General features: G+C 72.1%; 50 protein-coding genes and 1 pseudogene (1 of these 51 running past the window's edge). 28 read left to right on the top strand and 23 right to left on the bottom strand.

What is annotated here, in order from left to right:
* The 3 genes and pseudogenes from ACFWXC_RS43685 to ACFWXC_RS43675 form a co-directional block, all read right to left on the bottom strand.
* On the bottom strand, positions 1 to 861 hold the 5' portion of the coding sequence (locus ACFWXC_RS43685) for a pirin family protein (protein WP_384488186.1). Its footprint begins 105 nt before the window's first position; the window shows 861 of its 966 coding nt (coding positions 1-861); the start codon lies at positions 859 to 861; its stop codon lies beyond the left edge, outside the window.
* Positions 862 to 902: 41 nt separating this feature from the next.
* The gene (locus ACFWXC_RS43680) at positions 903 to 2408 is read right to left on the bottom strand and encodes a protein kinase (RefSeq protein ID WP_384488184.1); all 1506 of its coding nucleotides are present in this window, start codon (positions 2406 to 2408) and stop codon (positions 903 to 905) included.
* 374 nt (positions 2409 to 2782) lie between these two features.
* Positions 2783 to 2929, bottom strand: a pseudogene (locus tag ACFWXC_RS43675) (carbohydrate ABC transporter permease); the annotation flags it as partial.
* A gap of 177 nt (positions 2930 to 3106) precedes the next feature.
* On the opposite strand from ACFWXC_RS43675, the gene ACFWXC_RS43670 reads away from it, so the two are divergent.
* Positions 3107 to 5371: an MFS transporter gene (locus ACFWXC_RS43670; protein ID WP_384488182.1), complete on the top strand. Its 2265-nt coding sequence runs from the start codon at positions 3107 to 3109 to the stop codon at positions 5369 to 5371.
* 237 nt (positions 5372 to 5608) lie between these two features.
* Here ACFWXC_RS43670 and ACFWXC_RS43665 read toward each other — a convergent pair whose 3' ends face one another.
* Together ACFWXC_RS43665 and ACFWXC_RS43660 are read right to left on the bottom strand one after the other, a co-directional pair.
* Positions 5609 to 6979, bottom strand: coding sequence for a VWA domain-containing protein (locus ACFWXC_RS43665; RefSeq protein WP_384488180.1), 1371 nt, complete (start codon positions 6977 to 6979; stop codon positions 5609 to 5611).
* Positions 6976 to 7833 (bottom strand): MoxR family ATPase, encoded by an 858-nt coding sequence (locus ACFWXC_RS43660; RefSeq protein ID WP_351703975.1) that lies wholly within the window; start codon positions 7831 to 7833, stop codon positions 6976 to 6978. Before ACFWXC_RS43660 ends, ACFWXC_RS43665 begins: the two co-directional genes overlap by 4 nt.
* A 120-nt stretch (positions 7834 to 7953) precedes the next feature.
* Between ACFWXC_RS43660 and ACFWXC_RS43655 the strand changes: the two genes are divergently transcribed.
* From ACFWXC_RS43655 to ACFWXC_RS43635, 5 genes are read left to right on the top strand one after another with little or no spacing between them, the layout of a single operon-like run.
* Positions 7954 to 8526, top strand: coding sequence for a TetR/AcrR family transcriptional regulator (locus ACFWXC_RS43655; RefSeq protein WP_384488178.1), 573 nt, complete (start codon positions 7954 to 7956; stop codon positions 8524 to 8526).
* A 60-nt stretch (positions 8527 to 8586) separates the two neighbouring features.
* Positions 8587 to 9267: an ABC transporter permease gene (locus tag ACFWXC_RS43650; RefSeq protein ID WP_384488176.1), complete on the top strand. Its 681-nt coding sequence runs from the start codon at positions 8587 to 8589 to the stop codon at positions 9265 to 9267.
* Complete coding sequence (locus ACFWXC_RS43645; protein WP_384488174.1) at positions 9264 to 9935, top strand: ABC transporter permease; 672 nt, start codon at positions 9264 to 9266, stop codon at positions 9933 to 9935. Before ACFWXC_RS43650 ends, ACFWXC_RS43645 begins: the two co-directional genes overlap by 4 nt.
* On the top strand, positions 9932 to 10873 hold the full coding sequence (locus ACFWXC_RS43640; protein ID WP_384488172.1) for an ABC transporter substrate-binding protein: 942 nt from the start codon (positions 9932 to 9934) through the stop codon (positions 10871 to 10873). Before ACFWXC_RS43645 ends, ACFWXC_RS43640 begins: the two co-directional genes overlap by 4 nt.
* Positions 10874 to 10916: 43 nt before the next feature.
* The gene (locus tag ACFWXC_RS43635) at positions 10917 to 11513 is read left to right on the top strand and encodes a hypothetical protein (RefSeq protein WP_384488170.1); all 597 of its coding nucleotides are present in this window, start codon (positions 10917 to 10919) and stop codon (positions 11511 to 11513) included.
* A gap of 25 nt (positions 11514 to 11538) precedes the next feature.
* Here ACFWXC_RS43635 and ACFWXC_RS43630 read toward each other — a convergent pair whose 3' ends face one another.
* The 7 genes from ACFWXC_RS43630 to ACFWXC_RS43600 form a co-directional block, all read right to left on the bottom strand.
* Positions 11539 to 12693 carry an ABC transporter ATP-binding protein gene (locus ACFWXC_RS43630; RefSeq protein WP_384488168.1) on the bottom strand — a complete coding sequence of 385 codons (1155 nt, stop codon included), beginning with the start codon at positions 12691 to 12693 and terminating at the stop codon, positions 11539 to 11541.
* Between the two features lie 56 nt (positions 12694 to 12749).
* On the bottom strand, positions 12750 to 13409 hold the full coding sequence (locus ACFWXC_RS43625; RefSeq protein ID WP_384488166.1) for a lactate utilization protein C: 660 nt from the start codon (positions 13407 to 13409) through the stop codon (positions 12750 to 12752).
* A complete protein-coding gene (locus ACFWXC_RS43620) occupies positions 13406 to 14884 on the bottom strand; it encodes a LutB/LldF family L-lactate oxidation iron-sulfur protein (protein WP_384488164.1) in 1479 nt (492 codons plus the stop codon). Before ACFWXC_RS43620 ends, ACFWXC_RS43625 begins: the two co-directional genes overlap by 4 nt.
* The gene (locus tag ACFWXC_RS43615) at positions 14881 to 15636 is read right to left on the bottom strand and encodes a (Fe-S)-binding protein (RefSeq protein WP_384488162.1); all 756 of its coding nucleotides are present in this window, start codon (positions 15634 to 15636) and stop codon (positions 14881 to 14883) included. The genes ACFWXC_RS43620 and ACFWXC_RS43615 overlap by 4 nt, the downstream gene beginning before the upstream one ends.
* A 71-nt stretch (positions 15637 to 15707) precedes the next feature.
* Positions 15708 to 17153, bottom strand: coding sequence for a rhamnulokinase family protein (locus ACFWXC_RS43610; protein ID WP_384488160.1), 1446 nt, complete (start codon positions 17151 to 17153; stop codon positions 15708 to 15710).
* Positions 17150 to 19189, bottom strand: a complete 2040-nt coding sequence (locus ACFWXC_RS43605) for a bifunctional aldolase/short-chain dehydrogenase (protein ID WP_384488158.1) — start codon at positions 19187 to 19189, stop codon at positions 17150 to 17152. Before ACFWXC_RS43605 ends, ACFWXC_RS43610 begins: the two co-directional genes overlap by 4 nt.
* 299 nt (positions 19190 to 19488) lie before the next feature.
* Positions 19489 to 20118 carry a TetR/AcrR family transcriptional regulator gene (locus ACFWXC_RS43600; RefSeq protein WP_384488212.1) on the bottom strand — a complete coding sequence of 210 codons (630 nt, stop codon included), beginning with the start codon at positions 20116 to 20118 and terminating at the stop codon, positions 19489 to 19491.
* Positions 20119 to 20420: 302 nt separating this feature from the next.
* Between ACFWXC_RS43600 and ACFWXC_RS43595 the strand changes: the two genes are divergently transcribed.
* Entirely contained in the window at positions 20421 to 22082 is a 1662-nt protein-coding gene (locus tag ACFWXC_RS43595; protein WP_384488156.1) for a GMC oxidoreductase, read from the top strand.
* A 66-nt stretch (positions 22083 to 22148) separates the two neighbouring features.
* Here ACFWXC_RS43595 and ACFWXC_RS43590 read toward each other — a convergent pair whose 3' ends face one another.
* The 3 genes from ACFWXC_RS43590 to ACFWXC_RS43580 form a co-directional block, all read right to left on the bottom strand.
* Positions 22149 to 22970: an SDR family NAD(P)-dependent oxidoreductase gene (locus ACFWXC_RS43590; protein ID WP_384488154.1), complete on the bottom strand. Its 822-nt coding sequence runs from the start codon at positions 22968 to 22970 to the stop codon at positions 22149 to 22151.
* A gap of 187 nt (positions 22971 to 23157) precedes the next feature.
* Entirely contained in the window at positions 23158 to 23670 is a 513-nt protein-coding gene (locus ACFWXC_RS43585; protein ID WP_384488152.1) for a nuclear transport factor 2 family protein, read from the bottom strand.
* A 22-nt stretch (positions 23671 to 23692) separates the two neighbouring features.
* Entirely contained in the window at positions 23693 to 24070 is a 378-nt protein-coding gene (locus ACFWXC_RS43580; protein WP_384488150.1) for a hypothetical protein, read from the bottom strand.
* A 149-nt stretch (positions 24071 to 24219) separates the two neighbouring features.
* On the opposite strand from ACFWXC_RS43580, the gene ACFWXC_RS43575 reads away from it, so the two are divergent.
* On the top strand, positions 24220 to 24831 hold the full coding sequence (locus ACFWXC_RS43575) for a TetR/AcrR family transcriptional regulator (RefSeq protein ID WP_384488148.1): 612 nt from the start codon (positions 24220 to 24222) through the stop codon (positions 24829 to 24831).
* Between the two features lie 312 nt (positions 24832 to 25143).
* Here ACFWXC_RS43575 and rhaI read toward each other — a convergent pair whose 3' ends face one another.
* Positions 25144 to 26304, bottom strand: coding sequence for an L-rhamnose isomerase (gene rhaI / locus ACFWXC_RS43570; protein WP_384488146.1), 1161 nt, complete (start codon positions 26302 to 26304; stop codon positions 25144 to 25146).
* Between the two features lie 256 nt (positions 26305 to 26560).
* On the opposite strand from rhaI, the gene ACFWXC_RS43565 reads away from it, so the two are divergent.
* From ACFWXC_RS43565 to sigJ (ACFWXC_RS43510), 12 genes are all read left to right on the top strand, one after another.
* Positions 26561 to 28078, top strand: a complete 1518-nt coding sequence (locus ACFWXC_RS43565; RefSeq protein WP_384488144.1) for a sugar ABC transporter ATP-binding protein — start codon at positions 26561 to 26563, stop codon at positions 28076 to 28078.
* Positions 28079 to 28106: 28 nt separating this feature from the next.
* Positions 28107 to 29180, top strand: coding sequence for an ABC transporter permease (locus ACFWXC_RS43560; RefSeq protein ID WP_384488142.1), 1074 nt, complete (start codon positions 28107 to 28109; stop codon positions 29178 to 29180).
* Positions 29173 to 30150: an ABC transporter permease gene (locus ACFWXC_RS43555; RefSeq protein ID WP_384488140.1), complete on the top strand. Its 978-nt coding sequence runs from the start codon at positions 29173 to 29175 to the stop codon at positions 30148 to 30150. The genes ACFWXC_RS43560 and ACFWXC_RS43555 overlap by 8 nt, the downstream gene beginning before the upstream one ends.
* Before the next feature lie 118 nt (positions 30151 to 30268).
* Positions 30269 to 31351 carry a rhamnose ABC transporter substrate-binding protein gene (gene rhaS / locus ACFWXC_RS43550; RefSeq protein WP_384488138.1) on the top strand — a complete coding sequence of 361 codons (1083 nt, stop codon included), beginning with the start codon at positions 30269 to 30271 and terminating at the stop codon, positions 31349 to 31351.
* A 17-nt stretch (positions 31352 to 31368) separates the two neighbouring features.
* Entirely contained in the window at positions 31369 to 31689 is a 321-nt protein-coding gene (locus ACFWXC_RS43545; protein ID WP_384488136.1) for an L-rhamnose mutarotase, read from the top strand.
* A 26-nt stretch (positions 31690 to 31715) separates the two neighbouring features.
* Positions 31716 to 33128: a BNR repeat-containing protein gene (locus tag ACFWXC_RS43540; RefSeq protein WP_384488134.1), complete on the top strand. Its 1413-nt coding sequence runs from the start codon at positions 31716 to 31718 to the stop codon at positions 33126 to 33128.
* A 101-nt stretch (positions 33129 to 33229) separates the two neighbouring features.
* Positions 33230 to 34255 carry a LacI family DNA-binding transcriptional regulator gene (locus tag ACFWXC_RS43535; RefSeq protein WP_360493814.1) on the top strand — a complete coding sequence of 342 codons (1026 nt, stop codon included), beginning with the start codon at positions 33230 to 33232 and terminating at the stop codon, positions 34253 to 34255.
* A 97-nt stretch (positions 34256 to 34352) separates the two neighbouring features.
* Positions 34353 to 35654: an alpha/beta fold hydrolase gene (locus ACFWXC_RS43530; RefSeq protein ID WP_384488131.1), complete on the top strand. Its 1302-nt coding sequence runs from the start codon at positions 34353 to 34355 to the stop codon at positions 35652 to 35654.
* Between the two features lie 112 nt (positions 35655 to 35766).
* Positions 35767 to 36660, top strand: coding sequence for an RNA polymerase sigma factor SigJ (gene sigJ / locus ACFWXC_RS43525; RefSeq protein WP_384488129.1), 894 nt, complete (start codon positions 35767 to 35769; stop codon positions 36658 to 36660).
* An 88-nt stretch (positions 36661 to 36748) separates the two neighbouring features.
* Positions 36749 to 37447: an NAD(P)-dependent oxidoreductase gene (locus tag ACFWXC_RS43520; RefSeq protein WP_384488127.1), complete on the top strand. Its 699-nt coding sequence runs from the start codon at positions 36749 to 36751 to the stop codon at positions 37445 to 37447.
* Between the two features lie 38 nt (positions 37448 to 37485).
* Positions 37486 to 37950 carry a cupin domain-containing protein gene (locus ACFWXC_RS43515; protein WP_384488125.1) on the top strand — a complete coding sequence of 155 codons (465 nt, stop codon included), beginning with the start codon at positions 37486 to 37488 and terminating at the stop codon, positions 37948 to 37950.
* Positions 37951 to 37990: 40 nt separating this feature from the next.
* Positions 37991 to 38938: an RNA polymerase sigma factor SigJ gene (gene sigJ, locus ACFWXC_RS43510; RefSeq protein WP_384488123.1), complete on the top strand. Its 948-nt coding sequence runs from the start codon at positions 37991 to 37993 to the stop codon at positions 38936 to 38938.
* On the opposite strand, the gene ACFWXC_RS43505 is transcribed toward sigJ (ACFWXC_RS43510), so the two are convergent.
* Complete coding sequence (locus ACFWXC_RS43505) at positions 38932 to 40014, bottom strand: aldo/keto reductase (RefSeq protein WP_384488121.1); 1083 nt, start codon at positions 40012 to 40014, stop codon at positions 38932 to 38934. The two genes, sigJ (ACFWXC_RS43510) and ACFWXC_RS43505, sit on opposite strands and share 7 nt — an antisense overlap.
* A 198-nt stretch (positions 40015 to 40212) precedes the next feature.
* Here ACFWXC_RS43505 and ACFWXC_RS43500 point away from each other — a divergent pair, with 198 nt between their 5' ends.
* Entirely contained in the window at positions 40213 to 41055 is an 843-nt protein-coding gene (locus tag ACFWXC_RS43500) for a pentapeptide repeat-containing protein (protein ID WP_384488119.1), read from the top strand.
* Here the strand turns inward: ACFWXC_RS43500 and ACFWXC_RS43495 are convergent.
* Complete coding sequence (locus ACFWXC_RS43495) at positions 41014 to 42555, bottom strand: cytochrome P450 (protein ID WP_384488117.1); 1542 nt, start codon at positions 42553 to 42555, stop codon at positions 41014 to 41016. The two genes, ACFWXC_RS43500 and ACFWXC_RS43495, sit on opposite strands and share 42 nt — an antisense overlap.
* A gap of 108 nt (positions 42556 to 42663) precedes the next feature.
* On the opposite strand from ACFWXC_RS43495, the gene ACFWXC_RS43490 reads away from it, so the two are divergent.
* Positions 42664 to 43269 carry a TetR/AcrR family transcriptional regulator gene (locus ACFWXC_RS43490; RefSeq protein WP_351703896.1) on the top strand — a complete coding sequence of 202 codons (606 nt, stop codon included), beginning with the start codon at positions 42664 to 42666 and terminating at the stop codon, positions 43267 to 43269.
* A gap of 124 nt (positions 43270 to 43393) precedes the next feature.
* On the top strand, positions 43394 to 44125 hold the full coding sequence (locus ACFWXC_RS43485) for a DUF2470 domain-containing protein (RefSeq protein ID WP_384488114.1): 732 nt from the start codon (positions 43394 to 43396) through the stop codon (positions 44123 to 44125).
* Here ACFWXC_RS43485 and ACFWXC_RS43480 read toward each other — a convergent pair.
* The 3 genes from ACFWXC_RS43480 to ACFWXC_RS43470 all read right to left on the bottom strand — a co-directional run bounded on the left by ACFWXC_RS43480 (position 44093) and on the right by ACFWXC_RS43470 (position 47729).
* Positions 44093 to 45304 (bottom strand): lactonase family protein, encoded by a 1212-nt coding sequence (locus ACFWXC_RS43480; RefSeq protein ID WP_384488112.1) that lies wholly within the window; start codon positions 45302 to 45304, stop codon positions 44093 to 44095. The genes ACFWXC_RS43485 and ACFWXC_RS43480 overlap by 33 nt on opposite strands.
* Before the next feature lie 107 nt (positions 45305 to 45411).
* Positions 45412 to 46452, bottom strand: coding sequence for a hypothetical protein (locus tag ACFWXC_RS43475; RefSeq protein ID WP_384488110.1), 1041 nt, complete (start codon positions 46450 to 46452; stop codon positions 45412 to 45414).
* Positions 46449 to 47729: an FUSC family protein gene (locus ACFWXC_RS43470; protein WP_384488108.1), complete on the bottom strand. Its 1281-nt coding sequence runs from the start codon at positions 47727 to 47729 to the stop codon at positions 46449 to 46451. The genes ACFWXC_RS43475 and ACFWXC_RS43470 overlap by 4 nt, the downstream gene beginning before the upstream one ends.
* 198 nt (positions 47730 to 47927) lie before the next feature.
* Between ACFWXC_RS43470 and ACFWXC_RS43465 the strand changes: the two genes are divergently transcribed.
* On the top strand, positions 47928 to 48326 hold the full coding sequence (locus ACFWXC_RS43465; RefSeq protein WP_384488106.1) for a DUF3592 domain-containing protein: 399 nt from the start codon (positions 47928 to 47930) through the stop codon (positions 48324 to 48326).
* Here ACFWXC_RS43465 and ACFWXC_RS43460 read toward each other — a convergent pair.
* On the bottom strand, positions 48316 to 49026 hold the full coding sequence (locus ACFWXC_RS43460; RefSeq protein ID WP_384488104.1) for a helix-turn-helix transcriptional regulator: 711 nt from the start codon (positions 49024 to 49026) through the stop codon (positions 48316 to 48318). The two genes, ACFWXC_RS43465 and ACFWXC_RS43460, sit on opposite strands and share 11 nt — an antisense overlap.
* Before the next feature lie 162 nt (positions 49027 to 49188).
* Between ACFWXC_RS43460 and ACFWXC_RS43455 the strand changes: the two genes are divergently transcribed.
* The 3 genes from ACFWXC_RS43455 to ACFWXC_RS43445 all read left to right on the top strand — a co-directional run bounded on the left by ACFWXC_RS43455 (position 49189) and on the right by ACFWXC_RS43445 (position 54096).
* Positions 49189 to 52341, top strand: a complete 3153-nt coding sequence (locus tag ACFWXC_RS43455) for a bifunctional cytochrome P450/NADPH--P450 reductase (protein WP_384488102.1) — start codon at positions 49189 to 49191, stop codon at positions 52339 to 52341.
* 162 nt (positions 52342 to 52503) lie between these two features.
* On the top strand, positions 52504 to 53793 hold the full coding sequence (locus ACFWXC_RS43450; protein ID WP_384488100.1) for an ROK family protein: 1290 nt from the start codon (positions 52504 to 52506) through the stop codon (positions 53791 to 53793).
* Between the two features lie 78 nt (positions 53794 to 53871).
* Positions 53872 to 54096, top strand: coding sequence for a hypothetical protein (locus tag ACFWXC_RS43445; RefSeq protein WP_384488098.1), 225 nt, complete (start codon positions 53872 to 53874; stop codon positions 54094 to 54096).
* Positions 54097 to 54106: 10 nt separating this feature from the next.
* On the opposite strand, the gene ACFWXC_RS43440 is transcribed toward ACFWXC_RS43445, so the two are convergent.
* A complete protein-coding gene (locus ACFWXC_RS43440; RefSeq protein ID WP_384488096.1) occupies positions 54107 to 55069 on the bottom strand; it encodes an SDR family NAD(P)-dependent oxidoreductase in 963 nt (320 codons plus the stop codon).
* Positions 55070 to 55539: 470 nt separating this feature from the next.
* Between ACFWXC_RS43440 and ACFWXC_RS43435 the strand changes: the two genes are divergently transcribed.
* The gene (locus ACFWXC_RS43435; protein WP_351703860.1) at positions 55540 to 55788 is read left to right on the top strand and encodes a hypothetical protein; all 249 of its coding nucleotides are present in this window, start codon (positions 55540 to 55542) and stop codon (positions 55786 to 55788) included.
* Positions 55789 to 55916: the final 128 nt, after the last annotated feature.

The raw sequence follows: 55916 nt of genomic DNA, 5'->3' as shown, positions 1-55916 counted from the left end.
CCAGTCCTCGCGAGCCTGTTTGATGTCGTCCTGCGTACGTCCGACGAAGTTCCACCACATGATGAGTTCCTCCTCGAACGGCTCGCCGCCCAGGAGCATGATCGCCGCGTCCGACTCGGCGTGCAGCGGCAGTTCGGTGCGGCCGCAGCCGAGGTAGAGCATCGAGCCCGGGAGCACCGGTACGCCGTCGACACGCACCTCGCCGGACATCGCCAGCACGCCGTACTCGAAGTCCGTCTCCAGGGGCAGGCGCAGATCCGTCCCCTGAGTCAGCGCCAGGTCGGCCCCGACGATCGGGGTGAACGTCGTGCCGGGCGACGCCGCGCCGTCGAGGGAGCCGAGGATCACGGTGGCGGTGAGGCCGGGCGCGGTGACCTTCGGCAGGTCGGCGTGGTGCTCGAACTTCGGTTCGACGTGCCGGTGGGAGTCCGGCAGCGCGACCCACAGCTGGGCGCCGTGCAGATACCGGGCGTGCGACTTGGGGCTCTCCTCGGAGTGGCTGATCGCCCGGCCCGAGGTCATCAGCCCGAGCTCGCGCGGGCGGATCGTCTGCAGGCTGCCGGTCGAGTCGCGGTGCAGTACCTCGCCCTGGTGCAGCCAGCTGACCGTCTGCAGCCCCATGTGCGGGTGCGGCGGGACCTGCATCCCGGGCTCGTCGGCGATGTCGTCGGGGCCGTAGTGGTCGACGAACGCCCAGGCGCCGATCATGCGGCGGCCGAGGTTCGGCAGCAGCCGGCGCACCTCGGTCGACTCGCCGAGTTGCACGTGGCGGGGGCTCAGCAGCTCGCGGACGGGTTCGGCGACGACGAATCCGCGGCCACCGCAGATGCTCGGTACGGGCGCACGGTCAAGGTTGCTCATGCTGCCCAACTTAGCGGTCGAACGTTCCGGTTGCCGAGCGCTCAGCCGGTCGTGCGGAACCCGTCCCTCACGTTGTCGAAGACCGGGCGGTACGTCGCCCACTTCGCGTCCGGCGCGGAGAGGTAGATGTCGTACTCCCGGCCGCCCTCCCTGCCATAGCCCAGGTCGACGGCACGGAAGACGCGGACCCGGCCCCGGAAGGTGAACTCCCAGATCGCGGCGGGCTGCCCACGGAACTCGGTCCGCTGCATCCGCAGCTTGCGGTAGGTCGGGTAGTTGACCTTGGTGTTGGCCTCGATGTCGGCGAAGTGCGTGATCGGGTTCGGGCCGGCCGGTTCCACCGTTCCGATGGTGACACCGGCCAGACCGGTCGGGTCCTTGTAGGTGACCTCGTCCGTGGCGCGGGTGCCGACCGTCCAGCCGTCGGGGACGGGGAAGGAGACGCCGAGGGTCTTGTCGGTGACGCGGTGGTACCCCTGGGGGAGCGGGGAGAGCGAGGGCGTGCTCGTCGGCGTCTTTCCGGCGGGCGTGTGCAGCAGCGTCACGGCGGTGCCCGCGGCCGCCGCCAGGGCGACGGCACCGGCGACCAGGGCCAGGCGCCCGCGCCGGGCGCGCCGTCTGCGGCGGGCGCCGGGAGCCGCCGGGGGAACAGAGACCGCGGCGGAAGCGGAGACCGTCGGGGGAGCGGAGGCTGTCAGGGGGGCCGGGGGTGGTACCACCTCCGTCAGGGCTCCCGACCAGGTGGTCAGCAGGGCCCGTTCCGTCCGCTCGGCCGAGGGCCGGTCCGCCGGGTCCTTGGACAGCAGCAGCCGAATGAGCGGCTCCAGCGGGCCGGCCTGCTTCATCGGCTCGACGGGGTCGGTGACGATGGCGTACGCCGTCTCCATGGCGGTCTCGCGCCTGAACGGCGGCCGCCCCTCCACCGCCTGGTACAGCGTGGCTCCCAGCGACCACAGGTCCGAGGCCGGCCCGGGCGTCAGCCCGCGCAGCCGCTCCGGGGCCATATAGGGGATCGAGCCGACCATCTGCCCGGTCTGGGTGAGCGTCGACGAACCGGCGGTCAGCGCGATGCCGAAGTCGGTGAGGACCACCCGGTCGTCCTGGCCGAGCAGCACGTTGCCGGGCTTGACGTCCCGGTGCAGAACGCCGGCGGCGTGCGCGGCCCGCAGCGCGGCGACCATGCCGAGCCCGATCCGGGCGGTCTCCTCGGGCGCGAGCGTCCGGCCGCCGTCGAGGAGGTCGGCGAGGGTGGTCGCGGGGACGTACTCCATGACGATGCAGGGGCGGCCGCCGTCGTCGACCACGTCGTGCACGACGATCACATTGGGGTGGACGACCCGCGCCGCGCTGCGGGCCTCCCGGCGGGTGCGTTCGTAGAGCGTGGCCAGTTCGTCGTCGGAGAGCTGCGGGCGGGCGTGGATCTGCTTCAGCGCGACCTGCCGGGCCAGCACCTCGTCGTCGGCCCGCCATACGGTGCCCATGCCGCCGCGGCCGATCCGCTCGGTCAGCCGGTACCGCCCGGCCACCAGCCGCCCTTCCTCCGACACCGCCCCGTCCTCCGCCAGCTCTGCCCGCGTTCGATCAGTCCCGTCACGATAACCGCCCGTTCCTGATCACCTGTGGGGATGTTCCGGAGGCTCGGGCGGTCGGCCTGCGAAGGCTCGGCCGCCTGAGCCCCTTGTGCTGCGAATCGACAGGGGAGGCCGTTGCGCGGCTACGATTCGCGGCCCCGGCTTCTCCCGGATGTGCGCTGGTTCACTGCCGGGTACGTCAGTGCGCCGGCAGCTTCCACAGATGGCCGACGGTGCTGTTGTCGTCCCGTATCAAGGCGGTGCCGCCGTCGCTGGTGCCCGCGTTGGCGGTGCCCACGCCGCTGGTGTCCAGGCCCAGGGTGCCCGTGCCGCGCGGGCGGAGCTTCGCCCGTGCCGAGGTAGGGCAACTGGCCGTCCAGGGCGGCCCGGTAGCCCTCGAAGGTGGGGTGCAGCGGGAGCAGGTCCGGCGGGCTCTTGCGCATGTCCCGCTGCGGCGAGAGGGGCACGTTGACCATCCAGTACGCCAAGAACAGCATCGGCCCAGTACGCCAAGAACGGCATCGGCGCGGTGAGAAGCAACCCGAGGACGGTGTGTCGAGTTGAGCGACCTGCATCTCCGTCGCACCGGACCCGGCTGTGCTTGCTTAAGTAAATCAAGTGACTTACATTCTGGAGGGTCGTGCAGACTCGAGTGGCCCTACGGAGGCTCGACCATGTCCCATGCACAGCCCCGGCCGATAGAGGCAGGGGAGTCCGCCGCGCCGCGGACCAACGCAGTTGTCGCGGTGCTGGCCTTCGGCGGGATCGTGGTCTCGCTGATGCAGACCCTCGTGATCCCCATCGTGCCCGAGCTGCCGAAGCTGCTCGACGCCTCGGCGTCCAACGCGGCCTGGGCCATCACCGCCACACTGCTCGCGGCCGCCGTCGCCACGCCCGTCATGGGGCGGCTCGGTGACATGTACGGCAAGCGGCTCATGCTGCTGACCAGCCTGGTCATGCTGGTCGTCGGCTCGGTCACCGCCGCGCTCAGCGACACCCTCGTGCCGATGATCGTCGGCCGCGCGCTGCAGGGTCTGGCCGCGGGCGTGATCCCGCTCGGCATCAGCATCATGCGCGACGAACTCCCCGCCGAACGGCTCGGCTCCGCCACCGCCCTGATGAGCGCCTCCCTCGGCGTCGGCGGCGCGCTCGGCCTGCCCGCGGCCGCGCTGATCGCCGACCACTTCGACTGGCACGTGCTGTTCTGGACGTCGGCCGTGCTCGGCGTCGTCGCCGCCGTGCTGGTCATGCTGCTGGTGCCGGAGTCCAAGGTGCGCACCGGCGGCCGTTTCGACCTGCCCGGCGCCCTCGGGATGGCGGCCGGCCTGGTCTGCCTGCTGCTCGGCATCTCCAAGGGCGCCGACTGGGGCTGGGGCAGCGGCACCACGCTCGGTCTGTTCGGGGCGGCCGTGGTGGTCCTGCTCGCCTGGGGCTTCTACGAACTGCGCACCCGGCAACCGCTGGTCGACCTGCGCACCACCGCCCGCCGTCAGGTCCTGGTGACGAACCTCGCCTCGATCGCCTTCGGGTTCTCCATGTTCGCGATGTCCCTGGTGCTTCCGCAGCTCCTGCAGTTGCCTCAGGCGACCGGCTACGGGCTGGGCAAGTCGCTGCTCGACGCGGGCCTGGTGATGGCCCCGACCGGCCTGGTGATGATGGTGATGGCGCCCGTGTCGGCCCTCGTCTCCAGGAACTTCGGCCCGAAGATCACCCTGATGTGCGGCGCGGTGATCGTGGCCGCCGGGTACGGGCTCAACATCGTGCTGATGGACGCCGTCTGGCAGCTCGTGCTGGTCTCCTGCATCGTCGGCGCCGGTATCGGCTTCGCCTACGGCGCGATGCCCGCGCTCATCATGGGCGCCGTCGACCCGCACGAGACGGCCGCCGCGAACAGCCTCAACACCCTGATGCGGTCCATCGGAACGTCGACCGCGAGCGCGGTCGCCGGGGTGATCCTGGCCCAGATGACGAACGTCTTCGGCGGTGTCACCGTGCCCTCCGAGAACGGCTTCAAGGTGGTCATGGCGATCGGCTCCGGCGCGGCGGTCCTCGCGCTGCTGGTGGCCGCGTTCATCCCGCGCCGGAAGCCGGCCCCGGCGGCCGGCGCGGTGCTCGAACCGGCGCCCGAGCCACCGGTGGGTGCGCAGGGAGACTCGGTGACCGTCTCCCTCGCCGACGACGGCGTCCAGGTGCGCGGGCGGGTGCGCGGCGCCGACGGAACCGGTGTCGGCTGGGCGGCCGTCACCCTGATCTCCCTCGGCGGCCGCCAGCTCGGCCGCGCGGTCGCGGACGCCGAGGGCCGTTATGCAGTGACGGCGCCCGGCGAGGGGACGTACGTCCTCATAGCCTCCGCCGACGGCTGCCGGCCGCAGGCCACCACCCTGGCCGTGGGCACCGAACCGGTCGCCTACGACATGCTGCTCAGCGGGACCAGCAGCCTGGCCGGACTGGTGCGTGCGGCCGACAGCGGAGCGCCGGTCGCCGGGGCCGTGGTGGTCGTCACCGATGTGCGCGGGGACGTGCTCGCCACCCAGCAGAGTGACGGGCTCGGCGCGTTCGCGGTCGGCGACCTGGTACCGGGCACCGTGACCCTCGCCGTCAGCTCGCCCAAGCACCGGCCGCTCGCCCTGCCCGTCGAGATCGCCGGAACCGGGGTCACCCGCGTCGAGGTCGAGCTGCGGCCGGGCGCCCATGTGCGCGGCACGGTACGGGGCATCGGGGGCCCGCTGGGGGACGCCCGGGTCACGCTGGTGGACGTGGCCGGCAACGTCGTCGGCACGACCATCACCGGGGAGGACGGCGGGTACGCCTTCTCCGACCTGGACACCGGCTCGTACACGGTCATCGCGACCGGCTACCCGCCGCACGCCGCCGGGGTGCTGGTCTCCGGCGCCGACATCCACGACCACGACATCGAACTCACCCATCCCAGCGCGTAGTTCACCGTCCTGCCCGAACCCGACGATCGGTCCCGCGTCCGAGGCCGGCGCCGTGCCGGAGTGGGCACGGCGTGCGACGGACCACGCCGCTACGAGGTCGAAACCGAACCAGATCAAAGTGATCCACGGTGTTCGCCGTCCGCCGCACCGAACGGGCGGCGGACGGGCAGGACGCGCCGGGGCCGGTCGCCGCCGTACGGGCCTGACGGCGTCCGCTGCCGTGAATCGGCCCGGGTGTCAGACCGGCAGCAGGCGCGCGATCAGGGCGCTCAGCTGGCGGGCCGTACGGCACTCGTGCATCTCCACCAGCTCGGCGTAGTCGGGTGCCGCCGAGTCGCCCGTGCCCCACAGGGAGCGCGCCTCGGGGTTCAGCCAGTAGACGCGGCGCGCCTGTCCGGCGATCCGGCGGACGGCGGCGAGGTTCGGGTCGAGGTTGTTGGTGCGGGCGTCGCCGAGCACGAACACCGTGCTGCGCGGGCCCACCGCCGCGCCGTACCGCTCCGCGAACTCGCCCAGCGACACCCCGTAGTCGCTGCTGCCGTGCCAGCCGGTGAGGGTCGCCTCGGCGCGGATCCGGGCGCCGAGCCCCTCCGGGTCGGCCCGGCCGTGTTCGAGCAGGCCGGTCACCTCGTCGATCCGGTTGACGAAGGCGAACACCCGGACCTTGCTGAACTGGTCGTGCAGCGCCTGCACCAGCAGCATCGTGAAGTCCGAGAACCCCGACACCGAGCCCGACACATCGCACAGCAGCACCAGTTCGGGCCGGACCGGCCGGCGCCGGCGCAGCACCGGCCGCATCGGCACCCCGCCCGTGGACAGCGAACCGCGCAGCGTGCGGCGCAGGTCGATGGTGCCCCGCGCGGCCCGGCGGCGGCGCGCGGCCAGCCGGGTCGCCAGTTTGCGGGCCAGCGGCTGAACAGCCCTGCGCAGTTCGGCGAGTTGATCCCGCCCGGCGAACAGGAAGTCCACGCGGTCGGCGCTCGGCGCCACCGCCCGCCGGGCGATCTCGTCCCGCCCGCGCCGCTCGGCCACCCGGCGCCGGGCCTCCGCCGCGACCATGCCCCGGAACGCCTCGATCCGCCGCCGGATCTCGTCGTCCAGCAGCCGGTCCGTGAACCCCGGGTCCGTGCCCCGCGCCCGGACGTCCGCCCGCACCCGCGCCAGCAGCGTCTGCGGCCGCAGCCGGTCCAGTGTCTGGTACGACGACCAGCCGTCCGAGCCCGGCGAACTCCCGTACCCGCCCATGCCGTCCACCGCCTGCGCCGCCAGCTGGCGCAGCAACGCGGTGTCGTCGTCGGCCAGCGCGGCCGCGAGCCGCTCCCGCAACTCGTCCCGGTCGGCCGGCTCGGCGCCCGGGCCGCCCACCCCGCGCGGGAAGTAGAGGTCGAAGACCTGGTCGAACACGGCCCGTTGGCCGGTTCCGTGCAGCAGGGTCGCGGCCAGCCCCTCGCGCAGCAGCTCCCGGTCCGCGAGACCCAGCGCCGCCACCGCCCGGCCCGCGTCCACGGTCTCCCCGGTGCCGACTCGCACCCCGTGCGTCCGCAGCGCCCCCACCAGACCGGTGAGCCGGTCGGCGAGGTCGGCCGGAGCGTGTGCCGCTGCGCTCACAGCGCGTCCAGGTCCAGCTTGGCGGCCGCCTTCTGGATGTCGTCCTGGTGCTTGAGGATCACGCCCAGGGAATCCCGTACGACCTGCTCGTCCAGGGTGTCGGCGCCCAGCGCCAGCAGGGTGCGCGCCCAGTCGATCGTCTCGGCCACCGACGGCACCTTGCGCAGGTCCATCGCCCGCAGCGCCCCGACCACCCGGACCACGGACTCGGTGAGCGCCTCGGTGAGCTCCGGCACCTTCAGCCGTACGATCCGGCGCTCCAGCTCCTCGTCCGGGAACCCGATGTGCAGGAACAGACAGCGGCGGCGCAGCGCCTCGGACAGCTCACGGCTCGCGTTCGAGGTGAGCACCACGAAGGGGCGGCGGGTCGCGGTGACCGTGCCCAGCTCGGGGACGGTCACCTGGAAGTCGCTGAGCACCTCCAGGAGCAGGCCCTCGACCTCGACGTCGGCCTTGTCGGTCTCGTCGATCAGCAGCACCTTCGGGTCGTCGCCCCGGATCGCGGTCAGCAGCGGGCGGGGGAGCAGGAACTCCTCGCTGAAGATGTCGGTGCGGGCCTCGTCCCAGGTCTCGTCCCGGCCGGCGCTGATGCGCAGCAGCTGCTTGGCGTGGTTCCACTCGTACAGCGCCCGAGACTCGTCCACGCCCTCGTAGCACTGCAGCCGTACCAGCCGGGCGCCGGCGACCTCGGCGACGGCCTTCGCCAGCTCGGTCTTGCCGACCCCGGCGGGGCCCTCGACGAGGAGGGGTTTGCCGAGCCGGTCGGCCAGGAAGACGGTGGTGGCGACGGCGGGGGAGGCGAGATAGCCGGTCTCCGCGAGGCGGGCGGAGACGTCGTCGACGGAAGTGAACAACGGGGCCTCCGGCTGAACGGCGTGGAGCTGACCTTCCTATCTAAGCGCTTGTTCACCTCTCCTGCCACCCTGTATACCGATCGGTTTCCGAATGTGCTGCCGAGAGGTAACCTCGGCCCTATGGCCACCACCGACAAGGCGTCCCCCCGCGACCGGCTGCTCGAAGCCGCCGCCCAGCTCTTCTACCGCGACGGCGTCTCCGTGGGCGTCGAGGCGCTGTGCAGGTCGGCCGGGGTGTCGAAGCGCTCGATGTACCAGCTCTTCGACAGCAAGGAAGAGATGCTGGCCGCCAGCCTGGAGCGCCGCAGGCCCTGGTACGAGGCCCAGCTCACATCCGTCGAGGCCACGTCGGCCACGCCCCGCGAGCGGATCCGGTACGTCTTCGAGCGGCTGGAGAAGAGCTCCGGGAACCCCGAGTACCGCGGCTGCCCGTACCTCGCCGTCCTGGTCGAGCTGAAGGACCCCGAGCACCCGGCGAGCGTGGTGGCCCGCGACGCCAAGGACCGGATGGAGAGCTACTTCCGGGAACACGCCGAACAGGGTGGCGCGGCGGACCCGGCGGTCCTCGCCCGCCGGCTGATGCTGATCTTCGACGGGGCCAGCGCCCGCGCCGGCGCCCACATCGAACGGCTGGACGACGGGCTGGTCACCGGGACGGTGGACGTCCTCATGGATGTGGCGGGGATGAGCTAGCCGACCCGGACGGGTCAGCACAACGCGCCGAGCGGGTCGCCCGCCCGATGCAATGGACGCGTGACCGCGCCCCCGGACGACTGCCTCGCGCGCAACGAGTGGATCTGCGGGGCCTATCTGAGCAGCCGCCGCCAGATCCTCCTCGACGCGGTCGGCCAGCACCTCCGGCTCACCGCGGTCTCCGTGCTCATCGGGCTCGTCATCGCCGTCCCCCTGGCCGTGCTGGCCCGCCGCTGGCGCTGGTCGGCCGGACCCGTCCTCGGCGTCACGACGATCCTCTACACCATCCCCTCCCTGGCGATGTTCTCCCTGCTCCTGCCGGTCTACGGCCTGTCGGCCACCCTCGTCGTGGCCGGGCTGGTGCTCTACTCGCTCACCCTGCTGGTCCGGAACATCCTCGCGGGCCTGCGCGCCGTCCCGGAGGAGACCCGGCAGGCCGCCCGCGGCATGGGCTACGGCCCGATCCGCCTGCTGCTCACCGTCGAGCTGCCGCTCGCCCTGCCCGCCGCGATGGCCGGACTGCGCATCGCCACCGTCTCGGCGGTCTCGCTGGTCACCGTCGGCGCGATCGTCGGCTTCGGCGGGCTCGGCAACCTGATCTACGCCGGCATGAACACCTACTTCAAGGCCCAGGTGCTCACCGCCTCCGTACTGTGCGTGCTGATCGCCGTCGCCGCCGACCTGCTGCTGCTCGGTGCCCAGCGGCTGCTCACCCCGTGGACCCGGGCGGCCCGCGCATGACGACGCTCGCCGACGCCTGGGACTGGCTCGCCGACTCCGCGCACTGGGCGGGCGACGACGGGATCGGGCACCGGCTGCTCCAGCACCTCGTCCTCACCGTCGTCTGCCTCGTCATCAGCTGCGCCATCGCCCTGCCGGTCGCCCTGGTCCTCGGCCACCTCGGCAAGGGCGGCGCACTCGCCGTGAACATCTCCAACGTCGGCCGTGCCGTCCCCACCTTCGCCGTCCTGGTCCTGCTGCTCCTCACCCCGATCGGCCGGTGGGGCGAGGGCCCCACGGTGGTGGCCCTGGTGCTGTTCGCGATACCGCCGCTGCTCACCAACGCCTACGTCGGGATGCGCGAGGTCGACCGGAGCATCGTGCAGGCGGCCCGCGGCATGGGGATGACCGGCCGGCAGATGCTGTTTCACGTGGAACTGCCCCTTTCGCTCCCTTTGGTCCTCAACGGGGTGCGGATCGCCGCCGTCCAGCTCGTGGCCACGGCCACCATCGCCGCGCTGGCGGGCGGGGGAGGGCTGGGGCGGATCATCACCGCCGGATTCAATCTGGCCAGCACTCCCCAGGTGGTCGCCGGGGCGATCCTGGTCGCCGTCTTCGCGCTGCTCGTGGAGGGTGTCTTCGAGGTCGCCGAGCGGCTGGCCCCGGTCTGGGTGCGAGGCTCGCGGTGAGGTGCCGTACGGCGGTACCGGCCGCGCTGCTGCTCACCCTCACGGCCTGCACCACCGGCCCCTCCCTGGAGAACCGCGGCGAGGTCACCGCACCCCCGGGCGACAGCCGGCATCTGACCATCGGCTCCGCCGGATTCACCGAGAGCGACCTGCTCGCCCAGATGTACGCGCAGTTGCTGGACCAGGCCGGTTACCGGACCTCCCTCATCACCGTGGCCAACCGGGAGATCTACGAACCCGCCCTGGAATCCGGGCAGATCGACGTCGTCCCCGAGTACGCGGCCACCTTCGCCGACTGGCTCAACGCCAAGGCCAACGGCCCCGACGCACCGCCCGTGGGCTCGCCCGACCTCGCCACCACGATGAAGGCGCTGCGCCGCCTCGCCACACCGCGCGGCCTCACGGTCCTGGATCCGGGGCGGGCGGTGGACCAGAACGCCTTCGCGGTCACCGCCGCCTACGCCCGGCAGTACCACCTCAGGACGCTCAGCGACCTGGGCGCCTCGGGGCTGAAGGTACGGCTCGCGGCGGGTGACGAGTGCGTGCAACGGCCGTACTGCGAACCGGGACTGAAGAAGGTCTACGGCATCGACATCACCGGCGTCGACCCCAAGGGCGTCGGCACCACCCAGGCCAAGCGGGCCGTGCAGAGCGGGCAGGACCAGATGGTACTGACCACGACCACGGACGCGACCCTCGACCAGTTCGGCCTGGTCCTGCTCGCCGACGACAAGCATCTGCAGAACGCCGACTACGTCGTCCCGGCCGTCAACCGCGCACGGGCGGGCAGCGAGCGGGTCACCAAGACGCTCGGCAAGCTCAACGACGTCCTGACGACGGCCGACCTGGCCGCCATGAACCAGCAGGTCGACAGCTGGCGACGGCTGGCCCAGGACGTGGCCCGCACGTATCTGCGGGACAAGGGCCTGGTGAAGTGAGGGCCGGTGCCCGTTGTCAGCGCCGGACGGTACGTTCCGGGGCATGGGGATGTATCTGGTGAGTGTCGCCGCGCAGGAGTGGTTCGGTGAGGACGAGGAGGAGGGCGGCAAGGGTGCCGTCGCCTCGGCTCTGAACGAGGAGTTGCGGCGGCGCGGGCTCGCGCCGTACGAGTCGGTGCCCGAGGCGGCCGGTCCGGTGCGCGGCTCGGGGCAGTCGTTCGAGGAGAAGCTGGTGCCCTCCATGGACGGGTTCGGCGCGCTGTGCCGGAAACAACTGGCGCCGGGGGAAGCGGAGCTGCTGCTGGGCTGGTCGGTCCTGGTGCCGGTCTCCCTCGACGGAGAGATCCGGCTGCCCCTCGAATCCGCCTACACCGACGAGACGGTGATCGCGGGTGCCCCCGAGGTGCTCGCCCTCGCGGAGCGGCTGGCGGCCGCGATCCGGCTCCCCGTCGACGCGATACCCGAGGCCTGCGACAACCTCGATCTGACGATGTGGTTCCTGGAGGGCCAGGCGGAGGAAGCGGTCACCGCCCGCCCCGGCCCGTGGGGGAAGGACCTGGACGCCGCCTTCTACGTCGCGCTGTACCTGCGAGCCGCCCAGCACTCACTGCGCCGCGGCTGCCCGATGACGTACAGCTGACGAACGCCGGCCGGCGCCCCGCCGGTCAGGCGTCCGAGACCGAGTCGAACGGCACCTGACCACGCGAAACACCACGTGCGTCCGCGTCCACCGAGCGGCGCAGCGCCTCGTGCAGCTTGGCCGGGGTGAGCACGCCGAGGAAGCGCGAGCCGTCGAGGACCGCGACCCACCCGGCGTCGTACTGGAGCATCACGCCGAACGCCTGCTTCAGCGGGGCGCCGACCGGCACCCACGCGGTCATCCGGTGCGCGAGGTCGCCGACGCTGCCGCCGGCCGCCAACTCGTCCCGGCCCACCCAGCCGTGCAGGTCGCCGTGCGTGTCCAGGACCACCGCCCAGCGGGCGCCCTCCGCCCGCAACCGGGCCGCGGCGCTCTCGGCGGACTCGGCCGGGCGGGCGATCGGCGGCTGCTCCAGGTCGTCCGGCTCGATCTCGGTCACCGACAGCCGCTTCAGCCCGCGGTCCGCGCCCACGAACTCGGCGACGTACGGCGTGGCGGGCGTCCCCAGCACCGCACCCGGCGTGTCGTACTGCTCGACGCGCCCCTGCCCGTACACCGCGATCCGGTCGCCGAGCCGCACCGCCTCCTCGATGTCGTGGGTGACCAGCAACACCGTCTTGCGCACGGCCGCCTGCATCCTGAGGAACTCGTCCTGCAACTGCTCCCGCACCACCGGGTCGACCGCGCCGAACGGCTCGTCCATCAGCAGCACAGGGGGATCGGCGGCGAGCGCGCGGGCCACACCGACCCGCTGCCGCTGGCCGCCGGAGAGCTGGTCCGGGTAGCGCGGACCGAACGTCCCCGGGTCCAGGCCCACCAGGTCGAGCAGTTCGGCGGCGCGCTTGCGGGCCCTGACCCGTTTCCAGCCGAGCAGGGCCGGGACGGTCGCGGTGTTGTCGAGGACCGTGCGGTGCGGGAACAGACCCACCTGCTGGATGACATAGCCGATCCGGCGGCGCAGTCGAACGGGGTCGACCCGGGCGATGTCCTCACCGTCGACGAGGATCCGGCCGGAGGTCGGTTCGATGAGCCGGTTGACCATCATCATCGTGGTGGTCTTGCCGCACCCGGACGGGCCCACGAGTGTGACGAGTTCGCCCTCCGCCACCTCGAAGGAGAGGCCGTCCACGGCGGTCGTGCCGTCCGGATACCGCTTGGTGACCTGCTCGAACCGGATCATTCCCTCACGCTAGCCGCGCCCCTTGCGGCCCGCCCGCCGAAGCGGCGGCGGCACACCTACGAGGTGACCTCGGTGCTCGGCCGACCGCCGCTGACCAGGACCACCTCCAGGGTGCGCGGACCGTGCACCCCCTCGACCCGGTCCAGCTCGATATCGCTGGTCGCGGACGGCCCCGAGATCCAGGTCAACGGGCGGGCCGGGTCGAGGCGTTCCAGAGCCTGGGGCACGGACGACACGACCTGGTCCGGGACCCGCACCACACAGATGTGATGGTCCGGGACGAGCGTGATACGGCGGCGACCCTGGTCCGGGCCGCCGTCCAGCACGATCGTCCCGGTCTCGGCGATCGCCACCGCACACCCGGTGACCACACTGCCGACCCCGTCGAGCTGGTGCGGTGTGCTCTCGGCGAGGTCCGGAAACACCTCGGCATCGGTCGCCGAGAGCCACTCCGGGTCCAGCCCCGCCGGCACGACCACCGTCCCGGTCCCGCGCTCGGCGACCAACCGGCCGATCAGGGCGGCCAGTTCACCCTCCGCGCACCGATGCACGAGCGCCCGGTAGTCCGCCAGGTTCTCGGCGAGCAGCTCCACCGTCTCGGCGACGCTCCGCTCCCCGTGCTCGCGCAGATACGCCCGCTCGACCGGCGCGTCCTCGCCCGGCACATCGGCCAGCGCGCGCCGCACCCTTCCCAGGATCCGCTCCCTGCTGCTCACTTCGCACCGCCCTTTCCGCCGTTGGTCCGCTGCCACCAGTCCCGGAACGGCTCCGCCGGTACGGTCGGCAGATCCCGGGTCGCGCTCCACGCCTTGCCAGGGCCGGGCAGCGTACGGGGGTGGAGGCGGCGGCTGCGCGAGGCGAGCCGCTGGCCGGTGCGCAGGGCGGCCGGGTGGGAGAACGCCCAGCGGGCCGCACGCATCGCCGCCCGCTCGGCCGCATGCCCCTTGGCAGGCTTGAGCAGCACCTTGTTGCCGTTCCTGACCGCCTCGCCGCCCTCCACGACCCGCTCCCGCAGATGCACCAGCACCTCGGGGATGTCGATGGCGACCGGGCACACCTCGTAGCAGGCCCCGCACAGCGACGAGGCGTACGGCAGCGAGGCGTCGATCTCGCTCGCCGTCCCCCGCAGCTGCGGGCTGAGGATCGCGCCGATGGGGCCCGGGTAGACCGAGCCGTAGGCGTGCCCGCCCGCCCGCTCGTACACCGGGCAGACGTTGAGGCAGGCCGAGCAGCGGATGCAGCGCAGCGCCTGGCGGCCGACCTCGTCGGCGAGGGTGTCGGTGCGGCCGTTGTCGAGGAGTACCAGGTGGAAGGTCCGGGGGCCGTCCCCGTCGGTGGTGCCGGTCCACGTCGAGGTGTACGGGTTCATCCGCTCGGCGGTCGACGAACGGGGCAGGGTCTGCAGGAAGACCTCCAGGTCCCGCCAGGTCGGCACGATCTTCTCGATGCCGACGACCGAGATCAGCGTCTCGGGCAGGGTGAGGCACATCCGGCCGTTGCCCTCGGACTCGACCACGACCAGGGTGCCGGTCTCGGCGACCATGAAGTTGGCGCCGGAGATGCCGACCTTGGCGCGCAGGAACTTCTCGCGGAGGTGGAGCCGGGCCGCCTCGGCGAGTTCGGCCGGGGTGTCGGTGAGGCCCTCGGGCGCGGGGCGCCCCCACTCGCCCATCTCGCGCCGGAAGATGTCCCGGATCTCCCCCCGGTTCCGGTGGATCGCCGGCACCAGGATGTGCGAGGGCCGGTCCTTGCCCAACTGCACGATCAGCTCGGCGAGGTCGGTCTCGTAGGCCCGGATGCCCTCGGCCTCCAGCGCCTCGTTCAGCCCGATCTCCTGGGTGGCCATCGACTTGACCTTCACGACTTCCGACTCACCGGTCTCCTTGACCAGGTCGGCCACAATCCGGTTGGCCTCGTCGGCGTCCGTCGCCCAGTGGACGGTACCGCCGGCCGCCGTCACCGCCTCCTCCACCTGGACCAGATAGCGGTCGAGATGACGGAGCGTGTGGTCCTTGATCTGTTTGCCGGCCTCCCGCAGCGCGTCCCAGTCGGACACCTCGGCGACGGCCTTGGCCCGCTTGGCGCGGATGGTGTGCGTGGCGTGGCGCAGATTCCCGCGCAGGGTCGGGTTGTTGACGGCATCGTGCGCGGCCTTCGGGAAGGCCGGCATTCCCACGAACGTTCCGCTCATACGGCCGGCTCCTCCTCCGTGCTCGCCAGGATCTCCGCGATGTGCACCGGCCGCATGCCGGTGCCGAGCCGGGTCATGGTGCCGCCGATGTGCATGAGACAGGAGTTGTCGGCCGCGCACAGCACCTCCGCGCCCGTCGACTCGGCGTTGCGCACCTTGTCGGCCCCCATCGCCGCCGAGACGTCGGCGTTCTTGACCGCGAAGGTGCCGCCGAAGCCGCAGCACTCCTCCGCCCCCGGCAACTCCACCAGTTCCAGTCCCTTCACGGCCTGGAGCAGTCGGCGCGGCCGCTCGCCGAGCCCCAGACTCCGCAGCCCGTGACAGGTCGGGTGATAGGTCACCGTGTGCGGGTAGTAAGCCCCCACGTCCGTCACTCCGAGCACGTCCACCAGGAACTCGGTCAGTTCGTACGTCTTCGGCACCACCGGCGCCAGCGCGAGCGCGAGACCGCTCCCGCGCCCCTCCGCCCTGGCCCGCTCGCCCATCCTCGGATACAGCTCCCGCACCATCGCCCCGCACGAGCCGGACGGCGTCACGATCGCCTCGTACTCCCCGAAGACATCGGAGAAATGCCGGGCCAGCGGCTCGGCCTCATGGCGGTACCCGGTGTTGTAGTGGGCCTGCCCGCAGCAGGTCTGTGCCATCGGGAAGTCGACCTCGACGCCCAGCCTGGTCAGTAGTTTCACGACGGCACGGCCCGTGTCCGGATAGAGCGTGTCGTTGACACAGGTCAGGAACAGGGCGACACGCATCGCGGCTCCTCGCGGTCGATCATCGGATGAGTGCAGCGTAATGGGCCGGTGCGATCAGCGGGAGTCCCGGTTCACCGTGTGGCGAGTCGTGCCTCGGCCGCCGCCCAGCCGGCGGTGTCGCCGCGCGGCGCGTACCGGGTGAGCGGCTGGGTGCGGGTGACCAGCCGCCGGATGTCGGCGAGGTCGCCGACGAGACCGTGCGCACGGGCCTGGACCAGCACGTTCCCGAGGGCCGCCGCCTCCGTCGGACCCGCCACCACCGGCAGCCCGCAGGCGTCGGCGGTGAGCTGGCAGAGCAGCGCGTTGCGGGTGCCACCGCCCACCACGTACACCGAGTCCACCGGGTGATCGGCGAGCCGCTGTGCGTCGGTGACGGCCCGCCGGTGGGCGAGTGCCAGGGAGTCGAGAATGCACCGGGTGATCTCCGCGGGCGTCCGCGGCACCGGCTGCCCGGACGCCCGGCACGCCTCGGCGATCCGCTCGGGCATCCGGCCGGGGGCCAGGAACTCCGCGTCCCCCGCGTCCACCACCGAGCGCAGCGCCGGCACGCCGGCCGCCTCCCGCAGCAGCCCGCCCAGATCCGGGTCGCCCCAGGCCCGTACGGACTCCTGGAGCAGCCACAGCCCCATGATGTTGCGCAGATACCGGACCGTGCCGTCCAGCCCCAGCTCGTTGGTGAAGTTGGCGGCCCGGCTCTCCTCGGTCAGTACGGGCGCGGCCAGTTCGAGCCCGGCCAGCGACCAGGTGCCGGTGCAGATATAGGCGAACCGCTCACCGACCGCCGGTACGGCGGCCACCGCCGACGCGGTGTCGTGCGAGGCGACGGCGGTCACCGGCACCGGCCCGGCCAGCCCGGTCTCCTCGAGGACCTCGGGGCGCAGCACCCCGGCCGGATCCCCGGGCCGCCGCAGCGGCGCGAACAACCCGAGGTCGATCCCCACGCGGTCCGCCACCTCGTACGACCAGTCGCGGGTCCGGGGATCGATCAGCTGGGTGGTGGAGGCGTTGGTCAGCTCGGTGCCCTGCTCGCCGGTCAGCCAGTACGACAGCAGGTCGGGGATGAGCAGCAGCCGCTCGGCGTGGGTGTACTGGGCGCCGGCACGCGCCGCCACCAGCTGGTAGAGGGTGTTGAAGGGCGCGTACTGGAGCCCGGTGCGGGCGTACAGCTCCGCCGCCGGCAGGGTCGCCCACACCTTCTCGGCGACGCCCTCCGTGCGGGCGTCCCGGTAGTGCACGGGGTTGCCCAGCAGCGCCCCGTCGGCGTCCAGCAGCCCGTAGTCCACGGCCCAGCTGTCGAGCCCGACGGAGTCCACCCTCCCGGCCGCCCTGAGCCCTTCCAGCACCCCGGCGTACAGGGCGAGTACGTCCCAGCGCAGCCCCTCCGGCACCCGCACCGGCCGGTTCGCGAACCGGTGCGCCTCGGCCAGCTCCAGCGAGTCGGGCCCGACGCGGCCGACCATGACCCGCCCACTGGACGCGCCGAGGTCGACCGCCGCATAGGACCGGGGGCCGGTCATCGCAGGAACGCGGCCGCCACACCCGCGTCCACGGGCACATGCAGCCCGGTCGTGTGGGTGAGCTCCCCGCCCGTCAGGGCGAACACGGCGTTCGCCACATGCTCGGGCAGCACCTCGCGCTTGAGGATGGTCCGCTGGGCGTAGAACTCGCCCAGCTTCGACTCCTCCACCCCGTACACGGCGGCCCGCTGCGCCCCCCACCCGCCGGCGAAGATCCCCGACCCCCGCACCACACCGTCGGGGTTCACCCCGTTGACCCGGATCCCGTGCTCGCCCAACTCGGCGGCCAGCAGCCGTACTTGATGGGCCTGGTCCGCCTTGGTGGCCGAGTAGGCGATGTTGTTGGGCCCGGCGAACACGGCGTTCTTGGAGGCGATGTAGACGATGTCACCACCGAGCCCCTGGGCGATCATCACCCGGGCCGCCTCGCGCGACACCAGGAACGAACCGCGGGCCATGATGGCGTGCTGGAGGTCCCAGTCCTTCGCCGAAGTCTCCAGCAGGGGCTTGGAGATGGAGATCCCCGCGTTGTTGACGACGAGGTCGACCCCGCCGAAGGCCAGCACGGCGGCCCGGAAGGCGGCGACGATCTGCTCCTCGTCGGTCACGTCGACGGTGACGGCGACGGCCCTGTCCGGCCCGCCGAGTTCCTCCGCGACGGCGGCGGCACCCTCGGCGTTGAGATCGGCCACGACGACACAGGCCCCCTCGGCGACGAGCCGGTGCGCGATCGCCTTCCCGATCCCGCTGCCGGCCCCCGTCACCAGCGCCACCCGGGTCGCCAGGGCCTTCGGCCTCGGCATCCGCTGGAGCTTGGCCTCCTCCAGCGCCCAGTACTCGATCCGGAACTTCTCCGACTCCTCGATCGGCGCGTAGGCCGACACGGCCTCGGCCCCGCGCATCACATTGATCGCGTTGACGTAGAACTCGCCCGCGACCCGGGCCGTCTGCTTGTCCTTCCCGAAGCTGAACATGCCGACGCCGGGCACCAGCACGATCGCCGGGTCGGCGCCGCGCATGGCGGGGGAGTCGGGCAGGGCGTGCCGCCGGTAGTAGGCGGCGTACTCCTCGCGGTACGCCGTGTGCAGCTCCTTGAGCCGGGCGACGGCCTCGTCGAGGGGCGCGGTCGACGGCAGGTCGAGGACGAGCGGCCGTACCTTGGTCCGCAGGAAGTGGTCCGGGCACGACGTCCCCAGCGCCGCGAGCCGCGGATGCTCGGCCCGGGCCAGGAAGTCGAGGACCACGTCGGAGTCGGTGAAGTGTCCGACCTGCGCCCGGTCCTGGGAAGCGACGGCACGGACGTACGGCGCGAGGGCGGCGGCCCGCTCCCGCCGCTCGGGCTCCGGCAGCGGACCGTACCCCTCGACGACGGGCCCGAAGGGCTCCGCCCTGCCGCGCTCGGCGAGGAAGGCCTCGGCGGTGCGGATGATGTGGAGCGAGTTGCGCTCGCACGCCTCGGAGGTGTCTCCCCAGGCGGTGATCCCGTGCCCGCCGAGGATGCACCCGATCGCCTGCGGGTTGGCGGCCTTCACGGCCGCGATGTCGAGCCCCAGCTGGAACCCGGGCCGCCGCCACGGCACCCACACCACCGAGTCCCCGAAACACTCGGCGGTCAGCTTCTCCCCGTCGGCGGCACAGGCCAGCGCGATCCCGGAGTCCGGGTGCAGATGATCGACGTGCGGGGCGTCGACCAGTCCGTGCATGGCCGTGTCGATGGAGGGCGCGGCCCCGCCCTTGCCGTGCAGGCAGTAGTCGAAGGCGCCGACCATCTCGTCCTCGCGCTCGACGCCCGGATAGACACCGGCGAGCGCCCGGAGCCGGTCGAGCCGCAGCACGGCGAGCCCGGACTCGGTGAGGGTGCCAAGGTCCCCACCGGAACCCTTCACCCACATCAGCTCGGCATCGCCACCGGTGACGGGATCGGTGGCAGTGCCTTTGGCGGAGGCGTTCCCGCCGGCGTAGTTGGTGTTACGGGGATCAGCGCCGAGCCGATGCGAGCGGTCGAGGAGAGCGGCGGCTTCGGGGTGGACGGTCATGGGGCTTCCTAGTGGGTTGCGATGAAACGGGACGGCAACGCGCTCGGCGACGATCTTCTCGGCCCACCCATCCATCCGGACCGGCCTGGGCGGTGACAGACTGCTTGAATCGTTTCAGATCATGTCTCGGGGAACTTATCCGCAGCGCTCTGGCGACGTCAAGATGTGTGTGCACGCGTGTCTGGGTCGACTCGCGAACGGGGGACGCCCCGCGTCGGCCCTCTCCAGGAGGCGTGGGTCGGCCCTTGTGAAATCGTGAAACGATTCATCGCCGTGTCGTGCGGCGCGCCTTCCGGCGGCTACCGCCCGGGGTTCACTCCCGTTGCCGGGAAGCGGTTCGTCCGCTTCGGCTTCTGTCCGGCCGTCACGGGCGGCTCGGCATCAAGGAGTTCGGTCATCACGTGCAGCGCGTGTGCGAGGGTTTCGCCGAGCGGACGGCCGTCCGGCTCGTCGGGCCGCAGGGCCCAGTCCTCGACCGCGATGCGCAGTGCGGCATTCAGCATGCCCGCCTCCAGGCGGACCGCGAGGTCGTGCTCCGAGCGGTCGCTGCCCTCGGCGATCGCCCGGGCGAACACGGCCTCCGCGTCGAAGTGCGTCTCCAGCCAGATGGCGCGCAGTCCGGGCTCGTCACGGCTCAGCCGTACGAGGTCGCGCAGGGCTTCCAGGTGCCGGGTGCCGATCACGCCGGGGTCCTCGGCGCTGGGCATCGCCTGGGTGAGGGAGCTGCCGCCCCTCCAGTAGTCCCGCAGGCGCTCGGTCACCATGTCCAGACCGGCCGTGAGCAGAGGGCGTGCGCACTCCTCCTTCGAGCGGAAGTACCGCCACAGGGTGCGGGTGGAGATTCCGGCGGCCGAGGCGATGTCCTCCGCGGTGGTCGCGGCCACGCCCTGGGTGACGAAGAGCCGGACCGCCTCGTCGGCGATCTCCATGCGCGTCGCTTCGCGGCGCCGCTCCGCCAGCGGCGGTCGCCCCGTGCGGCCACCGGCCTGCCCGCCCACTCGCCCCTCCTCGCCACGGAATGGAGTGATCCTAATTCATGTCGCACTGCGACTTTGTGGCGCAGTGCGACAGGCGATGCTACGGTGCCTTCATCCTCGTAAGTCATGTGCATGCCAATCTCGACTTCGGGCCGACCGAGTGCGCACACCTCGGCGGTCAGCAATGAGCCACCCCCCCACAGTCCGGGCCTCGTGAGCCCGCGGCCACGAGCGGCCCTCCCGACGGGAGTCTCATGTCCGACAACTCTTCCCCCCGCCCCGCCGCCGGCCTGAGCCGCCGTCAGGTGCTCGGTGCGGCAGCTCTCGGCGCAGCCGCGCTCGGCGGGACCGTGACCGGCGCCGGCCAGGCATCGGCCACGACCGAGGCGGCCTCGGCGGCGCCCGCCTCCGCCTCCGAATCCACATCCGTCTCCGCTTCCGTGACGGAACGTCGGGAGCGGGCCGTGGTCGTGGGCACCGGGTTCGGCGGTGGCGTCACCGCGCTGCGGCTGGCCCAGGCCGGGGTGTCCACCCTGGTCCTGGAACGCGGCCGACGCTGGGTCACCGGCCCGAACGCCACCACCTTCTGCCGCTTCGCCACCATGGACAACCGCTCCGCCTGGCTGACCGACCACGCCATCGTCGGCGGCGTCGACAAGACGTGGACGCCTTACACCGGCGTCCTCGAAGCCGTGACCGGCAACGGCATGACGGCCATGTGCGGAGCCGCGGTCGGCGGCGGCTCGATCATGTACCACGGCATGACCCTCCAGCCGGCCAAGGCCGACTTCGCCACCTCGATCCCGCTGGCCGCCGGTCTCTACGACGACCTGAACCTGTGGGCGTACCCCACCGTCGCCCGGATGCTGGGCATCTCCACCATCCCCTACGACATCCTTGCCTCCGACCCTTACAAGTCCTCCCGCCTCTTCCAGGACGTCGCCCCCGCCGCGGGCCTGACGCCGTTCAAGGTGCCGTTGCCGATCGACTGGAGCTACGTCCGGGGCGAGCTGACCGGCCGGTACGAGGCGACCTACACCACCAGCGACATCGCCTTCGGTGTCAACAACGGCGGAAAGCACTCCGTCGACGTCACCTACCTCGCCCAGGCGGAGTCCACCGGTCTGGTCGAGGTCGCGCCCCTGCACGTCGTCCGCGATCTCGCGATGGACGCGAACAAGCGCTGGGTGCTGTCCGTGGACCGGATCGACACCGGCGGCGCCGTCCAGGAGCGGATCCGTGTCACCGCCGACGCCGTCTTCCTCAACGCCGGCTCGCCCGGCACCACCCGTCTCCTGGTCAAGTCCCGCGCCAAGGGGCTGGTCCCGGACTTGCCCGACGCGATCGGCACCGGGTGGGGCAACAACGGCGACCGGATCTGGGCCTGGATCAACCCCACCGGTGACGCCGGAACCGCGCAGGGCGGCCCTGCCTGTGTCGGCGGCAGCGACCCCACGAGCTCCATCCCGCTCACCGTCGTCCACGCAGGCTCCCCGATCCAGCAGGCCGGCGTCACGGCGCTGACCGTGGTCGGCTTCGGCATCGTCGACGGCGCGGGCACCTGGGCCTACGACGCTGGCACCGACGACGCCGTGCTCACCTGGCCCACCGACGCGGACGCGGCGCTGCAGGAGCTGATCGCGGCCCGTATGCGGGCCATCGCCGCGGCGGGCGGCGGCATGATGATCGACACCAACGCGGGCGCGCCCTCGACCTGGCACCCCCTCGGCGGCGTCCCCATGGGCGACGCCGTCGACCTCACCGGCCGCGTCCTCGGTCACCAGGGCCTCTACGTCCTGGACGGCGCCCGCATCCCCGGCTCCACCGGCGCCTGCAACCCGTCCATGACCATCGCGGCCCTCGCCGAACACAGCATGCGGACCGTCGTCCGGCAGGACCTCGGACGCGTCTTCTGACAGATGTCCGGCAGCGGCGCGAGCCGCGGCCCACAGACGGTCTGACACGGGGGCCGTGATCTCCGCTCAGCGCCCGGCGCCGCTCTCGCTCTCCTCCCGGCTCGCGGCCGCGCCCCGGCTCATGGCGAGCACGGCGTCGCGGCGGCTCAGCGCGCCGAACGGCGAACCACCGGTCGGGCGCGGGCTGCCGTGGATCCAGGTGGGGCCGTCGGCGAGGTGGGCGAGCGCCTCCTCCGCGACGTCGTAGGGGTCGGCGAGGTCACCGCCGTACGACTCGCCGTCCGCTGCGCGCGTCCGGCGGTGGGACGGGGTGTCGGTCCTGCCGAGCACGAGCCCCAGGACGTCCACACCCTTGCCCCGCCACTCCGCCCACAGACTCTCCGCGAGGACGAGGTCGAACGCCTTGGAGGCACCGTACGCGGCGAGCGTGGCGCCGCCCGCCCAGGCCGCCCCCGAGGTCACCAGCACCATGCCCCCTCTGCCCCGCGCCACCATCGGGGCGCCGAAACGGTAGGCCGCCTCCAGTACCGCCGTGCAGTTGCGGTGGACCAGTTCCAGGTGGGTGCCGAGGTCCTTGTCCAGGAAGTCGACGTTGCGGGTGTCGGCACCGGCGTTGTAGACGAGGAGTCCGACCTCCAGGCCGGCGGTGGCGGCTTCGAGTTCCGACAGGGCGCCCGAGGCGCTGAGGTCGAGCGCCACCGTGCGGACCTCGACACCGTGCCGGGACCGGATGTCGTCCGCCGCCGCCTCCAGTACGGGGACCCGTCGGGCCACCAGTACGACGTTGATGCCCCGGGACGCCATTCCGTGCGCGAACGCGACACCGACTCCGTCGGACCCGCCCGCGACGATGCCCCAGGGGCCGTATGCGCTGGTTGCGCTGGTCAAAGTCGTCTCCCTCAAGGTTTCTCCGGCGCATCGGCCGGCTCCAGCACCTGCTTCCCGACCGCGTCCGACGCCGGGACCGCCCCGACGGGCCTGCGGACGGCGTACCAGGACGGTGACGTCGTAACCCGCGGCCGTCACCGGCCGGCCGTCGGCTGCCTCATGCGGCCCGCTCCGACGAGTCCGATCCTCACTGCGTACGGCCGGACTCGGGCGGCGGCGCCAGCATCTCGCGGGGGCCGGGGGAGCCGTCGAGGTTGGCGTTGATCCGCTCGGCGATGCGCCAGCCGCGCGTGGTACGCACCCAGCGCCAGGTGTTCGCGGAGACCTGGAAGACCCAGAAGCGGCCGGCGTCGGCGTCCCAGCGCAGATGCAGCGCGTGGCTGCGGCCGGTGGCCTCGTCGCCGTCGACGACGACGTGCGGCACGGTCAGGACATGACCGCAGCCGTTGCCGATCACGCTCTGGTGGCCGGCGCCGTGGACCATGCCGACGATGTCCTCCCGGCCTTCCATCCGCAGGTGCGGGACGGCGTCGAAGACACCGTCGTCGGTCCAGAGGCCGGCCGCGGCCTCCCCCGAGCCGCTGTCGACGTCGGGCCCGTACTGCGCGACGAGCTGCATGATGTCGACCTGGTCCTGAAGGCGGCGGACCTGTGCCGCCAGCCGCTCGACGGTGACGCGTAATGCGTCGATCTCACTCATGTGGGCCCTCTCTGGAGTCGGGTCAGGGCACGACGACGATGCGGGCCGGCCCGTTCGCGTCGCGTGCGGCGTCGAGTGCGGCGGGCACCTCGTCGAGCCCGACGGTTCCGCCGAGCAGCGGACCGACGCCGAGGCCGCCCGAGGGGACCGCCTCGAACGCCTCGTCCCAGTCGGCCATCGACGGGCCGCCGCCGAACTGGATGACGATGTCGACGTCCTGGTCGTACGTCGACATCCCGCTGTCGTCGTCGGCGCCCGCCTCCGGGTGGTCCATGAAGTGCAGGTCCGACGCGCGGATCCCGCACGCGAGCGACCGGACCAGGAGCTGGCCCGGTCCGGGAACCGGGTCGTCGACGATCCGCGCCTCGACCGTCCCGCCTCGCAGCACAGCAGCCCGCATCGGCTTCTCCACTTCGCGGCCCCAGGGCACGTCCCCGACCGGGGCCCGTCCGCCAGGGGACTCTAGCGACGCGCGGCGAGTTATAGAAGACCGTCTCCTGAAATTACGGGAGCGGGCCGGGAGCGCACCAGGTCACTACGATGGCCGGCATGACCGAGTCTCGCCGTCGCCCGGGCCGTCCACGGGACACCAGCATCGACGAACGGGCTCTCGCGGCCACGCGTGAACTGCTCGTCGGGCGAGGCTTCGAGGCGACGACGATCCAGGCCGTCGCCGAGCACTCGGGCGTGCACGCGTCCGCCATCTACCGGCGCTGGCCGTCCCGGATCGAACTGATCGAGGAAGCCACGTTCCCCGGGCTCAGCCCACTGGGCGTCCGGCCGACGGGAGATCTCCGCGGCGACGTCCGCCGGTTCATCCGTGCTTATCTGGCCGCCTTCAACGCGCCGGCGGCACGTGCGGCCGCGGCCGGCCTCCTCGCCTACCACCAGGCGTCGCGGCGCCCCCGTCCGCCGGAACTGGATCTGCGGGTGTCGGCCCGGCCGCAGTTCGAGGAGATCCTGCGTGCCGCACCGCCCGGAAGCGTCGACCCCGCCGTGGACCCGGACGACGTCTTCGACATGCTGCTGGGCGCTGTTCTGGCCCGCACGCTCCTGCTCAACGTCACCACGCGGCAGCGTCCCGTGGAGCGCACCGTGGACATGGTGCTCCGGATGCTGCGCCCCCTCGGCACCGGAGGGGCCGCCGCGCCGGACGCGTGACCGGCTGCTCGACAGGGGCATCGACCCGGGCGAGACGATCCCCTTCAACCACCACGCCTCGGGTGCCGCCGCCGACCGGCGCCGGCCGCGCGGCGCGCCGGTCTCAGGCGGTGGCCAACTCCTCGTCGGCGGCGAGCCGTTCGGGACCGAGGGCCGTCATGCCCGGGCCGCCGCGCCTTCCGGCGGCCGTAGACCGCACCGGCCTGGCCACCGGCCGTGATCCGGGGTGGTGTCGACACGCGGCGCCGCCGCGTGGCTGCGACCGGCCGCGAGCGGCCCGCCGTTCGCGACAGGGCGCGTAGCAGCAGATACCTACGCCCCCCAGCCGGCCTGCTGTCCGCCGACGCGCTCGGCGGCGATCTTCTCGGCCCAGCCGGACCGGGCGTACGCGGCGACGGGGTCGGGGTCCAGCCCCGTCTCCTCGCGTACTTCGCGCAGCAGTGGCCGTACATCCGTGTTGTAGGCGTCCATGAGCACCGCGTTGGCCCCCAGGACATCCCCGGAGAGCTGCGCCTGCGTCAAGGCCTCCCGGTCCACCAGCAACGCCTTCGCCGTGGCCTCCTGCACATTCATCACCGACCGGATGATCGCCGGGATCTTCGCCTCGATGTTGTGGCACTGATCGAGCATGAAGGCCACCTCGGAGGTGAACCCACCCCCGCCCACGACCTCGCACATGATCCGGAACAGCTGGAACGGATCCGCGGCCCCCACCATGAGGTCGTCGTCCGCGTAGAACCGCGAGTTGAAGTCGAAGCCCCCGAGCTTCCCATCCCGCAGCAGCGTGGCGACGATGAACTCGATGTTCGTGCCCGGCGCGTGATGCCCGGTGTCGACCACGACCTGTGCCTGCGGCCCCAGCTTCAGACAGTGGGCGTAGGCCGTGCCCCAGTCCGGTACGTCGGTCGTGTAGAAGGACGGCTCGAACAGCTTGTACTCCAGCAGCATCCGCTGCCCCTCGCCCAGCCGCGCGTATACCTCGGCCAGCCCCTCCGCGAGCCGGTCCTGGCGCGCCCGGATGTCGTCCTGCCCGGGGTAGTTGGTGCCGTCCGCGAACCACAGCTTCAGGTCGCGGGACCCCGTCGCGTCCATGATGTCGACGCACTCAAGGAGATGGCCGACGGCCTTGCGGCGCACCGCCGCGTCCGGATGGCAGATGCTGCCCAGCCTGTAGTCGTCGTCCTGGAAGGTGTTGGAGTTGATCGCCCCCAGCTTCAGCCCGCGCTTCTCGGCGTGTCCCGCCAGGTCCGCGTAGTCGTCCACCCGGTCCCAGGGGATGTGCAACGCCACCGTCGGAGCGGCCCCGGTCATCGCGTGGACCTGCGCCGCGTCGTCCAGCTTCTCCTTCGCCGAGCGTGGCACGCCCTGCTGGGCGAACACCTTGAATCGGGTCCCCGAGTTTCCGTACGCCCACGACGGCGTCTCGACGGCCTGGGTCTTCAGCGCGGCCTTCACCGCGGCGAGGTCGGTCACTTCGGGGCTCCTGGAGTATGTACGGTGAAACGATTCAGGACGGCAAAGTATGAGCCTCTCGAAGGGGTGTCAAGCACTCCGGCCAACCTGGTTTTCCGTGACTCCGCCGTGACCTTAGGCTATCGAAATTTTTTCGATACGGACCCATTGACGTGACATGCCCGTGGTGCCTACGGTCCCGGCAATCCAGTTGAAACCTTTCACGACGCCGTGGAGCCGGGGCCGACCGTCTCGCCGGTGTCGTCGAGGAGCCCCCATGACCCACCCGTCCGACACGGGACCGGCCCCGGTGCTGGCGCTGAAGGACGTCTCCAAGTCCTTCGGTGCCGTCCGCGCCCTGCGGGACGTCTCCCTGGAGCTGTTCCCCGGCGAGGTGCACGCCCTCGCCGGGGAGAACGGCGCGGGCAAGTCGACGCTGATCAAGACCCTCGCCGGGGTGCACCGACCGGACGCCGGTCAGGTGCTGCTCGACGGCGAGCCCGTCGTCTTCCACGGCCCCGGCGACGCCCGCGACGCCGGAATCGCCGTGATCTACCAGGAACCCACGCTCTTCCCCGACCTGTCGATCGCCGAGAACATCTTCATGGGCCGTCAGCCCCGGCGGGCGCTGGGCCGGATCGACCACAAGGCCACCCGCGCGGCCACGGCCGCCCTGATGGAACGGCTCGGCGTCGCCCTCGACCCCGACCGCCCGGCCCGTGGCCTGTCCATCGCGGACCAGCAGATCGTGGAGATCGCCAAGGCGCTCTCCTTCGACGCCCGGGTCCTGATCATGGACGAGCCGACGGCGGCCCTGACCGGCAGTGAGGTCGCCCGCCTCTTCGGTGTCGTCCGCACCCTGCGCGACCAGGGCGCGGCGGTGCTTTTCATCTCGCACCGCCTTGAGGAGATCTTCCAGATCTGCCGGCGGGTCACCACCCTCCGGGACGGCGCCCGGATCGCCAGCGAGCCCGTCGACGGCATGACCGAGGACGACCTCGTCCGCCGGATGGTCGGCCGCGACCTGGACGAGCTGTACCCCAAACAGGACCTGCCGACGGGTGAAGTAGCCCTCTCCGTACGGCGGTTGACCCGGGAGGGTGTCTTCACCGACATCTCCTTCGAGGTGCGCTCCGGCGAGATCGTCGGCCTCGCCGGACTGGTCGGCGCCGGCCGGACCGAGGTCGCGCGGGCCGTGTTCGGCGTCGACCGCTGGGACGCGGGGGAGGTGGAGGTGCGGGGCCGCAAGCTCACCAACGGCGCCCCCTCCACGGCGATGGCCGCCGGGCTCGCCCTCGTCCCCGAGGACCGGCGCGCCCAGGGCCTGGTGATGGACATGTCCATCGAGCGCAACATCGGCCTGACCGGACTGCGGACGACCGTCAGGGCAGGCCTGATGGACCGGGGCGCCGAGCGCAGCCGCTCCCTCGACTGGGCGGTCAGGCTTCAGGTGAAGTACGCCCGGATCGCCGACGCGGTCTCGACCCTGTCCGGCGGCAACCAGCAGAAGGTGGTCCTCGCCAAATGGCTGGCTACCGGACCGAAGGTGCTGATCGTCGACGAGCCGACCCGGGGCATCGACGTCGGTACGAAAGCCGAAGTACACCGCCTCCTCGGCGAGTTGGCCGCCGACGGGGTCGCCGTCCTGATGATCTCCTCCGACCTGCCCGAGATCCTCGGCATGGCCGACCGCGTGCTGGTGATGCACGAGGGCCGGATCACCGCCGAGATCCCGCGCTCCGACGCCACCGAGGAAACCGTGATGGCCGCAGCGACCGGGAGGGCCGCCGCATGACGACCACCGCCGTGGGGAGGGCCGCCGCATGACGGTGACCACCTCCGAACAGACCTCCGTCGCCGAGGCGCCCGAGTCCAGCGGGACCCGGCTCGTCGACCGTGTCTTCCGGATGCGCGAACTCGCCATCCTGGTCGTCTTCCTGGCGATGATCGCCGTCACCCAGGCCGGCAACAGCGAGTTCCTCTCCGAGCAGGGCATCAAGGACCTGCTGCTCAACGCCACCATCCTGGTGCTGGTCGCCACCGGCCAGTCCCTGGTGGTGATCACCAGGAACGTCGACCTGTCCGTCGGCTCCACGCTCGGCATCACCGCCTTCGCCGCCGGCGACTATCTGCACGGCGGCGGCAACACGGTCGTCGCGATCGTGCTGGCCGTGCTGCTCGGCATCGGCTGCGGACTGCTCAACGGACTTCTCGTCAGCCTCGGCCAGGTGCCCGCGCTGGTCGTCACCCTCGGCACGCTGTACATCATCCGGGGCGTCGACTCCATCTGGGTCGGCTCCCGGCAGATCACGGCCGCGGATCTGCCCGGCGGGTTCAACGACTTCGGCTCGGGCGGGCTGTCGGCCGTCCCCTGGCTCGCGCTCATCGCCCTCGCGGTCCTGGTCGCCACCGCCTACTACCTCAGACACTTCGGCAGCGGGCGGGAGCTGTACGCCCTCGGCTCCAACCCGGAGGCCGCCCGGCTGGCCGGTATCCCGGTGCGCAAGCGGATCCTCACCGCGTACACCTTCTGCGGTGCCCTCGCCGGGCTGGCCGGGGCCATGTACCTGGCCCGCTTCGGCAACGTCGACTCCGGTACCGGCAACGGCTTCGAACTCACCGTCGTGAGCGCCGTGGTGGTCGGCGGCGTGGTCTTCACGGGCGGCTCCGGGAGCGTGTACGGCGCCGCGCTGGGCGCGCTGCTGCTGACCTCCGTGAACAGCGTGCTGCCGGCTCTCGGGGTCAGCTCGGTGTGGGTCCTCGCCATCAACGGCTTCCTGCTGCTGCTCGCCATCGCCGTCGACCGGGTCGTGGCGCTGCGGGTGGCGGCCGCGCTGAAGAAGAAGTCGGCCCTCAAGAGGACCGCGACGAGCAAGGAGAGCACCAGCCATGCCTGAGTCCTTGACGCGTGCGATTCGCTGGGACACCGTCGTCGGCGCCCTGCTGGTCGTCCTGCTGCTGTTCTCCTTCGGCTTCGTGGACGGCTTCGGCAACTCGCTCAACCTGTCGTTCCTGATCGGCAACACCCTTCCGATCGCCCTGGTCGCGCTGCCGATGACACTGCTGGTCGTCGCCGGCGAGATCGACCTGTCGGTCGCGTCGACCGCCGGGCTCTCGGGCGCGGTCATGGGCAGGCTCTGGAACGAGGGCATGGCGATCGAGACGATCATCCCGCTGTGCCTGCTGCTGGGGGTGGTCTGCGGGCTGGTCAACGGGCTGCTGGTGACCCGGCTGGGGCTGCCGTCGCTGGCCGTCACCATCGGCACGCTCGCGGCCTACCGGGGCATCGCGCAGATCGTCCTCGGCTCGGACGCGGTCACCGACTTCCCCACGCAGTACCTCGACTTCGCGGCGGGCCGGCTCGGCGACTCCTTCCTGCCGCGGGCCTTCCTGCCGTTCCTGGTGCTCCTCGTGGTCGCCGTGGTGGTGCTGCATGCCACGCCGTTCGGGCGGTCGCTGTTCGCCACCGGGGCGAGTGAGGAGGCGGCGCGGTTCGCGGGGATCCGGGTGAAGCGGAACAAGTTGATCCTGTTCGTCGCCACCGGGTTGATGGCGTCGTTGACCGGGATCTTCTGGGCGTTGCACTACGCGAGTGCGCGGTACGACAACGCGACGGGGCTCGAACTGAGCGTCGTGGCCGCGGTGTTGCTCGGCGGAATCGACTTCGACGGGGGCCGGGGCACGCTGGGCGGTGCGATCGCCGGGGTGTTTCTGCTCGGGGCGTTGCAGAACGTGATGAGTCTGCTGAATGTGTCCGCGCAGTCTCAGATTGTTGTGACCGGTGTGTTGCTCGTCGTCTCGGTGCTTGGGCCTCGGGTTGCCCGGCAGATCTCGTCGGCTCGGCACAGGGCGGCGAAGGCCGTCTGATCACTGCGGGCCGTGTGTGGCTGGTCGCGCAGTTCCTCCCCCAGCCTTCGGCCGGGGGTACCCCCAGCGCCCCCAAACGGGGGCGCTTCCAAAGCGGTTACTCAAGAAGGAACCCACCATGAGTAAGTCATCCCTCCGGCGTGCCTGTGTGACCCTCGCCGCTGTCTCCTCCCTCGCTCTCGCCGCCACCGCCTGTGGTGGCACCACGAAGGACAACTCCGGCAGTGACAATTCGGCGGCGGCCACCTCCACCGCCAAGGCCGATCCGAACGCGGCGCTGAAGAAGGGCCTCACCGTCGGCTTTCTGCCCAAGCAGGTCAACAACCCCTACTTCACCTCCGCCGACAAGGGCGGCGAGAAGGCGCTCACCGAGCTGGGCTCCAAGTACAAGGAAGTCGGGCCCTCCAGCGCCACCGACACCTCCGGGCAGGTCTCCTACGTCAACACCCTCACCCAGCAGCAGGTCGACGCCATGGCCGTGTCCGCCCAGGACCCCGGCGCCCTGTGCACCGCGCTCAAGCAGGCCATGAGCAACGGGATCAAGGTCGTCACCTACGACTCCGACACCAACGCCGGCTGCCGCAACGCCTTCGTCTCGCAGGCCAGCGCCGAGGACCTCGGCCGTACCGAGGTGCAGCTGCTCGCCGAGCAGATCGGGTACAAGGGCGAGATCGCGATCCTGTCCGCCGCGCAGACCGCGACCAACCAGAACACCTGGATCGGGTTCATGAAGGAGGAGCTGAAGGACCCGAAGTACAAGAACGTCAAGCTGGTCAAGGTCGCCTACGGCAACGACGACGCCCAGCAGTCCTTCCAGCAGACCCAGGGCCTGCTCCAGCAGTACCCGGACCTCAAGGGGATCATCTCCCCGACCACCGTCGGCATCAAGGCGGCCGCCCAGTACCTGTCCGGCTCCAAGTACAAGGGCAAGGTCAAGCTGACCGGGCTCGGCACCCCCAACGACATGCGGCAGTACGTGAAGAACGGCACCGTCGACGCCTTCGAGCTGTGGGACCCGGCCAAGCTCGGCGACCTCGCCGCCCGCACCGCCGTCGCCCTGGCCTCCGGGCAGATCACCGGCAAGGAGGGCGAGACCTTCAAGGCCGGCTCCACCACGTACACCATCGGCAAGGACGGCGTGATCACCCTCGGCAAGCCGACCGTGTTCGACGCGAAGAACATCGGCCACTTCAACTTCTAGGACCCCAGGGGGCGTTGATGCAGCGCGTCTGTTTCCTCCTCAAGGTCCGGCAGGACCGCATCGCCGAGTACCGCGAACGCCATGCCGCCGTGTGGCCCCAGATGCGCGAGGCGCTCTCCGCCACCGGCTGGCACAACTACTCGCTCTTCCTGCGCGACGACGGCCTGCTCGTCGGCTATCTGGAGACCGAGGACTTCGAGGCCGCCCGCGCCGGCATGGCGGCCACCGAGGTCAACGCCCGCTGGCAGGCCGAGATGGGGCCGTTCTTCGAGTCCTCGGACGGCACCCGGCCCGACGAGGCGATGAAGCCGCTCACCGAAGTGTTCCACCTCGCCTGAACCGTCCCCTCGCCCAGGAGCCGCTCATGAGACGCCGTACCGTGCTCACCACCGCCATACTGGCCGGCGTGGCAACGCCGGGCATCGCACGGGCCGCCGACCCCGGCCCCTCCGTCACCAGGAAGAGCACCAGCCGACTCGACGCCCAGGCCGTCTACTTCGTCTCCTACGACGGCCTGGTCAACAACAACTCCTTCCAGAAGAACGGCCTGTTCACCTACCGGGGGTACCAGTACGCCGGCTGGTACACCTCGACCGGCGCCGCGGTGATCGGGCGCCGGGTGCTGGGCGGGTCGTCATGGGCGACCGTCACCCTCGCCCACCAGCTCAAGTCGAGCGACTCCCACAACGTCATCTCCATGGGCGTCTCCCAGGTCGACGGCCGCCTCCACATCAACATGGACTCCCACAGCGACGGCTTCTTCTACGTGAAGTCGGTCGCCGGGCTGCTGGACGACCCCGGTTCCACGGCGTGGACGTCGGCCGCCTTCGGGGCCGTACAGACATCGCTGGACGGGGTGTCGCCGACCTCGCAGTTCACCTACCCGCAGTTCGTCTCCACGCCCGAGGGGAGGCTTCAGCTGAGCTATCGGGTGGGGATCTCCGGGAACGGCCGCAACGCCCTCGCCGAGTACGACGGCTCGCGCTGGACCGTGCTGGGGGAGTGGACCGGGGCCGGCGGGACGTACACGAGCGCGCACGGCTCGTCGACCGCCCGGAACATGTATCTGCACGGCATCGACTACGACGTCGACGGGCGGCTGCACGCCTTCTTCACCTGGAGGGAGCAGAGCGGCGCCGTGATGTGCAACAGCGGCGGCATCACCAACCACGACACCGGCTACGTCTACTCCACCGACCGCGGCCGCACCTGGCGCAACGACGCCGGCGCCCTGGTCGCCACCACCGGCACCTCGGACACGGTCACCGTCACCGACCCGGGTCTCGTCGTCGACCCGCTCGACCCGGACCACTCCCTGATGAACCAGGAGAGCCAGTGGACCGACTCCGCCGGCCTTCCGCACGCGGTCATCAGCTACGTGCCCGGCCGGTTCGGCCAGTGCACCACGAACTATGTCGGCGACCGCACCGCCAACGGCCGTGCCTTCCACGTCCGCAAGAACTCCTCCGGCACCTGGCAGAAGACCGAGATCCCGGTACCCCTGAACTCCAGCCAGCGCACCAAGCTGGTCCTGGACAGGTACGACAACGCCTACGCGGTGTTCCCCTACGGCCGGATCGCCGGCGCGTCCAAGGCTTCCGGATACACCGACTGGGCCCTGCTGTACGACGGCGGCGGGCTGAACGCCTTCGGCGAGGTCGTGATCGACGAGACGCGGATCGGGGCGGACCACGTGCTGTCGTTCATGTACCAGGAGGCGTCGAGCGGTACGACCCCCTCGGCGCTCCATGTCGTCGACTTCGCCCTGCCCGGCTGACCCGGGCCGGTGTCCGAGGCATGTCGTAATGTGAAGCCCTTCCGGATGTGCCCTTCCGTGCTGTGAAGGTGCCGTCCACGGTTCCCTGGAGGTCTCTCCCGATGGCCCAGTCGGTGGGTATCAAGGACGTCGCCCGCGCCGCCGGAGTCTCGGTGGGCACGGTCTCCAACGTCATCAACCGCCCGGACACCGTCGCCGGCGAGACCCGGGCGCGGGTGCAGTCGGCGATCGACCGGCTCGGCTACGTCCGCAGCGAGTCCGCGCGTCAGCTGCGTGCGGGCCGCAGCCGGATCATGGGCCTGCTCGTCCTCGACATGGGCAACCCCTTCTTCGTGGACGTGGCCCGGGGCGCCGAGCGGGCGGCGCGGCAGGCCGGGGTCGGTGTGATGGTCTGCAACAGTGCCCAGAACGCCGGTGAGGAGGCCGACTACCTCGCGCTCTTCGCCGAACAGCGGGTGCGCGGCGTCCTGCTCACCCCGGCCGACGCCACCGGCCGCAACATCGAGACCTTCCGCCGGCACGGCATCCCCTTCGTGCTGGTCGACCGGGTCGCCGAGGGCACCACCGAGTGCTCGGTCAGCGTCGACGACGTGGCGGGCGGGGCCCTCGCGGTCCGTCACCTCGTGGACGCCGGGCACCGGTCCATCGCCTACGTCAGCGGACCGCCCGGGCTCAACCAGGTCCGCGACCGGCGCACCGGCGCCCTGAACGCCCTCGCCGAGGCGGGCCTCGGACCCGACGCGCTGCGCGAGCTGCCGACGGAGCGTCTCGACGTCGCGGCCGGACGGGACGCGGGGGCCCGGCTGCTCGGCCTCGCCGACCGGCCCACCGCCGTGTTCTGCGCCAACGACCTGCTCGCCCTCGGCGTCCTCCAGGCCATGTACGCGGCCGGGGTGGTCGTCCCGGACGACCTGGCGATCGTCGGCTACGACGACATCGAGTTCGCCGCCGCGGCCGCGGTACCGCTCACCTCCGTCCGCCAGCCGGCCGTCACCATGGGCGCCATGGCCGCCGACCTGCTCCTGGAGGAGACCGAGGAACGGGAGGGACAGGCGGCGCACGAGCACCGCCGGGTGGTGCTCCAGCCGGAACTGGTGGTGCGCCGCTCCAGCCTCGCCGCCCGCTGATCGGTTATTCAGTAACGATTTCATGATCCCGGGGGCGAAGGGGCCCCGGACGTGTGCTGAACTGGGTCGCGACCGTCAATCCGTCCCGGGAGAAACGTTGAGCCTCAGCTACCGCCAGCCCGGCGTCGTCCTCACCGACCGCCACTTCACCGTCCCGCTGGACCACGCGGACCCGGACGGCGAGACCATCGAGCTGTACGCCCGGGAGGCGGTCGCGAGCGACAAGGCGGACGACGAGCTGCCCTGGCTGCTCTATCTGCAGGGCGGTCCGGGATTCGGGGCGAATCGTTTCGTCGGACGGCAGGCCTGGCTCGACCGGGCCCTGCGGGAGTACCGCGTCCTGCTTCTCGACCAGCGCGGCACCGGCCGCTCCACCCCGGTCAACCGGCAGACGCTCCCGCTGCGCGGCGGCCCGGCCGCCCAGGCCGACCACCTGGCCCGCTTCCGCGCCGACTCGATCGTCCGGGACTGCGAGGCGATCCGCCCGCAGCTCACCGGCGGCGCCCCCTGGACCACCCTCGGCCAGAGCTTCGGCGGCTTCTGCACGGTGACGTACCTGTCGTTCTTCCCGGAAGGCCTCCGGACCTCGCTCATCACCGGCGGCCTGCCGTCCCTGGACGCGCACGCCGACGACGTCTACCGGGCCGCCTACCCGCGCATCGAACGCAAGGTCACCGCCCACTACGACCGCTACCCGATGGACGTCGAGCGGGTCCGGCGGATCGCCGAGCACCTCCTCGACCACCAGGTGGTCCTGCCGAACGGCTACCGGCTCACCGTCGAGGCCTTCCAGTCCCTCGGCCTGATGCTGGGCATGAGCGACGGCAGCCACCGCCTGCACTTCCTCCTGGAGGACGCCTTCGTCCGCACCCCGGCCGGCTCCGAACTCTCCGACGCCTTCCAGGAACAGGCCCAGGCCCTCCTGTCGTACGCGAGCAACCCGCTGTACGCCCTCGTCCACGAGCCGTCCTACGGCCAGGACACCCGCCCCACCGCCTGGGCGGCCGAGCGGGTGCGCGCCGAGTTCCCGCAGTTCGACGCGGCCAAGGCGGTCGCCGACGACGCCCCGGTGCTGTTCACCGGCGAGACGGTCCACCCCTGGATGTTCGAGACCGACCCGTCCCTGCGCCCGCTGCGCGAGACCGCCGAACTGCTCGCCGCCCGCACCGACTGGCAGCCGCTGTACGACCCGGCCCGGCTCGCCGCCAACGAGGTCCCGGTCGCCGCCGCCGTCTACCACGACGACATGTACGTCGACGCCGGGCACTCGCTGCGGACCGCCCGGGCCGTCCGGGGGCTGCGTACCTGGGTCACCGACGAGTTCGAGCACGACGGACTGCGCACCGGCGCCCCGCGGGTCCTGGACCGGCTCCTCGCACTCGCCCGCGACGAGGTCTGACACCCCGCGACGGAGAAAGCGGACAGGAGGTGTCCGCACCTCCTGGTAAGACAGTGCGCGGGGAGGACGCCCGGCCACCGCCGCGCGCCCCGGCCGACGAACGGGGAGACGGATGAACGACACGGAACTGCTGGCCCGCCGCTTCGAGGAGCACCGCGACCGGCTGCGCGCGGTGGCCTACCGGATGCTGGGCTCGCTCGCCGAGGCCGAGGACGCGGTCCAGGAGGCCTGGCTCAAGCTCGGACGCACCGACGCGGACGAGATCCGCAACCTCGGCGGCTGGCTGACCACGGTGGTCGGCCGGGTCTGCCTGGACATGCTGCGCTCCCGTACGGCCCGGCGCGAGCAGTCGATGGACGAGACGTTCGTCCCGGACCCGGTGGTCAGGCCGCTGTCCGGCGTCGACCCCGAACAGGAGGTGCTGGAGGCGGACTCGGTCGGTCTCGCCCTGCTGATCGTCCTGGAGACGCTGGAGCCCGCCGAGCGGCTGGCGTTCGTGCTGCACGACATGTTCGCGGTGCCCTTCGACGACATCGCGCCGATCGTGGAACGCGGTGCGGCGGCGACCCGCCAGCTGGCCAGCCGGGCCCGCCGCCGGGTGCAGGGCGCCACCCCGTCGGCCGACCCCGACCTCGGCCGGCAGCGCAAGGCGCTGGAAGCCTTCCTCGCCGCCTCCCGGGGCGGTGACTTCGAGGCGCTGGTCGCGGTGCTCCACCCCGATGTGGTGCTGCGCGTGGACTCGGGCGCGCTGGTGCGGGGCGCGGCCGCCTCCAAGGTGCTGCGCGGGGCCCGGTCGGTGGCCGAAGGGGCCTTCACCTTCCGGCAGTTCTCGGTCTGGTCGCGGCTCGTGCTCGTCAACGGCACGGTCGGCGTGGTCACCATGCCCGAGGGACGCCCGTTGTCGGTCTCGGCGGTCACCGTCGTGGACGGCCGCATCACCGAGATGTATATCCTCGCCGACCCCGAGCGGCTCGCACGCCTGGACCTGCCCGCCCTGGAGATGTGATCCACGTCCCACCCGGCGGCGCGATGTCACACTCGTCGCCGCCGGGCCCCTCCCAGATGGCAGAAGACCGCAGGAGAGGGGAAGACACGTGAAGCTCGTCGTATTCGGGGCGAACGGACCGACCGGACGGCAGGTCACCGCGCAGGCGATCGCCGAAGGCCACACGGTCACCGCCGTCACCCGCCACCCCGAGGAGTTCCCGCTCCGGGATCCGCGGCTTCGGGTGGCCGGCGCGGATGTGCTCGACCCCGGCGCGGTGGAACGCGCCGTGGCCGGGCAGGACGCGGTGATCTCGACGCTCGGGGTGCCCTACGGCCGAAAGCCCGTCAGCCTGTATTCCGAGGGCATCACCCGCGTCACCCAGGCCATGACGAAGCACGGCGTCCGGCGCCTGGTCTGTGTGAGTTCCACCGTGCTCTTCGGCGTCGCGGCACCCGGTGAGACCTTCCTCTTCCGGAAGGTGCTCGAACCCACCATCGCGCGCACCGTCGGGCGGACCGTGTACGAGGACATGCGGCGCATGGAGGAGATCGTGCGGGACGGCGATCACCGGTGGACCGTCGTCCGGCCCGCCGGTCTCTTCGACACGGACGCGGTCAGCTCCTACCGGGTCGCCACGTCGCGCCTGCCCGGCCGGTTCACCTCGCGCGCGGATCTGGGAAACGCACTGCTGCGCGAGGCGGTCGACGACCGTCATGTGCACGCCTTCGTCGACGTCCGCACCTCGGAAGGTGTTCCGGGCATCCTCGACGTCATCCGGAAAGAGGCGTTCGGGGGCAGGAAGTGAATCCGGATCCGACCGAGCCGCCCGAGGAGGCCACGCCCATGTCCCCAGACCGTTTCGTCCTGCTGGAGCCGGGTGCCGTCCGGCCGGGGCGGATCCCGCTGCCGCCCGCGTTCGCCGTCAAGGCGACCACCGACGACACCGACGGGCGTTTCTCGGTGCTGGAGGTGACCCTGGCCCAGGACATCCCGCGCCATGTCCACCGGCACGCGGACGAATGCGTGTACGTGCTGGACGGCGTCCTGGAGATCGAGTTCGACGACCGCGGGCACCGGGCGCCCAAGGGAACCTTCGCGCTGCTCCCACGAGGCGTCCCGCATGCCCTCCGCGGTGCTTCCGACCCGCCGCCCCGGGTCCTGCAGATCTCCTCGCCCGGCGGCTGGGAGAGGTATCTGGAGGACCTGGTCGAGGCGGGGCCCGCCGTCTTCACCGAGGGGCGGCTGGACCCCGTCAAGGTCAACCCCATCGCGGCCAAGTACCACATCGGCTACGAGGAACAGAGCTGAGCGCGTGGGACAGGAGGCCGGGAAGACAGGAGCGCGACCCATGACAGCCGAATCCGACGGGAGCCAGGCACCGGACGCAGCGACCCGGCTCTTCGTCGACCACCGCGAGCTGCTGTTCTCCGTCGTCTACAACATGCTCGGCAGCGTCGCCGACACCGAGGACGTGCTCCAGGAGACCTGGCTGTCCTGGTCCGGCAAGAACGGCCGGACGCCGTTGCGGGAGATCGGCAATCCGCGCGCCTATCTGGTCCGGATCGCGGTGAACCACGCGCTGGCCCGGCGGGCGGCCATCGCCTCCCGGCGGGAGACCTACGTCGGTCCCTGGCTGCCCGAGCCCCTGGTCACCGACGCCACCGCCGGCCCGGCCCCGGACACCGCCGACCACACGGTCCGCTCCGACACGGTCTCCATGGCGATGCTGGTGGTCCTGGAGACCCTCACCCCGCTGGAACGGGCGGTGTTCGTCCTCCACGAGGTGTTCGGCTATCCCCACACCGAGATCGCCGGCATGCTCGACCGCACCCCCGCCTCGGTACGTCAGCTCGCCCACCGGGCCCGTGCCCATGTGCACGCCCGCCGCCCCCGCTACCGCGCCCACCCCCGCGTCCGGCGGGAGGCGACCGAGCGGTTCGTCTCGGCCGCCCTGGGCGGCGACATCCACGCACTCATGGAGATCCTCGCCCCGGACGTGACGGTCTGGATCGACGGCGGAGGCGTACGGCAGGCGGCAGGGCTGCGCCCGGTCCAAGGCCGGGAGAAGGCCGCCCGCATGCTGGCCGGCTACGCCACCCGGCGCGCCGGGGACCTGGACGTGCACTACCGCCGGGTCAACGGCGACGACGCGGCGGTGCTGTTCACGGGTGACTCCCCGTACGCCGTGATGGTCATGGACCTCACGCCGGACGGCGACCAGGTCTCCGGCGTCTACGTCGTCACCAACCCGGCCAAGCTCACCCACGTACGACCGGACGAGGACCCGGTTCAGTAGCGCGCGGTGCTCTCCAGCAGGGGCGGATAGACCGGACTCGGCACCCCGTCGACCGTGGCGCCCGCGTACTTGAGCATCGCGCCGACCTGGCGGTTGATGGCGTGCGGGAAGTTGAGGGCGGGTGCCGAGACCTCGTTCAGGCGTGCCGTCTGCTCCGGCGTCAGGTGTACGTCGAGGGCGGCGACGTTCGTCTCCAGGTGGCCGAGCGTGCGCGGGCCGATCAGCGTGGAGGTGACGCCGGGGCGGTGCTGGACCCAGGACAGGGCCACGGCGGCGGGGCTCGCGCCGACCTCCTCGGCGACGGCGGCGAGCGCCTCGATCACGGTGAACTGGGCGTCGCCGGGCTGCCCGACGACCGCGGCCCGCCTGGTGTCGGCGGGTGCGGCCCGCCCCCTGCGGTACTTGCCGGACAGATAGCCGTTCTTGAGCGGGCTCCAGGGCAGCAGACCCATCCCCGCGTCCTGGGCGAGCGGGATCAGTTCACCCTCGATGGTGCGCTCCAGCAGCGAGTACTCCATCTGCAGCGCGGTCACCGGCGTCCAGCCGCGCAGCAGCGCCGTGGTGTGGGCCTTGGCCGTGAACCACGCCGGGGTGTCGGAGAAGCCGACGTACCGGATCTTGCCGGCCGTCACCAGGTCGTCCAGGGTGCGCAGGGTCTCCTCGACCGGGGTGGCCCAGTCGTGGTTGTGCAGCCAGTACAGGTCGATGTAGTCGGTGCGCAGCCGGCGCAGCGACTCCTCCAGCTGGCCGACGATCGCCTTGCGGCTCGCGCCGCCGCCGTTGGGGTCGCCGAGGTGGAGGTTGCCGAAGAACTTGGTGGCGAGGACCAGGCGGTCGCGCCGGCCGGGGCGGGCGGCGAGGAAGTCGCCGAGGATCGCCTCCGAGTGGCCGTTGGTGTAGAAGTTGGCGGTGTCGACGAAGTTGCCGCCGAGGTCGAGATAGGTCCCGAGGATCTTCTCCGACTCCTCGACGGAGCAGCCGAAGCCGCCGTCCTCACCGAAGTTCATCGCGCCGAGGCAGAAGGGGCTCACCTTGAGCCCGGAACGGCCGAGACCGACGTACGCGTCGAGTGCCATGAAATGCTCCGTGGATGCTGGGGTGGGGAATCCGACTCTTCGAGCAAACCAGCCTGAGCTGCGGGAACGTTAGAGCGATCGCACCGATGACTTGCACGATCCTGTCGAGTTTCCGGGGGAGGGCGTTGCGGGCCGGTTCCGGTCGGCGGGTGAATCGGCCGTGTCCTTCGACGAACTGCACGTCAGTACGCTGGGCGGATGCCAGAACACATATCCGAGCGGTCGCGGCTGCCAGGGCTGCGCGGGGACTGCGCCCGCTGCTTCGGCCTGTGCTGTGTCGCTCTGCCGTTCACCGCCTCGGCCGACTTCGCGGTCAGCAAGCCCGCCGGGAAGCCCTGCCGGAACCTCGGCGGCGACCACCGCTGCGGCATCCACACCGACCTGCGGCAGCGGGGGTTCACCGGCTGCACGGTCTACGACTGCTTCGGCGCCGGCCAGCGGGTCTCGCAGGGTACCTTCGGCGGGCAGGACTGGCGGACCGGGACGCCGGAGCACGCCCGCCGGATGTTCGACGCGTTCCCGGTCGTACGGCAGCTGCACGAGCTGCTCTGGTACCTCACCGAGGCGCTGGGCCTGCCCGCCGCCCGCTCGGTCCACGGCGAGTTGAGGCAACTGCTGGACGCCACCGGGGAACTCACCCTCGGCACGCCCGGGGAACTCGCCGCCCTGGACGTGGCCGCCCACCGGCAGCGGGTCGACGTGCTGCTGCTGCGCACCAGCGAGCTGGCTCGCGCGGGTGTGCGGGGCCGGGCGAAGGACCGCCGGGGCGCGGACCTGATGGGTGCCCGGCTCAGGGGCGCCCGCCTGCGCGGCGCGAGCCTGCGCGGGGCCTACCTGATCGCCGCCGACCTCACCGGGGCCGACCTGCGGGACACCGACCTGATCGGTGCCGACCTGCGCGACGCCGATCTCACCGGCGCGGACCTCACGGGCGCGTTCTTCCTGACCCAGCCGCAGGTCGACGCGGCCCGGGGGAGTGCCGGCACCCGGCTGCCGGCGTCAGTCACCCGCCCCGTGCACTGGACAGCCACCGCCCTCTGAGGCGGGCGCGTCGTCCGGCACGGTGACCGGCGCCGGGGCGGGCCGGCGCCGTTCCAGCCGCAGCCGCAGCCCGTCCGGCATCAGCGTCAGCCGCTCGGTGACCCGCAGCCGGTAGCCGGGGTCGGCCGTCAGGTCGTAGCGGCGCAGCAGCAGGCCGAGGACCAGGGTCGCCTCGTGCAGGGCGAACTGGCGGCCGATGCAGGCCCGGGCACCCGTGCCGAACGGTTTGAAGGTGTGCGGGGCCCGGCCGCGTGCCGCCTTCGCCTCGAAGCGGTCCGGGTCGAAGCTCTCGGCGTCCGGGCCCCACACCTCGGGGTCCCGGTGCAGCATCGGGGTCAGGACCAGGGCCCAGGCGCCCCGGCGCATCGGATGGTCCCCGGCGAGCACGGTGTCCTTGCGGGCCTCGCGGGCGAAGGCGGGAGCGGTGGGCCACAGCCGCAGCGACTCGTCGAGGACCCGGCGGACGTAACGGAGCTTGGCGACCTGGTCGTAGTCCGGTGCGGGCGTGTCGCCCCAGACGCGGTCGACCTCGGCGGCGGCCCTGGCGGCGATCTCCGGGTGCAGGGCGAGGTAGTGCAGGGCGAAGGAGAGTGCGCCCGAGGTGGTCTCGTGGCCGGCCACCAGGAAGGTGATCACCTGCCGCCGTACGTTCTCGGCGGAGAGCCGCTCCCCGGTCTCCGGGTGGGCCGTCTCCAGCATCCGGTCAAGGAGGTCGCCGTCCCCGCGGCCCGTCTCGCGGCGCTCGGCGACCAGGTCGTCGACCGTGCGGTTGAGGTGGTCGATGTCGGCCGCGTTGCGCCGCGCGGCCTGCCGCAGCAGCAGCGGGGCCAGCGGCGAGGGCACGCTGTTGAGGCGCTGGGCGTAGGTGAGGGTGCCGATCATTGCGGTCACGAAGGGGTGCGGCCGCTCCCGTTCGAACGAGCCGAAGTCGTGCCCGAAGCCGGTGCGGGCGATCGTCTCCAGGGTCAGCTTGGTCATGTCCCCCGGCACGTCGACCCAGCGGCCGGCCGCCAGCTCCCGGTCCCAGTGGCCGGTCAGCCGGCCGGCCACCGACAGCATCATCGCGTGATAGCCCTCCATGGCCTCCCGGCTGAAACCCGGGGCCAGGACGTCGTGCGCCAGCTGCCAGTTCGGCTCGTGGTTGTACGCCGTGAACAGGCCGTCCCCGGCCACCGGGCGCAGGTTGGCGACCCCCAGGCCCACGTGTTTGGCGAACCGCGACTCGTCGGCCATGTCGGCGGCCGGTTCGGCGCCCCACACGAAGACGAACTCGTTGCCGAACGCCTTGCGCCGGAAGATCGGGCCCAGCTGCCCGGCGATGCGCATCGAGTCCTGGAGCGGGGTGCGCCGGTCGACCCCCAGGACGTCGCCGAGCAGCGGTAGCCGGTGCGGCGGGTGCGGTATTCGGTGCAGCTCGGGCCAGCCCTGCTCGGCTCCCCGGAACCCCTTCGGAAGCGGGCCGTCCGCCCCCGTCGCCGTCTGCGTGGCCGTCTCCGCCATGGCGCGATCTCCCTCGAAGCTGGGGCAGGTTGAGCTAGTTGTACGTGGGTTCAATAGGCGGTTTCAGTCTCATCCCGTTGTTGAACCCACGTCAAGTAAAGTGCGGGCATGGTCGCCAACCAGGGTGAGCGCAGCCGCCGCAGGCTCAGCACCGCGGAACGACGTGAGCAGCTCCTCTCGGTCGGGGCCAGGCTCTTCTCCGAGAGCCCGTACGGCGACGTGTGGATCGAGCAGGTCGCCGAGATCGCGGGCGTCTCCCGGGGCCTGCTGTACCACTATTTTCCGACGAAGCGTGATTTCTTCGCGGCGGTGGTGGAGCGGGAGAGTGAACGGATGCTGCGGATGACCGCGGCCGAGCCCGGCGTGCCCGCCCGGGAGCAGCTCACCGCGGGCCTCGACGTCTACCTCGACTACGTCCACACCCACGCACACGGTTTCCGCGCCTTCCATCGCGCCGAGGCCTCCGGCGACCAGGCCGTGCGCCGTGTCTACCGGCAGGCCCAGGCGGCCCAGGAGCGCCAGATCCTGGCCGCCCTCGCCGCCGACCCCGAGTTCGGCCCCGCCCTGGAGCTGCGCCCCGACACCCGGCTGGCGGTGCGCGGCTGGCTCGCCTTCACCACGCATGTCTGCCTGGAATGGCTGCGCACCGAGGAGTTGACGCGGGAGCAGGTGCGGGACCTGTGTGCGCGGGCGCTGCTGGGTGTCATCTCCTGAGCGCCGCGGCCCCTTGCGGCGCCCTGTTCTTCACGTCGTTCTTTCCGTCCGCCACGCACTCCGTGCTTGGCGTACTCCCCGATCTTCGCTAAGTTAGGTGAGGCTTACCTAAGGAGGTTTCAGGATGGGTGACGAACAGGAAGCCTGGGCGGCCGGCCCCGGCGCGGCCGAGCAGGCCCGGTCACTGCTGGCCACGGCTTGGTCGTGCAGGGTGACCGCGGACGGCGGGCGCGAGGAGTTCGTCGGCGCGCACGCCGTCGCCGACGACGGCCGGGTGCTGCTGCACGTGCCGGAGGACAGCGCCCTGCTCGCGGCCGCGATCTGCGCCCCGCGCGGCGAGCCGTCCGCGGTGCTGGAGTTCGCGGACGTCGCGCCGGTCCCGGTGCGCAACCGGATCCGGGCCCGGCTGTGGATGGCCGGCTGGTTCGTGCCCTCCGACGAGCACCTCGTCTTCCAGCCCACCCGTGTGGTGCTGCGCCGGCCCTCCGGCGCGGTCGTCGTCGACCTCGACGAGTTCGCCGCCGCGCACCCCGACCCGCTGGCCGGCGCCGAGGCCACACTCCTCACCCACCTCGCCGACGCCCACCCGGACGCCGTCGAACGGCTCACCAGGCTCGTCGAGCCCGAGAGCCTGCACGCCGCGACCCGTGTCCAGCCGCTCGCCGTGGACCGGCACGGACTGACCCTGCGCATCGAACGCACCCGCGCCCACGGCGACGTACGGCTGGCCTTCCACGCGCCCGCCGACGACGTCGCCCAGCTCACCGAGCGCATGCACGTCCTGCTGGCCCAGGCCAGTGCCGCCGCCTCCTGCCCGCGGACGCTACAGCGGCAGCGCGCAGACGGCGACGGGTGACGCGAACGGCTTGCCCGCGAGCCGGAGTTCACCGCTGCGCGTATCGACGGTGAAGACGCTCACGGTGCCGGACCGCTGGTCGGCCGCGAACAGCAGCCGGCCGTCCGGCGAGAACGCGATCTGCCGGGGGAAGTCCCCTTCCACCGGCACCGTGTCCAGCAGCCGCAGCCTGGCCCCGCCGGCCTCGACCGCGTACCGCGCGAGCGTGTTGTCGCCCCGGTTGGCCAGGTAGGCGTACGCGCCGTCGGCGGTGACCAGGATCTGGGCCGGATAGTTGGTGGTGCCCGGCCTGCTGCCGGTGGACTGGGGTGCACCGATCGAGAGCCGGCCGCCGGCCGGGTCGTAGCCGCACACCGCGATCGTGTTGTCCACCTCGTTGGCCAGGTACGCGTACCGTCCGCCCGGATGGAAGGTCAGATGGCGCGGGCCGGCCCCCGGCCTGGTGTGCGCCTGGGCGGCCTCGGTGAGCCTGCCCTTCGCGAGGTCCAGGCGGTAGCTGTAGACGGTGTCGGTGCCCAGGTCGACGGCGAGGACATGGCCGCCGTCCGGGCTGGTGATGAACTGGTGGGCGTGCGGGCCCTGTTGGCCGGGGCCGGGCGCCGGGCTGGAGTGCGTGACCTGGTCCGTGCGCTCGCCCAGGGCGCCCGTGGCGTCGATCGGATGGACGGCCACACTGCCCGAGGTGTAGTTGGCGCTCAGCAGCCAGCGGCCGCCCGGGTGCACCGAGAGATGGCAGGGGCCCGCCCCGCCCGTGCTCCGGCTGCCGAGGATCGTCCGGTCCGCCAGGCGGACGGCGGTCACCGCGCCGTCCGTGCGCTCGTTCACCGCGTACAGCGTCCGGCCGTCCGGATGGACGGCCAGATACGACGGGTCGGCGACGTCGGCGATCGTGCCGGTGCCGGTGATCCGGCCGCTGTCGGGGGCATAGGTGGCGAGGCCGATGCCGGTGCCGCCGCCGTCCACGGAGGTGTAGGTGCCGAGGTAGAGCGGGCGCGGCCCGGCGGGTGACGCCGTCGGGGACTCGGGCGTCGGACGTGGTGCCGGATGTGGTGCCGGGCGGGTCTCCTCGGGTGGTGCCGCCGGTGCCGGGACCGCCACCACCGCCGCCGCGCCCGCCAGCGCGCCGACGAACCGGCGCCTGCTCCAGCCGCCGCGCGTCGCTTCCGTACCACTGCCCATGCCCGCACCTCAGGTCGTCGGTCGCCCCGGTCGTCACAGCAACCTTGGCGCGGGCCCCTGGGTAAAGGCAAGACAGGCAACGGTCGTTGCATGTCTTGCAACGGCTGTCACCAGTCGCCGTCCTCCACCGGCGTGCCCGGTGTGTCCTTCAGGGGGATCACCTGCCCCTGGGACGGCTGCTTCCAGGGCTCCAGATCGTCGCCGAGCCAGTCGCCGACCGGTTTGACCGCAGCCAGGGCGTCCGTGGGGGCGAGATCCTCGCCGTCCTGGTCGTAGTAGTCGTACCAGGGCAGCCCGGCGCGGGTGTACGCCGCCCGGTCCACCGGCGACGGCGGGGGCGCCTCACCCGTGATGCGGCGCCACTCCGGCGGCGTGACCAGGTGCACGAAGACCCGCCCGGCAGGGCTGTCGGCCCAGTCCCGTGGCGGCCGGTCGTCCTGGTAGACCTCCTGGCGCATCGAGCCGCCGACCCCGAGACCCATCCCGGCCGAGCGGGCGCGCGGGGCGGCGGCGGGCGCGGGTGCGGCGGGCGCCGAGGCCATCATCGGCAGTGCCGCGCCGTAGCCGCCGAGCGGCCCCGGCGCGGGCGTCCGCTCCCGCCGCAGCCGCTCCTGGCGCCGCCACTCGGCGAGGGGCTCCTCCTTGAGCGTGAAGGACTGGAGCTGCACTCCGCCCCACACCTCCTCGCCGGTGACCTGCCCCTCCACCGTGGCGCCGAGACCGAGCGGCACCGCCACGAACTGGCGGACCGTGCCCTTCCCGGAATTGATGCCGTCCAGCCAGGGCTGCCGGGGCAGCACCAGGTAGTTCTGCGGGTCCCGGGACAGCCGGTCGCTCCACGGCTCGCCGGAGACCGCGCACACCTTGCCGACACCGACCTGGAGGGCGGCCGGCTCCACCGTGCCCGCGAAGCTCAGCCACATCGCCTCGCGCAGATACACCGGCAGCATCACCCCGCCACGCGCCCGCCACCCGGCCGGGACGGTGTCCGGATAGTCGCTCACCCGCCGGACCGGGAACTCGCCGAGCCCCGGCGGCAGCGGATGCGTCCCCGTCTCCGGCAGCCGCAGCGTGCGCACGAAACGCACCGCCACCCCGCCCGGCAGCCGCAGTGTGTTCCCGTCGATCCGTACCGCCGTGTCCGTCACCGGTGTGCCCCCTTCTCCGTCCCGGACTGAGAACGCCCCGCACCATCCGTCCGGTTCCGCTGCAGTCGCTCCGGTACGCCGATCCGCTCCCGCAGCCAGGTCAGCCGGGGTCGCCTGGCGCGCTGCTCGCCGGAGACGCGGTCCAGCTCCTCCAGGAGCCGGCGGGTGCGGTGCTCGGTGTCCATCTCGTCGAGGAGCCGGTTGACCTCGGTCAGGACGGCACCCAGCAACTGCCAGTTCCGGTCGTCGCTGCGGACCTCGTCCCGGAGCAGCTCGGCGAGCTTGTCGCGGGTGCCGGTCGCGGTGTGCAGCTCGGCGGAGAGCCGGGCCTCGGCCGACTCGGCGCTCTCGCTGATGCTGGTCGTCACCAGCACCGCGAAGCTCACCACGGCGTCGGCGATCTGGGACAGCAGCTGCTCCACGGCCGCCCCCGTGTCCGACGCGAAGAGCGCCTCGGGTTCGCGGACCTTGGCCAGGTCGGTGAAGGTGCGAGCCAGTACCCGCAGCACGACCGTGCAGATCTCCAGGGTGTCCAGACCGGTGCGCAGCACCACCCGGTGCAGCAGGCCCTCCTTCACCCGCGGATTGAGCCGCAGGCTGTCCTCGGCCTGCCGCAGCGCCGCGTCCACCTCGACGATGGCGTGGTCGAGCCGGCGGGCCTCGTGCAGCCGCTCGGCCGCCTGCCGCCAGGGCGTCAGCCCCGACGCCTCCTCGCCCATCCGCAGCATCAACTGCCGCAGCCGGCGGGCCAGGCCCTCGATCGACTCCCCGGCCTCGTCCACCCACACGGGGGGAGGCAGCAGCAGATTGCAGGCCATCCCGACGACTGCGCCGATCAGCGTCTCCACGATCCGCGCCCACGCCGTGCTGCTGATGGTGGTGACCCCGAGCACCAGCATGGCGCTGATCGCCACCTCGGGCACGTACTCGTCGACGCGCACCAGACGCCCCACCGCCAGCGAGGCCACGATCAGCAGCGCCAGGCTCCACCAGGTCAGCCCCACCAGCTGGCTGAAGGCGATGGCGACCAGCACGCCGGCCACCACCGAGTTGACCCGGCGGAAACCGTTGGTGAGGGTCGCGTACAGGGTCACCTGCACGACCAGGAGCGCGGTCAGCGGGGCGGTGAGCGGTGCCGGTTCCGGGCTCAGCCGGAGCGCGACGACGTAGGCGATCGTGGCCGCGGCGGCCGACCGCAGCGTCTGGACGACCACCGGGTCCCGATGGCGCCGCAGCAGTTGCGGCAGACCCCTGGCCCACTCCCGTACGTCTTGCATCCCTTGGCCTGTTCCCGCTCGTGGGTCACGTCGAACGTATTTTCCGCGGATCACTCGCGCGCCGGTGCTGGGATGACCAGGGTGGACTACGGAGGGTTTCCGAGCGCCCTGCCCCGGCACCCGCAACCGAACGCCAGGCCGACGCGTCTCCTGCTCCCGAGGTGTCGAACGGACGTGTGGGACGGAAGGGTTGGGACGTTGAACTTCGGCGCGGTGCTGTGCACGGTGGTGGGCCTCGGGCTTTTCGGGTTCGCGGTGCGGGAGAGCGCGGTGGTACGGCGGTTGCGCCGGCACGGGCTGCGCACCTGGGGGGTCGTGGTGGACAACGTGCGCACCAATGACAGCGACGGCCCGAAGTGGATCCCCGTCATCGCCTTCACGGACCGCTCCGGCTACCGGGTGGAGTTCTCGCCACGCATGCACGGCTCCGGCATGGGCCTGGCCACGGGACGCGAGGTGGAGGTGGTCTACCTGGCGGCGAACCCCCAGACCGCCCGCGTCCGCATGTGGCGCCACGTCGTGGGCCCACTGGTGTTCCTGATCTTCGGCGGGGCCGTCTTCCTGGGCGTGGGGGTGTTCATCGCCCTCACGAGCTGACGCCCGGCGCCCGTCTCGGCGCCCCGGAAGGTACGGATACGGCCTGCTCCGCCGGCTCGGGTGGCCAGGTGCCGGGGCTCAGTACGCCCAAGGCGTAGGCGCGGGCGACCAGTTCGGTGCGGTTGGCCGCGGACCAGCGGGCCGACAGGCGGCGCAGGTGGTAGGTGACGCCGTCCTTGGTGAGGCCCAGGTCGCGGGCGGCCTGGGCCGTGCTGGCGCCCCTGGCCAGCAGCGCCAGCACCCGCCCCTCGACCGGGGTGACCTTCGCCGGCTCCGCCGCGGGCGCCTCGCGCTCGCCGTCCATCCGCAACATCACCAGCAGCGAGGGCGTCTCGCCCACGGCCTCGCTGACCGGGTCCGCCGTCAGCTCCCCGTACCGCTCGGCCCCGCCGGGCGCCCGCCACCGTACCGACACCTGGTAGCGCGAGCGGTGCCGCAGCCGCAGCGCCTCGGCGATCCGCTCCACCTGCGCCTCCTCCTGCGGGCGGAACAGCTCCAGCACCTCGCGGCCGCGCAGCCGTCCCGGGGTCGTACCGCACTCGGCGGCCATCGCCGGATTGGCCACCAGCACCAGCCCGTACACATCGCACACCGCGACCGGCACCGCCACCCGGTCGAAGAGCGTCAGGGCACGGTTGCGCCACACCACACCGTCGAGCCGGTCCGCCGCCATGCCCACCTCCGCTCCTCCGTCCTCCATCCAAGGCGACCACGCAGGTCAGAGGCAACTTGACGGCACGGCGCAAGAGCCGGCGCGCACTTTCGACTGCACGATCGTGTAGTGCGGCGGCGCCGTGCCACATCCCCGGAGGACCACGCTTGATCGCAGGACTTCCTTCCCGCGAAAGGCAGTTGTCGCGCCATGCCCCCCACCGCGCCGCACCCCCACCCCACAGACACGCTGTACAGCGTCCCCGTCGTCGACATCACCGCCACCGGACCCGGCCGCACCCCGATCCAGCAGGTCATGAACCTGATGCGGGAACACGGCCCGGTCCTCGTGCGGCGGCTGCACGGACGGGACACCCTGTTCGTCGCCGACGCCGACCTGGTGGCCGACCTCGCCGACGAGCAGCGGTTCGCCAAGCACGTCGGGCCCGCCCTGGAGAACGTCCGGGCCTTCGCCGCCGACGGACTGTTCACCGCGTACAACGACGAGCCCAACTGGGCCAAGGCGCACGACATCCTCATGCCCGCCTTCGCCCTCGGCTCGATGCGCACCTACCACCCGGTGATGTTCAAGGTCGCCCGCCGGCTCATCGAGTCCTGGGACCGGACCGCACGGGACGGCAGGCCGGTCGACGTCCCGGACGACATGACCCGGATGACGCTCGACACCATCGGCCTGGCCGGCTTCGGCTACGACTTCGGCTCCTTCGAGCGCACCGACCCCCACCCCTTCGTCGAGTCCATGGTCCGCTGCCTGGAGTGGAGCATGACCCGCCTGGCCCGCAGGCCCGGCACCGACCACTCGGCGGCCGACGCGGCCTTCCGCGACGACGCCGACTACCTCGCCCAGGTCGTCGACGACGTCATCGCCTCCCGCGCCGGCACCGACCAGAGCGCGGCCGAGGACCTCCTCGGCCTGATGCTCTCCGCCCGGCACCCGGACGACGGCACCACCCTGGACCCGGCCAACATCCGCAACCAGGTCATCACCTTCCTGATCGCAGGCCACGAGACCACCTCCGGCGCGATGTCCTTCGCCCTGTACTACCTGGCCAAGCACCCGACCGCGCTGCACCTGGTCCAGCGCGAGGTGGACGCCCTGTGGGGCGACACACCCGACCCGGAGCCGACGTACGACGAGGTCGGCCGCCTGACGTACACCCGGCAGGTGCTCAACGAGGCACTGCGGCTGTGGCCCACCGCGGCCGCGTTCGGCCGGCACGCCCTCGACGACACCCTGCTCGGCGGGCGGATCCCGCTGCGGGCCGGCCAGTCCGTCACCGTGCTCGCCCCGATGCTGCACCGCCAGCCGGTCTGGGGCGACAACCCCGAGCTGTTCGACCCCTCCCGGTTCACCCCGCAGGCCGAGGCGGCCCGCCCGGTGCATGCCTTCAAGCCCTTCGGCACCGGCGAACGCGCCTGCATCGGACGGCAGTTCGCCCTGCACGAGGCGACCATGCTGCTGGCCATGCTGGTGCACCGCTACCGGCCGCACGATCACGCGGACTACCCGCTCTCCGTCAAGGAGACCCTCACCCTCAAGCCCGAGGGCTTCACCCTGACCCTCACTCCGCGCACCCCCGCCGACCGCGTCCACCAGCCGCTCCCGGGGGCCGCGCCGGCGGTCGTCCACGACCCGCACGAGACGGCCGCGCTCCCGGCCCGGGTCCGCACCGGCACCGGCGCCCTCCTCCTGCACGGCAGCAACTACGGCACCTGCCGCGACTTCGCCGCCCAGCTCGCCGACGAGGCGACCGGCCTCGGCTGCGACGCCGAGGTGGCCGCCCTGGACGCCTACGCCGGCGGGCTGCCCACCGACCGGCCCGTCGTCATCACCGCCGCCTCCTACAACGGCCGCCCCACCGACGACGCGACCGCCTTCGCCGCCTGGCTCGACGGCGACCCCGACCTCACCGGGGTGACCTACGCCGTACTCGGCGTCGGCGACCGCAACTGGGCCGCCACCTACCAGCACTTCCCGACCCGTATCGACGCCCGCCTCGCCGCACTCGGTGCCACCCGCCTCACCGACCGGACCGCCGCCGACGCCTCCGGCGACCTGACCGGCACCGTCCGCGCGTTCACCGCCCGGCTGCGCACCGCGCTCCTCGACCACTACGGCGACCCGGACGCCACCCCGGCCGGACCGGAACCCACCGCCGCCTACGAGGTCCGCGCCCTGACCGGAGGCCCCCTGGACGCGCTCGCCGAGCGCCACGGACTCGTCCCCATGACGGTCACCGAGGCCCACGACCTCACCGCCCCCGGCCACCCCCGCACCAAGCGGTTCCTGCGCGTCGCCCTGCCCGACGGCCTCACCTACCGCACCGCCGACCACCTGACCGTGCTGCCCGCCAACGCCCCGGAGCTCGTCACCCGCGCGGCCACCGCCCTCGGCGTCGACCTCGACACCGTCCTCGACATCCGCGCCACCCGCCCGCGCCGCGACGGCCTCGCGGTCGACCGCCCGCTGACGGTCCGCCAACTCCTCACCCACCACGTCGAGTTGCAGGAGCGCCCGAACGCCCACCAGCTGTCCCTCCTCTCCGACGCCAACCCCTGCCCGCCGGAGAAGGCCGCGCTCGCCGCGCTGGGCGACGACCCGCGCACCCTCGTCGAGATCGTCGAGGACCACCCGGCGCTGCGCGGCGCCCTCGACTGGCCCCGACTGCTCGACCTCCTCACCCCGCTGAAGCCGCGCCATTACTCGATCTCCTCGTCGCCCGCCACCGACCCCCGCCACGCCGACCTGATGATCTCCCTCCTGGAGGCCCCCGCCCGGTCCGGAAAGGGCACCTACCGGGGTACCGGCTCCGGCCATCTCGCGACACTGCGCCCCGGCGACACGCTGTACGCCCGCGTCCAGCCCTGCCGGGAGGCCTTCCGGGTCGACGCCGGCGCACCGGTCGTCATGATCGCCGCGGGCACGGGCCTGGCCCCCTTCCGGGGCGCCGTCGCCGACCGCACGGCCGCGCTCGCGGCGGGCGCCGAACTTCCGCCCGCCCTCTGCTACTTCGGCTGCGACGCCGCCGACGCCGACTTCCTGCACGCCGAGGAGCTCCGCGGCGCCGAGAGCGCCGGTGCCGTGTCGCTGCGCCCGGCCTTCAGCACGGCGGGCACCTTCGTCCAGCACCGCGTCGCCGCCGAGGCCGAGGAGATCTGGGCCCTGCTGGCCGCGGGTGCCCGGGTGTACGTCTGCGGGGACGGCAGCAGGATGGCGCCGGGCGTCCGGGAGGCGTTCCGCACCCTGTACCGGGAGCGGACGACCGGCGGGAACGCCGAGGAATGGCTGGACTCCCTGGTGTCGGAAGGCCGTTATGTGGAGGATGTATACGCGGCCAACTGATCGACGCCCTCGCCCGGAGCGCCCCGTGCGGGGCGCTCCCCGTCCTCGCAGGTTCTCGCGGTACCCTTCACTCACAGCGTGAACTAAGGGTTGGGAAAATATCGCTTCCCGCTGCCCGAAGGAGTATGTTGCAGGTCGGGCAGGGTTTGTGAAGGGAGCCACATGGCGGGGCGGAACGGGCGCACGGTACGCGACCTCAGGAGGGCCAACCGCACGGCCGTGCTCCAGCGGCTCTATTTCGACGGCCCCCTCAGCCGCTTCGAGCTGGGCCCGGCCACCGGCCTGAGCTCCGGCTCGGTGAGCAACGTGGTCGCCGACCTGGTCGCCGACGGCCTGGTCGAGGAGGCCGGCAGCGTCGACTCCGACGGCGGCCGCCCCCGCACCCTGCTGCGCGTCGCCCCGCACAGCGGCCACATGATCGGCGTCGACGTCGGCGAGACCCGGGTCCGGGTCGAGCTGTTCGACCTCACGCTCACCGAACTCGCCCGCGTCGAGCGGCCGCTGGAGCAGCAGGGCTACGACGTCGAAGTGATCGTCGGCCACATCCGGGACGGCATCGCGGAGGTCCTCGCCACCGAGGGGGCCTCGCCGGAGCTGCTGCTCGGCGTCGGTGTCGGGGTCCCCGGCATCGTCGAGCACACCGCCGACCGCGGTGCCCTGGTGCACGGCCAGACCATCGGCTGGGACGCTGTCCCGCTGGAGGAGCTGCTCCGCACCGGCTGCCAACTCCCGGAATCCGTGCGGTACTTCATCGACAACGGCGCCAAGACCCTGGGCCAGGCCGAGATGTGGTTCGGCGCCGGGCGCGGCGCGGACAACGCGGTCGTGGTGCTGTTCGGCTCCGGCGTCGGCGCCTGCCTGGTCACCGCCGAGGTGGAGCACGGCCGGGCCGTCGAGTGGGGCCATCTGACGGTACGGGTGCGGGGCCGCCGCTGCCGCTGCGGCGCGCTCGGCTGCCTGGAGGCGTACGCCGGCGCCGAGTCGCTGCTGGCCCGCTGGCGGGAGGAGGGCGGCCGGCCGGCCGAGGGCACCGACGAGGAGACCGCGCTCACCGCGATGCTCGCCGCCGCCTACCCGCCCGAGGGCACCGAGCCCGATCCGGTCGCGCTCGCCGTCCTGGAGGAGACCGCCGAGTACCTGGGCGCCGGGCTCTCCGACCTGATCAACCTCTTCCAGCCCGAGCGGATCCTGATCGGCGGCTGGGCCGGCCTCCAGCTGGGCGCCCGCTTCCTGCCCGCCGTACGGCGGTACGCGACCACGTACGCGCTGCGCCACCCCGCCGAGCAGGTCACCATCGACCTCGGCCGGCTCGGGCCGGACGCGGTCACCGTCGGGGCCGCGATCCTGCCCCTCGCGGACTTCTTCAGCCGGGGCGGGCGCCGCGCTGAACCGGCGACCGAGGACCGTCTGCCCGCCTGGCGCACGGCACTGGAGGAGCGGAGCCCGCGCTGAGCCACCCCGGTTTCACGGCTCCCGGGCGAGGTACTCGCGTACCACTCGGACCGATGTGACGTGAGAAGGGAGCATGCCGTGGGTGACCAGCAGGGCGACGGGCCCGTACCCCGGGACATGCAGGACCAGCAGGCCCGGCCCGACGGCCGGGATCCATGGGACGCGGCCGAGGGCAGTCACCCGGACGCCCACGACGACGCCGACCTCCCCGACACCGACGAGGCCGGGACAGGACTCCGGGGTGCACCGCGCCCGGGGGTGGTGAACCCCGAGGAGCCACTGCCGGACGAACCGTCGGCCTGAGCGGTCGTGCTCAGACGAACGCGTTCACGCCCGTCAGCTCGGCCGAGAGGTCCCAGAGGCGGGCGGCCTGGTCAGGGTCGATCGCCCAGTCCTTGACGCCGGTCGGCTCGCCCTCCACGGCGGGCTCGGCGATGTCGCAGTCCTCCAGGTACACCCCGCCCATGTCCGCGAGCTGCGGGGAGGTGGCCGCCCAGGTCTGGGTGGCCGCACCCTGCGGGGGCGTCTTGAAGCCCTGCGGGTTCAGCACGTTGCCCTGCTCGTCGATCCAGCCGCGTTCGCGCATCTCCTCGCGGGGGATGTGCCGCTGGAGCGGGGTCATGATGCCGCCGGGGTGCAGGGCGAAGGCGCGCACGCCGGAGTCCTGGCCGAGCCGGTCGAGGTGGACGGCGAACAGCACGTTCGCGGTCTTGGCCTGGCCGTACGCCTGCCACTTGTCGTAGTCGTGCCGCCACTGGACGTCGTCCCAGCGCATCCCGGCGAAGTGGTGGGCGCGCGAGGAGACCGACACGACCCGTGCGCCGCCCGGTTCGAGGGCCGGCCAGAGCCGGTTGACCAGCGCGAAGTGCCCGAGGTGGTTGGTGGCGAACTGGGCCTCCCAGCCGGGCCCGACCCGGGTCTCGGGACAGGCCATGATGCCCGCGTTGTCGATCACGAAGTCGACGGTCCGGCCGGAGGCCAGGAACCGTTCGGCGAAGCCGCGCACGCTGTCCAGGTCGCCGAGGTCCAGCTCGTCCACCTCGACCCGGTCCAGGCCGGCCAGCGCCTCCCGGGCGGCCTCGGCGCGGCGTGCGGGGACGACGACGTGGGCGCCCGCCTCGGTCAGCGCCCTGGTGGTCTCCAGGCCGAGCCCGGAGTAGCCGCCGGTGACGATCGCGAGCCGGCCGTCGAGGTGGAGGCCCGCCAGGACGTCGTCGGCCGTGCTGTCCGCGCCGAATCCGGAACCGATCTTGTGCTGAGGAGTCGTAGTGCTCATGACTCGAACGCTACGAATTGGAGTGCGCTCGAAGTCAAGCCGAGATCCCGGGGCTCGCGAACCGCCCCCGAACAGCGGAAAGCCCCGGCCGCGACGGGGGATTCGCAGCCGGGGCGGCCAGGTGGTGGGCGCGGACGGCGGTCGCCTCTCGGCGAAAGGCTCCACAGGGCTTCAGCCGAACGATCGTCCCTGTGGGCAAAAGGTGAGGCCCGGGGACACTGTCCCATCCGCACCCACGATTGCTTCAACGGACAACCACCCCGGACTGTTCCGATCCCGCAAGTGATGCGCGTCACCCGGCCCTGGTCCAGGCCGGTAACCGCTGCACGGGACAGCCCGGTGGACCGGCGCCAGGGACCGTTCCGCAGGAAGGCGAGCCGGTCCAGCGCCTCGACGGTTCCATGGCCACCTCCACCGTCAGGGTGACTCAGGCAAGTCACTTCCGCCCGGGGAGATCTACCCTCGATTGCATGACCGAGATAGCGAGCCCGTTCATCTCCCAGCCGCGGATCCTGGTGCTCGGGGTCATGACCGGCAAGCCGGGCACCCCGCCCTTCCGTATCGTGGAGATCGACGGTGAGGTGGTCGGTGAGGCGAGGGACATCACCGAGGTGCTGGCGGTCGCCGCGACCCACGGGATCACGGTCCACGACCTGGACGACCCGGCCGTGGTCTGCTGGGTGGGCGGGGACAAGTTCACCTGGATACCCCGCCACTAGGGCCTGTTCTTTGGATCATGCCGCAGACGCGGGGTCTGGCACGCACTTCCCGAGAGGGGCGACGGCCCCAGGGGCGTTGTAGTCACTCGGGGGCACCCCCGGCCTTCGGCCGGGGGTGCCCCCACCTC

Source organism: Streptomyces sp. NPDC058683 (assembly GCF_042716195.1).
Lineage (GTDB): Bacteria > Actinomycetota > Actinomycetes > Streptomycetales > Streptomycetaceae > Streptomyces.
The sequence above is the reverse complement of the archived record's forward strand: the minus strand, read 5'-3'. Positions and strand labels throughout refer to the sequence as shown.

Excerpts from the sequence above, each read along its gene's own strand:
- ACFWXC_RS43630 (WP_384488168.1), bottom strand. The coding sequence starts at position 12,693 with ATGATCCGGTTCGAGCAGGTCACCAAGCGGTATCCGGACGGCACGACC.
- sigJ (WP_384488129.1), top strand. The coding sequence starts at position 35,767 with ATGAACGACACGGAACTGCTGGCCCGCCGCTTCGAGGAGCACCGCGAC.
- ACFWXC_RS43490 (WP_351703896.1), top strand. The coding sequence starts at position 42,664 with ATGGTCGCCAACCAGGGTGAGCGCAGCCGCCGCAGGCTCAGCACCGCG.
- ACFWXC_RS43460 (WP_384488104.1), bottom strand. The coding sequence starts at position 49,026 with ATGGAGGACGGAGGAGCGGAGGTGGGCATGGCGGCGGACCGGCTCGAC.
- ACFWXC_RS43605 (WP_384488158.1), bottom strand. The coding sequence starts at position 19,189 with ATGACCGTCCACCCCGAAGCCGCCGCTCTCCTCGACCGCTCGCATCGG.
- ACFWXC_RS43515 (WP_384488125.1), top strand. The coding sequence starts at position 37,486 with ATGTCCCCAGACCGTTTCGTCCTGCTGGAGCCGGGTGCCGTCCGGCCG.
- ACFWXC_RS43495 (WP_384488117.1), bottom strand. The coding sequence starts at position 42,555 with ATGGCGGAGACGGCCACGCAGACGGCGACGGGGGCGGACGGCCCGCTT.
- ACFWXC_RS43610 (WP_384488160.1), bottom strand. The coding sequence starts at position 17,153 with ATGACCGGCCCCCGGTCCTATGCGGCGGTCGACCTCGGCGCGTCCAGT.
- ACFWXC_RS43645 (WP_384488174.1), top strand. The coding sequence starts at position 9,264 with ATGACGACGCTCGCCGACGCCTGGGACTGGCTCGCCGACTCCGCGCAC.
- ACFWXC_RS43540 (WP_384488134.1), top strand. The coding sequence starts at position 31,716 with ATGAGACGCCGTACCGTGCTCACCACCGCCATACTGGCCGGCGTGGCA.
- ACFWXC_RS43575 (WP_384488148.1), top strand. The coding sequence starts at position 24,220 with ATGACCGAGTCTCGCCGTCGCCCGGGCCGTCCACGGGACACCAGCATC.
- ACFWXC_RS43555 (WP_384488140.1), top strand. The coding sequence starts at position 29,173 with ATGCCTGAGTCCTTGACGCGTGCGATTCGCTGGGACACCGTCGTCGGC.
- ACFWXC_RS43585 (WP_384488152.1), bottom strand. The coding sequence starts at position 23,670 with ATGAGTGAGATCGACGCATTACGCGTCACCGTCGAGCGGCTGGCGGCA.
- ACFWXC_RS43670 (WP_384488182.1), top strand. The coding sequence starts at position 3,107 with ATGTCCCATGCACAGCCCCGGCCGATAGAGGCAGGGGAGTCCGCCGCG.
- ACFWXC_RS43545 (WP_384488136.1), top strand. The coding sequence starts at position 31,369 with ATGCAGCGCGTCTGTTTCCTCCTCAAGGTCCGGCAGGACCGCATCGCC.
- ACFWXC_RS43580 (WP_384488150.1), bottom strand. The coding sequence starts at position 24,070 with ATGCGGGCTGCTGTGCTGCGAGGCGGGACGGTCGAGGCGCGGATCGTC.
- ACFWXC_RS43455 (WP_384488102.1), top strand. The coding sequence starts at position 49,189 with ATGCCCCCCACCGCGCCGCACCCCCACCCCACAGACACGCTGTACAGC.
- ACFWXC_RS43620 (WP_384488164.1), bottom strand. The coding sequence starts at position 14,884 with ATGAGCGGAACGTTCGTGGGAATGCCGGCCTTCCCGAAGGCCGCGCAC.
- ACFWXC_RS43485 (WP_384488114.1), top strand. The coding sequence starts at position 43,394 with ATGGGTGACGAACAGGAAGCCTGGGCGGCCGGCCCCGGCGCGGCCGAG.
- ACFWXC_RS43435 (WP_351703860.1), top strand. The coding sequence starts at position 55,540 with ATGACCGAGATAGCGAGCCCGTTCATCTCCCAGCCGCGGATCCTGGTG.
- ACFWXC_RS43565 (WP_384488144.1), top strand. The coding sequence starts at position 26,561 with ATGACCCACCCGTCCGACACGGGACCGGCCCCGGTGCTGGCGCTGAAG.
- sigJ (WP_384488123.1), top strand. The coding sequence starts at position 37,991 with ATGACAGCCGAATCCGACGGGAGCCAGGCACCGGACGCAGCGACCCGG.
- ACFWXC_RS43635 (WP_384488170.1), top strand. The coding sequence starts at position 10,917 with ATGGGGATGTATCTGGTGAGTGTCGCCGCGCAGGAGTGGTTCGGTGAG.
- ACFWXC_RS43560 (WP_384488142.1), top strand. The coding sequence starts at position 28,107 with ATGACGGTGACCACCTCCGAACAGACCTCCGTCGCCGAGGCGCCCGAG.
- rhaS (WP_384488138.1), top strand. The coding sequence starts at position 30,269 with ATGAGTAAGTCATCCCTCCGGCGTGCCTGTGTGACCCTCGCCGCTGTC.
- ACFWXC_RS43500 (WP_384488119.1), top strand. The coding sequence starts at position 40,213 with ATGCCAGAACACATATCCGAGCGGTCGCGGCTGCCAGGGCTGCGCGGG.
- ACFWXC_RS43655 (WP_384488178.1), top strand. The coding sequence starts at position 7,954 with ATGGCCACCACCGACAAGGCGTCCCCCCGCGACCGGCTGCTCGAAGCC.
- ACFWXC_RS43535 (WP_360493814.1), top strand. The coding sequence starts at position 33,230 with ATGGCCCAGTCGGTGGGTATCAAGGACGTCGCCCGCGCCGCCGGAGTC.
- ACFWXC_RS43600 (WP_384488212.1), bottom strand. The coding sequence starts at position 20,118 with ATGGAGATCGCCGACGAGGCGGTCCGGCTCTTCGTCACCCAGGGCGTG.
- ACFWXC_RS43480 (WP_384488112.1), bottom strand. The coding sequence starts at position 45,304 with ATGGGCAGTGGTACGGAAGCGACGCGCGGCGGCTGGAGCAGGCGCCGG.
- ACFWXC_RS43440 (WP_384488096.1), bottom strand. The coding sequence starts at position 55,069 with ATGAGCACTACGACTCCTCAGCACAAGATCGGTTCCGGATTCGGCGCG.
- ACFWXC_RS43595 (WP_384488156.1), top strand. The coding sequence starts at position 20,421 with ATGTCCGACAACTCTTCCCCCCGCCCCGCCGCCGGCCTGAGCCGCCGT.
- ACFWXC_RS43470 (WP_384488108.1), bottom strand. The coding sequence starts at position 47,729 with ATGCAAGACGTACGGGAGTGGGCCAGGGGTCTGCCGCAACTGCTGCGG.
- ACFWXC_RS43450 (WP_384488100.1), top strand. The coding sequence starts at position 52,504 with ATGGCGGGGCGGAACGGGCGCACGGTACGCGACCTCAGGAGGGCCAAC.
- ACFWXC_RS43615 (WP_384488162.1), bottom strand. The coding sequence starts at position 15,636 with ATGCGTGTCGCCCTGTTCCTGACCTGTGTCAACGACACGCTCTATCCG.
- ACFWXC_RS43505 (WP_384488121.1), bottom strand. The coding sequence starts at position 40,014 with ATGGCACTCGACGCGTACGTCGGTCTCGGCCGTTCCGGGCTCAAGGTG.